This window comes from Nonomuraea rhodomycinica, assembly GCF_013363995.1.
Taxonomy (GTDB): domain Bacteria; phylum Actinomycetota; class Actinomycetes; order Streptosporangiales; family Streptosporangiaceae; genus Nonomuraea; species Nonomuraea rhodomycinica.
On sequence record NZ_JABWGO010000014.1, the window covers coordinates 170,856 to 223,130 of the forward strand.

Consider the following 52,275-nt stretch of genomic DNA (forward strand, 5'->3'; position numbering starts at 1 on the left):
GGAGCCGCGCTGGGTCGCGTTCCGGGAGGACCACTGGCTGGCCGGACGGGACGAGGTCGGCTTCGCCGAGCTCCTGGACGAGAACTTCCTGGCGCTCCCCGAGAGCGCCGGCCCGCTCCGCGACCACTGGCTCGCGACCGACGAGCGCGGCGGGCGGCCACCGGTGGTCTGCACGACCGTGACGAACGCCGAGGAGACCTTCGCGGCGCTGGAGAGCGGCGGCAGCATCGTGCTGCTCGCCGAGGGCAACGCCGAGATCTACCGGCGGCCAGGGATCATGACCATTCCGGTCACGGGGCTGTCGCCGAGCGTGCTCGCGCTCGCGTGGCGGCCCGGCGATCACCGCAGCATCATCCGCGACCTGGTCGAGGCCCTGTCGCCGGAACCGCGGCGCCGCCGGGCGTGACCCCCGGACCCTCCTGACGCCCTCCTGGATTCACGGCGGACGCTCCCCCTCTTTGAAGCTTTCAGCGGCAATGGGAGGAGTTTGCGCGCCAAGTCTCCACCGAAAGTTCAACGATACCGTTGAAGCCATGGACATCAAGGACACGGCCCGGCCGTTCGACGGCGCGGGAGTCTCGGCCTTCCTGCGCTCGCTCCCCGCCAAGCCCCAGCTGCTCGGCCTGGGCGAAGCCCGGCACTTCGTGGACGAACTGGGCGAGCTGCGCAACGAGCTCTTCCGGCATCTGGTCGAGCACGAGGGTTACCGGTCGATCGCCGTCGAGAGCGACTGCCTCATGGGCCTCGTGGTGGACGACCACGTCACCACGGGCGCGGGCACGCTCGACGACGTCATGGAACGCGGCTTCAGCCATGGTTTCGGCGCCTTTCCGGCCAACCGCGAGCTCGTCCGCTGGATGCGGGCGTACAACGAGGAGCACGACGAGAAGCTCAGGTTCTTCGGCTTCGACGGCCCGCTGGAGTACTGGGCGGCGAGCCCGCGCCAGGCGCTCACCGGCCTCCACGCCCTGCTCGACGGCCCGCTCGCCTCCGCCGTGGTGACCGGGGAAGCCCTCGACACGCTGCTCGGCCCGGACGAGCGGTGGTCGGACGAGGCCACGGCGATGGATCCGTCCCAGTCGATCGGCCGGTCCGCCGAAGCGCGGCGGCTGCGGCTGATCGCCGACGACCTGGTGGCGCTGCTCGAGACGCAGGCGCCGCAGCTCGGCGCGCAGGACAGGGAGCTGGCGGCACTGTACGGGCGCACCGCCGTGGGCCTGCTCCGCTACCACTACTGGATGGCCGACGCGTCCCCGGCGCGATGGGGCCGGCTGTCGGCCCTGCGGGACGCGATGATGGCGGCCAACCTGCGTGCCGTCGCCGGGCACGGCCCGGCCCTGGTCTTCGCCAGCAACCTCCACCTGCAGCGGAACAAGACGTTGATGGCGTTCGGCGACCAGCGGCTGGAGTGGTGGAGCGCGGGGGCGATCGCCGCGACGCACCTGGGCGACCGGTACGCCTTCCTGGCCTCGGCCTTCGGCACCGCGGGCGAGGACACCCCGTCCCCGGACACCGTCGAGGGCGTCCTGGCCACGCTCCCCTGGGAGCGGTCTCTCGTCGACGCCCGCCGCCTGGCCGAGGCTGTCGGGAAGCCCGCCCCCCGCGTCTCCCAGGATTTCGCCTATTTCCCGCTGGACCCGGCGCAGCTCGACCTGATCGACGGCGTCGTCTTCCTCAAGCAGGCCGTCCGGCTGGGGAAGCTGGGCTGACGGACGGCCACACGTCCAGGTGACCGGGAGGCGCTTCAGGTAGATAGTTGACACGACATGTATGTCGTGTAATCTAATTGCCATGAGACACGAGATGGTCAACACGGCGAGCCGGATCAAGCAGGTGTCGGTGGTGAGCACCGGGACGGTGTCGATCCATCCGGAGCACGTGGCCGCCACGCGCAAGCCGCTGTACTGGTGGCTGTTCACCTCGCGCCGGTGGACGCCTCCCCTGCCGATCAACGTCTACGTCATCGAGCACGAGCGCGGGCTGGTGCTGTTCGACGCCGGGCAGGATCGGGCGTCGGTGACCGACCCCGGCTACTTCCCCGGCGGCGTCACGGGCGTGATGTACGACCGGCTGGCCCGCTTCGACATCGGCCCCGCCGACACCCTCACCGCCCAGCTCGCCGCCGCCGGCTACGACATCGCGGACGTGCACACGGTGGTGATCTCCCACCTGCACCAGGACCACATCGGAGGACTGCGGGAGCTGACCGGCGCCGAGATCGTGGTCAGCGACAGGGAGTGGCGGACGCTCGACGGGGCCCTGCCGGAGCTGCGCGGGCTCCTGCGGGCCCACATCGACCTGCCCGGACTGCGCTGGCGGCGGATCGAGTTCGAGGCCGTCCGGGATCCCGGGCTCACGCCCTTCACGACCGGCCACGACCTGTTCGGCGACGGCAGCCTGGTGCTGCTGCCCACCCCCGGCCACACTCCCGGATCGCTGTCGCTCCTGGTCCGTGAGCCCGGACACCCGCCGCTGCTCATGGTCGGCGACCTGACCTACGACGCCCACCTCCTGCAGGAGGGCCACACCCCAGGAGTGGGGGAACGGCGGCAACTGGAGGACACCACCAGGGCGATCAACGCCTTGCGGGAGAGGAACCCGGGCCTGGTGATCCTGCCGGCCCACGATCCGGGAGCGGCCGCCCGGCTGGCGCCCGTGACCGCGGCTCTCACCGGGACACGACAGGCGGACGCGCATGCGCAGCGCTGAAGAACTCCGCTATCTGATCCTGGCCGCGCAACGGGAGGGCAACCGGCTGCTCGGCCAGGCGCTCAAGCCGCTCGGGGTCACCTCCTCACAGGCCGAGGTTCTCCGCATCCTCGCCGATCGCCAGCCCCTGACCCTCACCGGGCTCGGCGAGCTGCTGGTCTGCGAGAGCGGCAACAGTCCCAGCCGCCTGGTCGACCGGCTCGCCACGGCCGGCCTCATCGAACGTCAGGTGTCGGCACACGACCGCCGTCACATCGAGCTGTCCCTCACGAACGAGGGCATGCGCCTGGCCCGGCAGATCACCGAGATCGAGGACGACCTCTATCGGTCCATCGACGCCGCAGCCGAGGGGCGCGACCTCGATCAGGTCACCGGTTTCCTCCGGGCGTTCGTCGCCGGCCTACCCGCCGGCCAGGCCCTGGCTCGCCGAATCGCCCTCGAGAAGGAGCAGCGCCCGTGAACACCCAGGAAGCGACCCGGTTCGTGGACGCACCGCCGTCCCGTGTCCGTCGCGCGCTGCTCACCCCGAGGGCGCTCCCCGACTGGAATCCCGCCTTCCACACCGTGGAGGGGCCCGCCCATGCCGCCACCGGCGTCGAGTACCCGATGACCGTGCGCGGTGGCCTCAGCGGGCACTGGCGGTACACCGCCATCGACGACCGGAGCATCCATACCGCATGGCAGGTCCCCGGGTTCCGGGAGACCGGCGTGTGGCGGCTGGAGCCGCACGGGAGCGGGACCGTGGTGACGCACGCGTTCGGCCACCACGGTCCCCTCGCGCTGGTCCTGAGCAAGGCGTATCGGGGTGTCGGCGAGCTGCGCCTCGACCGCCTCGCCCGGCGCGTCACCCGTCCGGCCCCGTGAGTCGTCACCGCTCCCCCGCCGTCCAGACCGCCTGCCCGGCGCCGGCGGTCGGCGGGTGTGCGGTCAGCAGTCGTGGAGCCCGTCGAACCTGCCGGGCCAGCCCCAGCTCCAGTACTTCGTCGTCCCCCTGCCGTAGGTCCAGCAGGAGAGGTCGGTCTCGTGCGCGAGGACGACCTTGGCCCGCACGGAATAGCGGCAGTTGTTCGTGACCCACAGCTTGTCGGTGTAGCCCGAGCTGTCGAGGCGCGTCGTCACGCAGCTGGGGACCGCCGCCGCGCCGAAGGTGTTCGCGGTGGCGAGCGCCGACCGCGTGCTGTCGGCGCCTGCCTGACCGGCGGTGACGCCGATCAGGAGCGCCGCGGCGGACAGAGCGGTTCCGATTCTGCGGGTGGACTGGAACACAGGAACTCCCCTTCCGAAAATGGGACATCATCCTCATGTCGGGCTATGGCTGGATTGGCTCAGAAATGAGCGGAAATACAGACGCTTTTCCGGAGAACCGGACTCCGAGAATGGCACCCGGATTCTTCAGAAAACGCCACCGCCTTGGCCTCACCGCCGTTATCCGCACCGACTCACCGAGTCTGACACGAGTCGAGGCCCGAGGTGGAAAACTTTCCATCTGAATGCAAACGCACAGGTAGAAGGCGCGGCGGCCTCGGGATTTCCGTCAACACATGCGTCGCCATTTGTCCGCCGATTTCCTTACTCGCCCCCCGGAGGTCTTTGGGTCTAGCTCCCGAGCGCGTGCTCGTAGGAAGGCAGGACGAGAGCGGTGTTCGCGGCGCGCCCCTCGGCGCCGGACGGGAGCGCGGTCCGGCCGCGCAGCATCGCGTTGCGCGCGTCGAGGCGCTGCCGGGTGCGCGGGGCCACCACGCCGCCGCCCTCCGTGGCGAGGGCCTGGTTCCGCTCCACGAAGTCGCGGACCGTCCTCTCGTACGCCGCGAAGGCCGTGACGTGATCCTCGTGGGTGGCCAGCTCGCCGGCCAGGACGTACGCCCCCACCAGCGACACGCTCGACCCCTGCCCCGACATGAACGACGTCGCGTAGGCGGCGTCACCGACCAGGGCGACGCGGCCGGCGGACCAGGCGGGCATGCGGATCTGGCTGACGACGTCGAAGAACAGGTCGTCGGCCGTCCGCATCGCCGCCACCATCCGGGGGACCTCCCACACCGTGTCGGGGAACGTCGAAGCCACGAGGTCGCGCTGCGCCTGCGGGGTGCGGAAGGCCGTGAAGGGCGGCTCGTCCCGGGCGAAGGTCAGGAAGCCGTGCATCGGCTCGCCGGGTTCGTGCGCGTAGAGGGCGGCGGCCCGGCCGGGAACGTTCCACAGCACTCCCTCGCGCGCCAGGCCGAGGTGGTTGGGCATGGTGAAGCCGGCGAAGCAGAAGCCGAGGTAGCGGTGGTAGCGCTCCTCGGGGCCGAAGGCCAGCGCGCGGGTGTGGGAGTGCAGCCCGTCGGCGCCGACCACCAGGTCGAACGCGCGCCGCGCGCCGCTGTCGAAGGTGACCTCCACGTGGCCGCCGCGGTCGTCGAGGGTGGCGATGGAGTCGCCGAACAGGAACTCCACCTTGTCGCGCACCAGGTCGTGGAGGCAGTCGGCCAGGTCGCCCCTGCGTACTTCGAGATCGAGGCCCTCGGCGCCGCCGGTGAAGGTCTCGGGCCGCAGGCCGGCGAGGACGGCGCCGTCGGGGTCGAGGAAGGTGATCCGGCGGGTGTCCACGTGCAGCCGCCGCAGGCGCGGGAGCAGGCCCATGCGTTCGACGACGTCGCGGGCGGTGCCGCGGATGTCGATGGCGTACCCTCCCCCGCGCAGGTGGGCGGCCTTCTCCACGACGGTGACCTCGAAGCCGTGGCGGTCCAGCCAGTACGCGAGCGACGGGCCGGCGATGCTGGCCCCGGAGACGAGAATCCTGCGCTTCATGGGGGTCCTTCCCGGTCGGACCTACCGCAGCAATAGATGCATGCTTTAGGTATCCTTATTGCGGATGTGGTGCGGCCAAGGAGCACCGCCACGCACTCCACGATATAGATACATGTTTTACGTATGCAACTGGAGCCGCGATGAGCGCTGGACCCGAGACCCCCCCGGGCGGGGACGACGACGAGGTGCTGGCCGTGATGCCCCACCTCGCGCAGCTCAGCAACGCCATCAGCCGCGGCCGCCTGACCGAGCACGCCATGCGGAGCGCCGGGATCGACGTGGACCGGCCGGCCTTCTCCGTCCTGGTCTCGATCCACCTGACCGGCAAGCCGCTGCGGATCAGCGAGATCGCGGAGAAGATGCAGCTCGTCCAGCCGCACGTCACGCGGCAGGTCCAGCAGCTGGAGCGCCGCGGCCTGGTGCGCCGCATCGGCGACCCGAACGACCGCCGCGTCAGCTACATCGAGCCGACCGACAAGGGCGGGGCGGCCGCCGACCGCTACGCGCGCACGCTCATCGGCTGGTTCACCGGTGCCATCGACCACTGGTCCGCGCAGGACCGCGCGGACCTCGGCCGCCTGCTGGCCCGCTTCGCCGACGACGTCACGGCCCACCTGGCCACCCTCGAGGACACCTGAGCCGCGACCTCGCCGGCGCGCGGCGCGGCGGCCGGTCACGGCCGCCTGACCGACCGGCCGCACGGCAGCACAGCCGGCGAGGAGCTCAGCTCTTCAGCGACGCGACGACCGCCATGGTCGTGTACGGCATCGTGAAGCCGCCTCCCACCGCGTCGACGGCGGCCCCGACGGCTTCCAGCACCTCGGCCAGCTGGTCCGGCGCGAGCCGGGTGAGCCCGCCCGTGGTGGGCAGCAGGTCGAGCCATTCGTCGCGGGTGTAGTGCTGCTCCCAGTCGAAACGCCACTGCTCCGGCTCGCCGAACGCGCCGACCTGCCGGATTCCCTCGCCGAACGTGTCGAACATCCGCTGGTAGATCTCCTGGGCCGGCCTCGCCGGCCCACCGCCGAACGGCGAGTCGGGCACCACGCGCCGCATCGCGGCGGTGAACGCCTCCGCGATGGGGGCCGGAGCGTCGTACGCGTGGGCGAACACCGCCAGCACCCCGCCCGGCCGCAGCACCTGAGCCGCCTTGGCGCCGCCCACGACGGGGTCGACCCAGTGCCAGGACTGCCCGGCGACGACCGCGTCGAACGTACGCCCGGCGGCGTCCCACTCCTCGAACGTGGCGACCTCGACCTCGACCCCGGTGCCGCGGGCGAACTCGGCCATCCGCGCATCCGGCTCGACTCCCAGCACCGTGCAGCCGGCCGCCAGGAACTGCCGGGCTTCGATGCCGGTGCCGCAGCCGACGTCGACGACGTCGGGGCCGGGGCTGGCGGCCACGATCCGCCGCACCAGGTCATCGGGGTAGCCGAGCCGGGCCCGGTCGTAGCGCTCGGGGTCGATCCCGAACGACTCGGCCATCTGCCTGGCCTTGTGGGGCGGGTTCACGGGCGGCTGGGGTTGCTCCTGCGACATAGTGGGCATGCGCCCACCATAGTGGGCACGCGCCCACTTGGCAATCGCGACGCCCCGTCGAGACGCGCGGCGCCGAGGGACATCTCGCGCCGGTACCGTCGAGTGATGATCACGAACCGTCCCACCGCACGCGTCATCCTCGCCGACCCCCGAGATCGCGTGCTGCTGTTCCGCTTCGTCCCCCCTGACCCCTGGCCCCGCGAGCCCGCCTGGCATGTGCCCGGCGGCGGGATCGAGGCTGGCGAATCGCCGGTGGAGGCGGCCGTCCGGGAGGTTCGCGAAGAGACCGGTCTCCTCCTCGATCCCCGGGACTGTGGCGAGCCGGTGGCCGTGAACGCGGGTGAGTGGTCCGCCGGAGGAAGGCGCTACCACACCGTGCACACGTACTTCTTCGCCCGGGTCGCCGGGACGGAGATCTCCGGCACCGGGGACGACGGGCTCGGGCACCGATGGTGGACCCTGGCCGAGCTCGCCGCGACCACGGAGCGCGTCTTCCCTCCCCGGCTGGCCGTACTGCTGAAAGACCTGTTCCAAGGAGTACGGCACGAGCGCCCCGTCACTCTCGACTGGTGAGGGACCCGACCACGCGTCACGGACGGACCGGGTGGTCCCAGTCGATGTGGTGGTGGTACATCCAGCTCATCTTCTCCATCTCCCGAGGGTCGTCGGCCTTGCGGAGGATGAACGGGAGGGCCAGGTCGCGGAGCACGCGCCCGACGAGGCCCTGCTTCTTGGTGTTGTTCATGCCGGAGCCCCACGCGACGATCCGCTCGACGCGCTCCCGGCGCAGTGACTCGTAGCGGGCCAGCGCGGCGGGCACGGTGGGCAGGTCGCGCAGGCACCGGATCAGGATGACCGCGTCCTCCGCGGCCAGGGACGCCCCCTGCCCCGAGGACGGGGAGACCGCGTGGGCGGCGTCGCCGATCACCACCATGGAGCCGTTGTGCCAGGTGGGGACGGTCGGCAGGTCGTACTGGTTGGTCAGCCCGATGTCGCCGGCGGTGTCGCGGACGATCCGCGCGGCCGGGCTGTCGTCGACGGCCAGCAGGTCGACCAGGCGCGCCTTGAGGTCGGCGGCGGCCAGCCGGCGCAGGTCCGCGCGGGACGGCTCCCGGCCGGCGGGCGGGTTGGCGAACCACCAGAGCTCGCCGTCGGGGGCGACGGTGTAGCCGAAGAAGCACTTCCGGCCCCAGATCATCACGTAGTCGCCGGGCTCGGCGTCGACGTTCGCCGTACGGGTGAAGCCGCCGGTGTTGCCGAGGCCGGTGTAGCGGGGGCCGGGGTTGGCCGGGTCGATGGCGGCCCGGGCGGCCGAGTGGACGCCGTCCGCGCCGATCAGCACGTCGCCTTCGGCGCTGGTGCCGTCGGCGAAGTGGGCCCGGACCCCGCCGCCGGGCACGTTCTCGGCGCCGACCAGGCGCTTGCCGTGCCGGACGGGGATGCCGCTGTCGGCGACCAGCTTGTACAGGCCGCGGTAGAGGTCGGCGCGGCGGATGGTGTGGGTGGCGGAGCCGTCGTCCAGCGTCGGGCCCAGCGGGACCGAGCCCAGGTGCTTGCCGCTGCCGCTGCGGAACTGGATGCGGCCGCCGCGGAACCCCGCCTCCGGCAGGATGTGGTGGGCGTCCACCGCACGCAGCGCGTCCACACCGTTGACGGCGACGGTCAGGTAGACGCCGTGGTGCAGGCCCGCGCTCTCGTCGTACGCCTCGAACAGCCGGGCCTCGAGGCCGGCCTTCCGCGCCGCCAGGGCGGCGACGGTCCCCGCGACACCGCCGCCGATGATCAGAACCCGCATGGTGGACCTCCGTCAGTTATTTCGTTCGGCCGTACGAAACATAAACGGACACGACGGGGCGGTCAAGTGTTTTGTTCGGCCGAACAAAGTAGGTAGGCTGGCGGCATGGCAGACCGGGACGAGTTGCTGGGACGGCTGTTCACGGCAGGACGCGAGCTGAGCAACGCGGCGGTGATGTTCCACACCGCCCTGGCCGCCCACCAGGGCCTCACCGCCACCGAGGAGAAGGCCCTCGATCTGCTGGACCGCCTCGGTCCGCTGACCGCGCGGCAGCTGGGCGAGCACTCGGGGCTGGCTCCGGCGTCGGTGACCGGGCTGATCGACCGCCTGGAGCGCAAGGGGTTCGCCCGCCGCGTGCGCAACCCCGAGGACAAGCGCAGCGTGCTGGTGGAGGCCGTCCCCGACCGCCTCGCCGCGCTGGCTCCGCTGTTCGACGACTACGTGGCGTCGCTGACGGAGCTGGTCGCCCGCTACGACGATCGGGAGCTGGCGGCGATCGTCGACTTCCTCGGCGAGGCCGCCGCCCGCCAGCGGCAGTCGACCCACCGCCTGCTGGACGGTCAGTCCGGAGCGGCCACGCCGCCCCGGACTCCGTGATCCCGGAAGGGAGTGCTACGGCCGGACGGGCTTGACGGAGCTGGTCTTGTTGTCGAACCCGTTGTTCGTCAGGTCGCTGTCGGACGACCGCGGCCGCGCCGCGTAGCCGGAGGCGCCGGAGCAGTTCGCGCTGTCGTAGAACTGCACCCTCGCGCCCGACGGGTTCCGCATGGAGCTCGCCTTGTTGTTCAGGCTGAGAGAGCGCACGCACACGTTGTAGGAGCCGAAGACGAACTCCTCCTCGGCGCCGTTGTAGTCGTCGTGCTCGTACAGGCAGAAGTCGCTGGCGCAGGAGCTGGCGAGCCGCCGCCCGGCGTCGGCCTGGGCGGCGGAACCGAGCCCTATCAGGCTGGTCAGGGCCAGCGCCACGACACCGGCCCTGCGCATGGTCTGTCGCTTCATGTGCACCTCGTCCTCTGAAGATCGCGATCGGCGCAAGATCCTATCCGTCGGTGTCCGGCTTCGGCACGGAATCGCCCGAGGCGCCGGTCAGCCGCGGGCGAGCACGGCGCGGGCGGCCGCGAGCTGCCCGTCCTTGGCCGCCCGCAGCGCCCGGAACTCGGCCGGGTGGGCGTTGACGGCGTCGTCCTGGAGGCGCTTCTCCGCGGCGGACCAGACGGGGACGAGGCCGGTCCGCTCCTTGCAGCGCACGTCCGCCCGCGCGACGCTGATCTCCTCCGGGGAGGCCGGGCCGTCGTTCATCCACCGCCGGTCGGTGACGGCGGCGAGCGGATCGGCGTACTGCCGGCCCTGCTCCCGCATGCACGCGCTCCAGGCCCCGAAGACCTGGACGACCCGCGGATCCCGCCGGGAGCGCGCGAAGGTCTCCGAGATGAGCTTGTTGAACAGGGCCTCGTCGACCCGGGGAGTGCCCTGCTCCAGGTGCGAGCGCGCCTGCTCCAGGCAGCCGTCCTCCTCGTCGTGGGCGGCCCGTCGCTCCTGCGCCGACAGGCGCCGCGCGCGGCTGTCCCGCGCGGCGGCGCGGCGCGCCACGGTAGGGCGGTCCGGCGGGGGGTGATAGCCGAAGAGGCGCGCGATCTCCGGTTCGACGACACCGTAGCGGCGGCGGTTGGGCGGCTCCAGGTCCTCCATCGCGCTCCGCGGCAGCACCTCCCACGCCATGCCCCGCCGCCGCATGCAGTCGCGGACGAGGAGCTCCTCGGCGGCCTCCAGGACGCTGATGTCCGCGGTGGAGAAGTTGTACCGGTCGAAGGGGACCGACAGTGCGCGCACCTCCACTCCCGGCGGCGGCACCGTGACCCCCGGCCTCGGCGCCGCCGCCGTCGGGGTCGCCGCCATCGGGGTCGCCGCCGTCGAACAGGCGGCTGTCGCCGCGGTCAGGAGGGCCCCGACCGCCGCCCGCAGCCGAAGCCTCATGCGGACCTCGCTCCCCTGGCACCGGAATCGCTGAAGATCATAGTCGTCGGCATGCGGGGTGCAGCCGCCGTGCAAGCGGCACCTGCTCGACTACCGCATCGGAACGTCCGTCAGCGTGAGGAAGCAGGATGGCATCGATCGTCTTCGGGACACTGGCCGTCATCGCCCTGATCGTGGGCGTGGTGCTGTTCCTCGTGCTGAGGCGGAAGCCGCACACCCGGGCCGGGGCGTACGTCAGCGCGTCGTTCGTCCTCCTGGCCGCGGGGATGCTCGCCATGGGCGCCATCTCGTTCGCGAGCCTGGAAGCGACCTCGCTGCGGACCTTCACGCCGAAGGAGCGCGCCGCGGCGGCGCCGTGCGACGCGGCGGTCCTGGGGGCCGAGCAGACGTCCAACAAGCTCAACGGACGCTACATCTGGCTGTTGCGGCTCCGCGTGACCCCGAAGGCCGGCAGCCCGTACGAGATCGAACGCACGGCCCGCCTCACCTCCTCCCTGGGGGAACGCCTGGAGCGGGGCGACGCCGTGCTCGCCTGCCTGGTGGCCCGGGACGATCGCACCCGGATCGAGATCCCGGCCCTGGCCTGAGCCCGAGGGGCCCAGGCCGCCGGATCACGTGGAGGCCGCCGGCCTTCCGTGAGGGTCGCGGGCCGCCGCGCTACACGTGGGCGAGCAGGACGGCGGGGTTCTCCACGCAGTCGGCCACGAAGCGCAGGAAGCCGCCGGCCGCGCCGCCGTCGCAGACCCGGTGGTCGAACGTGAAGGACAGCTGGGTGACCTTGCGCGGCACGACCGCGCCGTCCGCCACCCAGGGGCGGTCGATGATGCGGCCGACGCCGAGGAGCGCCGCCTCCGGATGGTTGATGATCGGGGTGGATCCGTCCACGCCGAAGACGCCGTAGTTGTTGAGCGTGAACGTGCCGCCGGTCAGCGCCGCCGGAGGCAGCGTGCCCTCGCGGGCCAGGCCGGTGAGCCTCCTCAGCTCGGCGGCGAGCTGTGCGGTCGTCATCAGGTGCGCGTCGCGGACCACCGGCACGACCAGGCCGCGCTCGGTCTGGGCGGCGAAGCCGAGGTTGACGTGACCGTGCCGGACGATCTCGGCGCGGGCGGTGTCGACCGAGGAGTTCAGCTCGGGGAAGCGGCGCAGTCCGGCCACGCAGATGCGGGCCAGCAGCGCGAGCAGCCCGATGCCGAGGTCCGGGCGGTCCCGCCGGAGCGCGTCCTTGACCGCGAGCAGGCCGGTGGCGTCGGCGTCCACCCACGTGGTGGCGTCGGGGATCTCGGTGCGGCTGCGGGTCAGCTTGTCGGCCACGGCCCGCCGCAGCCCGCGCAGGGGGATGCGCTCGGACCGAAGCTCGGCGCTTGCGGGCGCGCCCGGCGTCGTCCCGGCCGTTCCCGGCGCCGTCCCGGCCGTTCCCGGCGCCGTGCCGTTCCCCGCCGACGCCGGCAGCGGGCCCGTCGGGGCGGTGCCGCGATCAGCGGTGGCGCGATCGGCAGCGGCGGGGGTGCCGATGTCGGCGGTGGCGTGGTCGGTGAGGGCGTGGGCGGCGATGGCGCGTTCGACGTCGCGGCGGAGGATCACGCCGCGGGGTCCGGTGGGGTTGACGGCGGCGAGGTCCAGTCCGTGCTCCTGGGCGATCCTGCGCACGAGCGGGGAGATCACCCGAGGCGCGTGCGGCCCCTCGGGCGTCCGGCCGGCGGGCCCGGGCGCGGGTACAGGCGCGGGCGTGGGCGCGGGCCGGGAGTCGCGCCCGCCGGGCGTCCGGGCGGCGGGCGCGGGGGCCGGGCGGGTGCCGCCGCGACGGCGGCGGCCGGAGCGGGCGTGCCCCGTGCCGTAACCGATGAGGACGTTTCCGGATCCGGCCCGCTCCTCTTCCCGGTAGCGGGCCGCGGCCGGGTCCTCCGGTTCGGCCACGCCGTCCGCCGGGCCGACCTCGATGAGCGGCTCCCCCACCGACAGGACGGTCCCCGCCGGAGCGCGCAGGCTCAGCACCGTCCCCGCGTACGGGACGGGCACCTCCACCGCCGCCTTGGCGGTCTCGACCTCCACCACGATCTGGTCGATCTCGACGGTGTCCCCGACGGCGACCTTCCAGTCGACGATCTCGGCCTCCGTCAGCCCCTCGCCCAGGTCGGGCAGGCGGAACACGTTCCGCGTCATGACGCCTCCCCGGCCAGGTGCAGCAGATCGGGCTCGTCGTCGAACTGGAGCCGGTCCACGGCGTCCAGCACGCGGTCGGCGTCCGGCAGGTGCGAGTGCTCGAGGATCGGCGGCGGGTACGGGATGTCGAACCCGGTGACCCGCAGCACCGGCGCCGCCAGCGAGTGGAAGCACCGCTCCTGGACGCGGGCCGCGATCTCCGCGCCCACCCCGGCGAACCCCTGGGCCTCCTGGATCACCACGCAGCGCCCGGTCTTGCGCACAGAGGCCACGACGGTCGCGTCGTCGAACGGGACGATCGTCCGCAGGTCCACCACCTCCAGGTCGCGGCCGTCCCGGGCCGCGGCCTCGGCGGCCTCCAGCGCCACCGGGACGGTCGGCCCGTAGGCGACCAGCGTCGCGTCGCGGCCCTCGCGCAGCACCGCCGCCCGCCCGAACCCCGCCGCGCGCCGGTCGCCGGCCGACGTCTCGCCCTTGGACCAGTACAGGCGCTTGGGCTCCATGAAGACGACCGGGTCGGGGTCGGCGATGGCGTCGCGCAGCAGCCAGTACGCGTCGTCGGCCGTCGCGGGGGTCACGACCTTCAGGCCGGGCGTGTGCGCGTAGTAGGCCTCGCTGGAGTCGCAGTGGTGCTCGACGCCGCCGATGCCGCCCGCGTACGGGATCCTGATCACCATCGGCAGCGACAGCCGCCCGCGCGTGCGGTTGCGCAGCTTGGCCACGTGCGAGGCGATCTGCTCGAAGGCGGGGTAGGCGAACGCGTCGAACTGCATCTCGATCACCGGCCGGAAGCCCCCCATGGCCAGGCCCACGGCCAGTCCCACGATCCCGGCCTCGGCCAGCGGCGTGTCGAAGCACCGCTGCTCGCCGAACTCCTTGGTCAGCCCGTCGGTGACGCGGAAGACGCCGCCCAGCGGGCCCACGTCCTCGCCGAAGACGAGGACCCGGTCGTCCTCGCGCAGCGCGTCCCGGAGCGCGGCGTTCAGCGCCTGCGCCATGCTCAGCGTGGTCATCTCAGTCCTCCAGCTCGGACGCCAGCAGGGCCCGCTGCTCGCGCAACTGGGGCGTGGCCTCGGCGAAGACGTGCTCGAACAGCTCGAACGGGTCGGCCTCCGGGTCGGCGTTCAGGTCCTGACGCACCTGGGCGGCGAACTTCTCGGCGGCCTCGTGCGCCGCGTCCACGGCGTCCGCGGTGAGGACGCCGCGCTCACGCAGGTAGGTCTCCAGGCGGGCCAGCGGGTCGGCCGCCTCCCACCGCTCGACCTCCTGCCTGTCCCGGTAGCGGGTGGCGTCGTCGGCGTTGGTGTGCGGGTCCATGCGGTACGTGTGCGCCTCCACCAGGAAGGGCCCGCCGCCCGTGCGCGCGTGCTCCACGGCCGCGTCGAGCACGGACAGCACCGCGACGAGGTCGTTGCCGTCCACCTGCTCGGAGCGGATGCCGTACCCGATGCCCTTGTACGCGAGCGCGGGCGCGGCGCTCTGCTTGGCCAGCGGCACGGAGATCGCGTACTTGTTGTTCTGCACGAAGAACACGACGGGCGCGCCCAGGACCGCGGCGTAGTTCAGCGCCTCGTGGAAGTCGCCCTCGCTGGTGCCGCCGTCGCCGATGAAGGCCATGACGACGCCGTCCTCGCCCTTGCGGCGCAGGGCGTCGGCCATGCCCACGGCGTGGATGGTCTGGGTGGCCAGCGGGGTGCACTGGGGCGCCACCCGGGTGGCGACGGGGTCGTAGCCGCAGTGCCAGCCGCCGCGCAGCAGGGTCAGCACCTCGACGGGGTCGAGGCCGCGCGAGACCAGCGCCACCGAGTCCCGGTAGGTCGGGAACAGCCAGTCGTCCTCACGCAGCGCGAGCACCCCGGCGATCTGGCAGGCCTCCTGCCCGCGGCTGGACGGGTAGACCGCCAGGCGTCCCTGCTTGGTCAGCGCGGTCGCCTGGCGGTCGAAGCGGCGGCCCACGACCATCCGGCGGAAGCCCTCCAGCAGCCGCTCCTCCGCCGGCACCTGGTAGCCGGTGGGCGGCTGGACGGCCGTGCCGTCCTCGGCGACGAAGCGCACCGGCACGGGTGAGGGCAGAAGGACGTCGACGGACATGCGACCCTCGCTTTCTCTGGACGTTTGTCAGGGAAAGCGTCCGCGGATGGGGCCAGGCGTTCAAGACATCAGGCATGATGAGCGACAAAGAGGTTCAAACCAGGCTTCGGGAGGGCCAATTGTCGTTCAACGACGGCGCCGGCGAGGGATCGGCGGGACATTCGGCCGCGCCGCTGGACGGGGTGGACCGGTCGATCATCGCCGAACTGCGGCGCGACGGCCGGATCTCGATGCGCACCCTCGCCGAGCGCGTGCACGTCTCCCGGGCCAACGTCTACGCCCGGATCACCCGGCTGATGGACGCCGGTGTGATCACCGGTTTCACGGCGCGGATCGCCCCGCACCGGGCCGGCCTCGGGACCAGCGCGTACGTCTCGCTGACCATCGAGCAGAACTCCTGGCGCGCGGTGTCGGCCCGGCTCCGGGAGACCCCGTACGTGGAGCACTTCGCCCTGCTCGGCGGCGACTTCGACGTCCTGGCCCTGGTCAGGACCCCGGACAACGCGACGCTGAGGCACGTCGTGCTGGAGCTCGTCCAGGACATCCCGGGCGTGCGCGCCACCCGTACGTGGCTGGTGTTCGAGGAGGCCCGCGGCGCGGGAGCCGGGTGAGGGGTCAGCGGACGAGGCGGAAGAACGCGCGCAGCTCCTGGACGAACAGCTCGGGCTGCTCGAACGCGGCGAAGTGGCCGCCCTTCTCCGGCTCGTTCCAGTGCCGGATGTCGGTGAAGCGCCGCTCGGCCCAGCGCCGGGAGGGGCGGGGGTTCTCCTTGGGGAAGACCGAGCATCCGGCCGGGACGCTCACCACGTCCGTCGCCCCGGCGGTGAAGAGCCGCTGGACCTGCCGGAAGCTCTCCCAGTAGAGCCGGGCGGCGGACGCGCCGGTCCCGGGCAGCCAGTAGAACATGAGGTTGTCGAGCAGCTCGTCGCGGGTGAGGACGTTCTCGGGGTGGCCGTCGCAGTCGGTCCAGGCGCGGAACTTCTCGATGATCCAGGCGCACAGCAGCGCCGGGGAGTCGACGAGCCCGTAGCCGATGGTCTGCGGCCGGGTGGACTGCTCCAGCGAGTATCCGTCCTCGCTCTCCTGGGCCTGTTCGAGGGCGGCGAGCGCGGCGGCCTCGGCGTCGGTGAGGTCGCCGAACGTGGCCGGGTCCGGGGCCGCGAGCGGCGGGACGAGGTGGATGCCGGCCACGTGGTCCGGGTCCCGCAGGCCGACGAGCGTGGTGACGGTGGTGCCCCAGTCGGAGCCCTGCGCGCCGTAGCGGTCGTAGCCGAGGCGGGCCATGAGCCGGATCCAGGCGTCGGCGATCCGCTCGACGCCCCAGCCCTGGCTGGCCGGCTTGTCGCTGAAGCCGTAGCCGGGCAGCGAGGGGATCACCACGTGGAAGGCGTCGCGGGCGTCGCCGCCGTACGCCACCGGGTCGGTGAGCGGGCCGATCACCTTGAGGAACTCCACGACCGAGCCCGGCCAGCCGTGGGTGAGGACGAGCGGCAGCGCGCCCTCGTACGGCGAGCGGACATGGAGGAAGTGGATGCCCAGGCCGTCGATGGAGGTCCTGAACTGCGGCAGGGCGTTCAGGCGCCGCTCGGTGGCCCGCCAGTCGTACTCCTCGGCCCAGTGGCGGCACAGCTCGCGCAGGTAGTCCAGGGGGACGCCCTGCGACCAGTCGCCGGCCGTCTCCGCCTCCGGCCAGCGGGTGCGCCTCAGCCGTTCGCGCAGGTCGTCCAGCGCGGACTCGGGGACGTCGAGATGGAACGGGGTCACGTCGTCGGTCATGCCGCCCTCCTCGTCGGCTCAATTAACTCGTCTAACGAGCATAAAGCAGCGGGCTGGACGATAAGATCGCGACATGGCGATGCGACTTGTTCATCTGGCGCTGGACGCCCGCGACCACTCCGCGCTCGGCCGGTTCTGGGCCGAGGCGCTCGGCTGGCACGTCGCCGAGGAGGAGCCCGGGGAGACCGGCGTCGAACCCGGGGGTTTCGCCTACCCCGACCCGGCCGCCCTCTGCCTGGCCGTCCTCGCCGTCCCCGAGCCCAAGACGGTGAAGAACCGCGTGCACCTCGACCTGGCCACCACCTCCCCGGCGCATCAGGCGGACCTGGTCGCGCGCCTGCGGGCCCTCGGCGCGACGCCCGCCGACGTGGGCCAGGGCGACGTCCCGTGGACGGTCCTCGCCGACCCGGAGGGCAACGAGTTCTGCGTGCTGGAGCCCCGGGAGACCTACCGGGACACCGGGCCGATGGCCGCCGTGGTGGTCGACTGCGCGAACCCCCGGGCCATGGCCCGGTTCTGGGGCGAGGCGATGGACTGGACCGTGCACGAGGTCACCGACGACCAGGCGACGCTGCGCTCCGCCCAGGGGGTCGGGCCCTATCTCGAGTTCCTCCGCACGCCCGGCGTGAAGACGGTGAAGAACCGCATCCATCTCGACCTGCGGCCGTACCCCGGTGACGACCGGGCGGCGGAGATCGCGCGGCTGCGGGCTCTCGGCGCGACGCCCGCCGACGTGGGCCAGGGCGAGGTGTCGTGGACGGTGCTGGCCGACCCGGAGGGCAACGAGTTCTGCGTCCTCAGCCCGCGCTGAGCCCCGGAGCCCGGGGGCGGCCGGCGGCGAGGGTACGCCGCCCGTGGAGGGCCCGGAGGGATCCGGGCCCTCCACGGGTCAGCGTCCCTCGAAGGTGGGCTTGCGTTTGCCGAGGAACGCCTCCACCGCTCCCGCGTGGTCGGCGGTCAGCCCCAGGCGGGCCTGGGCGCGGGCCTCGGCGGTGAGCGCCGCGCCGAGGTCCTGGTCCCAGGCCCGCGCGAGCAGCCGCTTGGACTCGGCGTAGGCGGCGGTCGGCCCGGCGGCGAGCCGGGCCGCCAGCTCACGCGCCACCGCCCCGACCTCCTCGCGCGGGACGACGCGGCCCGAGATCCCCCACTCCACCGCCTGCCGGGCGCCGAACGACTCGCCGAGCAGGACCAGCTCCTTGGCCCTGGCCTCGCCGACCGCGCGGACCAGCGTCAGGGACAGCCCGGAGTCGCATGTCAGCCCGATGGCCGTGAACGCCGTGGCGAAGACGGCCTCCTCCGCGAGCACCCGCAGGTCGCAGGCCAGGGCGAGGGCCAGGCCGGCGCCGACGCACGTGCCGTTGACGGCGGCGACGACCGGCTTGCCCATGGTGGCCAGGAGCCGGATGACCGGCGCGTAGTCCCGCTCGACGGTGTCGAAGGCGTGCCCGGGGTCCGCGCCGAGGGCCGCCGCGTGCTCGGCGAGGTCCTGGCCGACGCAGAAGGCGCCGCCCGCCCCGGTCAGCAGCACGGCGCGGACGGCGTCGTCGGCCGCGACCTCCTCCAGAGCCCGGCGCAGCGCCGTCTTCAGCTCGCCGTCCAGCGCGTTGCGGCGCTCCGGCCGGTCGAGGGTCAGCACGGCGACGGCGCCGTCACGCTCCAGCCGGAGCGGAGCCTCGCCCACCTCAGCCCTCCTGTTCGGGCATCGGCCAGGTCTTGGCCACGAGGGTCAGCACGTCGTACGTGGCGACCGGCTGGCCGTCCTGGTTGGCGACCACGGCGTCCCAGCGGACCTCGCCGTAGTCGGCCGAGCTGCGCGGGGTGATCTGCTTGACGGTCAGCGTCACGTCGATCGTGTCGCCCGCCTTCACCGGGGTGAGGAAGCGCAGGGAGTCGACGCCGAAGTTGGCCAGGACCGGTCCGGGCGCGGGGTCCACGAACAGCCCGGCGGCCAGGGACACGACGAGGTAGCCGTGGGCGACGATGCCGCCGAACAGCGGGTTGCGCGCCGCCGCCTCGGCGTCGGTGTGCGCGTAGAAGGTGTCGCCGGTGAACTCGGCGAAGTGCTCGATGTCGGCGAGCGAGACCGTGCGCGGCGCGGAGGCGATCGTGTCGCCGATCCGCAGGTCCGCCAGGGACTTGCGGAACGGGTGGACGCCGGACTCGCCGCGCGCGGCGCCCGTGGTCCAGCGCCCGGTGACCGCGGTGAGCAGGTCCGGGGAGGCCTGGACGGCGGTGCGCTGCATGTGGTGCAGGACCCCGCGCACGCCGCCGAGCTCCTCGCCGCCGCCGGCCCGGCCGGGGCCGCCATGGACGAGGACGGGCAGCGGCGAGCCGTGCCCGGTGGACTCCTTGGCGTCGTCGCGGTCCAGAACGAGGACCCGGCCGTGCCACGGCGCGAGCCCGAGGACGACCGAGCGCGCGACGTCCGGGTCGTGGGTGGCGACGGAGGCCACGAGGCTGCCCTTGCCGCGCGCCGCGAGCGCGACCGCCGCGTCCAGGCCGTCGTAGGCGAGCACGGTGGCGACCGGCCCGAACGGCTCCACGTCGTGCGGCTCGGTGGCGCCGGGCCGGGCGCGCAGCAGCAGCGGGGTCATGAACGCGCCGCGCTCGGCGTCGCCGTCGAGCAGGGAGGCGCCGGCCGGGTCGCCGAAGACGACCTCGGCGCTGGCCCGCAGCGCCTCGACGGCCTTGCGCACCTCGTCGCGCTGGCCGAGGCTGGCCAGGGCGCCCATCCGGACGTCCGGGTTGCGCGGGTCGCCGACGCTCACCTTCGACAGGCGCGCGGCCAGCGCCTCGACGACCTGGTCGGCCAGGGCCGAGGGCACGAGCACCCGGCGGATGGCGGTGCACTTCTGTCCCGCCTTGACCGTCATCTCGGTGACGACGCCCTTGACGAACAGGTCGAACTCCGGGTCCTCCGGGCGCACGTCCGGCCCGAGGATCGAGCAGTTCAGCGAGTCGGCCTCGACGCCCAGCAGGACGCCGCCGTCCAGCACGTTCGGGTGGCGGCGCAGGATGCCAGCGGTGTGCGCGGAGCCGGTGAAGGCGACGGAGTCCTGGACGGTCAGCTCGTCGAGCAGCCCTCCGGCGCCGCCGGCGACGAGCTGGAGCGCGCCCTCGGGCAGGATGCCCGACTCGATGATCAGCCGTACCGCCAGCTCGGTCAGGTAGGCGGTCTGGCTCGCGGGCTTGACGATCGTGGGCAGCCCGGCGAGGAAGGCCGGGGCCAGCTTCTCCAGCATCCCCCAGACGGGGAAGTTGAAGGCGTTGATCTGGACCGCGACGCCCGGCCGCGAGGTGTAGAGGTGCTGGCCGACGAACGTGCCGCCCTTGCCCAGGCGCTCCAGGCCGCCGTCGAGGAAGACGGTGTCGTTCGGGAGCTCGCGCACCCCCTTGCTGGCGTAGCTGAACAGGGTGCCGATGCCGCCGTCCACGTCGATCATCGTGTCGCGCGAGGTGGCGCCGGTGCGCACCGACAGCGCGTACAGCTCTTCCTTGCGCGCGGTGAGGTGCTTGGCCAGCGTCTTGAGCAGGGCCGCCCGCTCGTGGAAGGTCAGGGACCGCAGCGCCGGCCCGCCGGTGTCGCGGGCGTGGCGCACCATCGCGGCGACGTCCAGCCCCCGGCTGGAGATCCGCGCGACCTCCTCGCCCGTGGCGGCGTCGAGAAGGGGCTCTCCGTCGTCGGCCGCCCGGAACCATCGTCCGGCGGCGTAGCTCTCCAGCAGCGCGCTCACGCTGTCCTCTCCTCTCCGCGGGGACCTTGCGCAGGACCCCCGACACGTGCCACCGTATTACTGACCGAGCGATAAGTAAATAAAGACGCCCTGCCTCGGGAGGTAAAGATGACGACGACACCGGCGGAGCCGGAAGCGCTGGAAGCCGCGTTCGAGGCGACCATCGCGCGCCACGACCGGATCGAGCCCCGTGACTGGATGCCGGACGCCTACCGCCGGACGCTCGTGCGTCAGATGGCCCAGCACGCGCACTCCGAGATCATCGGCATGCAGCCCGAGGGCGCGTGGATCGGCCGCGCGCCGTCCCTGCGCCGCAAGGCGATCCTGCTGGCCAAGGTGCAGGACGAGGCGGGGCACGGGCTGTATCTGTACTCGGCGTGCGAGACCCTGGGCGTCTCCCGCGCCGAGCTGACCGAGTTGCTGCTCACCGGCCGGCAGAAGTACTCCTCGATCTTCAACTACCCGACGCTGTCGTACGCCGATGTCGGGACGATCGGCTGGCTGGTCGACGGCGCCGCGATCTGCAACCAGGTACCGCTCTGCCGCACCTCCTACGGCCCGTACGGGCGCGCCATGATCCGCATCTGCAAGGAGGAGTCCTTCCACCAGCGGCAGGGCTACGAGCTGCTGATGACGATGATGCGCGGCACCGACGCCCAGCGCGCGATGGTCCAGGAGTCGGTGAACCGGTTCTGGTGGCCGGCGTTGATGATGTTCGGCCCGCCGGACGCCGACTCCCCCAACAGCGCGCGGTCGATGGCCTGGGGCATCAAGCGCAACTCCAACGACGAGCTGCGCCAGAAGTTCGTGGACATGACGGTCCCGCAGGCCGAGGCGCTCGGGGTGACGCTGCCCGACCCCGACCTGCGCTGGAACGAGGAGCGCGGCCACCACGACTTCGGCGAGCCCGACTGGGAGGAGCTGGCCGCCGTCATCCGGGGCGACGGGCCGTGCAACGCGCAGCGCATGGCGCACCGCCGGGCCGCGCACGAGGACGGCGCCTGGGTGCGCGAGGCCGCGTCGGCCTTCGCGGCGAAGGCGGGCGCGCGATGAGCGCCGACCGGCGGGAGTGGCCGCTGTACGAGGTGTTCGTCCGCGGCAAGCGGGGCCTCAACCACGTGCACGTCGGGTCCCTGCACGCCGCCGACGACGCGATGGCCGTACGGCACGCGCGCGACGTCTACACCCGGCGCAACGAGGGCGTGAGCATCTGGGTCGTGCGCGCCGACGCCATCACGGCCTCCAGCCCGGACGAGAAGGACCCGATGTTCGCGCCGAGCGGCGACAAGGTCTACCGGCACCCGACGTTCTACGACATCCCCGACAACGTCCCGCACATGTGATCGGTTGGCACTCATGAACGACGAATACGCCGGCGACTCCTCCCAGTGGGCCTTCGGCACCGGCTTCGAGGACCCGCTGGCCGGGGTCGACACGACGGTGCCCCCGGGCGTGGACCCGGCCGAGCTGGCCGCGTACTGCCTCATGCTCGGCGACGACGCGCTCGTCATGGCGCAGCGGCTGTCGGAGTGGTGCAGCCGCGCGCCCGACCTGGAAGAGGACATCGCGCTCGCGAACATGGCGCTCGACCTGCTCGGCCAGGCCCGGCTGCTGCTGTCCCGGGCCGCCGCGGCCGACCCGGGCGTGGTGCCCGCCCTGCCCGAGGGCTCGCCGGTGCCCGCCGAGGACGCGCTGGCCTTCTTCCGCGACGCGGAGCGGTTTCGCAACGTGCGGCTCGCCGAGGTGGAGAACGGCGACTTCGCGCACGTCGTCGTCCGGCTGCTGCTGTTCTCGGTGGCCCGGCTCGCGCTGCTGGAGCGGCTGCGCGCGAGCCCCGACCAGGTGCTGGCGGCGGTGGCGGCCAAGGGCGTGAAGGAGATCACCTACCACCGCGACTGGGCGGGACGCTGGTTCCTCACCCTGGCTCAGGGCACCGAGGAGTCGCGGCGCAGGCTGGAGGCGGCGCTGGACGCCCTGTGGCCGTACCAGGCCGAGCTGGTCGCGCCGCACACCGGTTTCGGCGTGGACCCCGCCACCCTGCGCGACGAGGTGGACGTCGTCCTCGACCAGGTCCTCGCCGTGAGCGGCGTCGAGCGGCCCGATCGGCCGCCGCTGAGCGGCACCGGCCGCGACGGCGCGCACACCGCCGCCCTCGCCTCGCTGCTCGCCGAGATGCAGGTGGTCGCCCGCGCCCACCCGAGCGGGCGCTGGTGAGCGCCGCCGAACGGGCCGCCGAGGTCGCCCGGCAGGTGCGCGACCCCGAGATGCCCATGCTCACCCTCGCCGACCTCGGCGTGCTGCGCGACGTCGAGGTGCGCGGCGGCGAGGAGGTGGTCGTGTCCATCACCCCGACGTACACCGGCTGCCCCGCCATGGCGACCATGCGCGACGACCTCGTCCACCGGCTGCGGGCGGCCGGCTTCGACCGGGTCGAGGTGCGGATCGTGCTGGACCCGCCCTGGACCAGCGACTGGATCACCGAGCGCGGCCGGGCGGCGCTGCGCGAGGCGGGGCTGTCGGCGCCCGGCCCGGCCCCCCGCCGCACCGGGCCGATCCCCCTCACGCTCGGCCCGGCCAGGAGCGCCCCGGCCTGCCCGCGCTGCGGGTCGGCGGCCACCCGGCTGACGTCCGAGTTCGGGGCGACCGCCTGCAAGGCCCTCTACCGCTGCACCGGCTGCCAGGAGCCGTTCGAGCACGTCAAGGAGATCTGACATGCCCACTTTCCACCCGCTCACCGTGGCGGCGGTGGACCACCTGTGCGAGGACGCCGCGGCGATCACCTTCGCCGTCCCGGACGAGCTGCGCGAGGCGTACGCCTTCCGCGCCGGGCAGTCGCTCACCCTGCGCCGCGTCGTGGACGGGCGGGAGGAGCGCCGGTCGTACTCGATCTGCGCGCCGGCCGGCGAGCGGCCGCGGATCGGCGTCCGCGAGATCCCGGGCGGGCTGTTCTCGTCCTGGCTGGTGCGCGAGGTCGCGCCCGGAACCCGGATCGAGGTCCAGACGCCGACCGGCTCCTGGCAGGCCGACCCCGCCATGGGCGAGCGGCACCTGTGCGTCGCCGCCGGCTCGGGCATCACCCCGATGCTGTCGCTGGCCTCCACCGTGCTCACCCACCCCGAGGCCCAGGTGTCGCTGCTGTACGGCAACCGGACCAGCCGCACCGTGATGTTCGCCGAGGAACTGGGCGACCTGAAGAACCGCTACGGCTCCCGGCTGCAGGTGGTCCACGCGCTCTCGCGTGAGCCGCGCGACGTCGAGCTGTTCTCCGGCCGGCTCGACGGCGACCGGCTGCGCCGCCTGCTGACCGAGCTGGTGCCGGTCGAGGTGTTCGACCACGTGTGGCTCTGCGGGCCGCTGGCGATGATCCAGGAGGCGCGCGCGGTCCTCGCCGACCTGGGCGTCCCCGCGTCCCGCGTGCACGTGGAGCTGTTCTACGTGGACGAGCCGCCGCCGCAGCCGCGACGGGCGGCCGACGGGGTCGCGCCCGGCGCGACGAGCGAGCTGACGGTCGTGCTCGACGGCCTGCGCACGACCTCGACGGTCTCCCGCGGGACGACGCTGCTCGAGGGCGCCCAGGCGGCGCGCGCGGACCTGCCGTTCGCCTGCAAGGGCGGCGTCTGCGGGACGTGCCGCGCGGTCGTGCGGGACGGCGAGGTGGACATGCGCCGCAACTACGCCCTGGAACAGTCCGAGCTCGACGCCGGGTTCGTCCTCACCTGTCAGACGTTTCCGGTCGGCGAGCGCGTCACCGTCGACTACGACGCATAAGGAGCCCTGACTCATGCCCGAATCCTTCGTCGTCTCCGGCGCGCGGACGCCGATCGGCCGCTACGGCGGCGCGCTCGCCCACGTCCGGCCCGACGACCTGGCCGCCCTCGTCGTGGGCGAGGCCGTCACCCGCGCGGGGATCGACCCGGAACTCGTCGACGAGGTGGTGCTCGGCGCGGCCAACCAGGCCGGCGAGGACAACCGCAACGTCGCCCGGATGGCCCTGCTGCTGGCGGGCCTGCCCGAGTCGGTGCCCGGGTTCACCGTCAACCGGCTGTGCGCCTCGGGGCTCACCGCGGTCGCCACCGCCCGCGCCCTCATCGCCGCCGGTGACGCCGACGTGGTGGTCGCGGGCGGGGTGGAGTCGATGACCCGCGCGCCGTGGGTGACCGAGAAGCCGGCCAAGGCGTTCGCCAAGCCAGGCGCGTCGTTCGACACCTCGATCGGCTGGCGCTTCACCAACCCCCGCTTCGACGCCGCGACGACCGCCTCCATGCCGCAGACCGCCGAGACCGTCGCGCTCCGCTGGGGCCTGACCCGGGAGGAGCTGGACGCGTTCGCGCTGCGCTCCCACGAGCGGGCCGTCGCGGCGGCCAAGGAGGGCCGCTTCGCCGGCGAGATCGTCCCGGTCCCCACCGGTGAGGGCGTCGTCGACGCCGACGAGGGGCCCCGGCCGGACACGAGCCTGGAACGCCTGGCGCGGCTGCGCCCGGTCAACGGCCCCGGCGGGCTCGTCACCGCCGGCAACTCCAGCTCCCTCAACGACGGCGCGGCGGCCGTCGTCGTGGTCAGCGACCGCTTCCTCGAACGGCACGGCCTGACGCCCCGGGCGCGGCTGGTGGCGGCGGCCAACGCCGGGGTGGCGCCGGAGATCATGGGCGTCGGCCCGGTCCCGGCGACCCGCAAGGCGCTCGACCGCGCCGGCTGGACCGTCGACGACCTGGACGCCGTGGAGCTGAACGAGGCGTTCGCCTCCCAGTCGCTGGCCTGCGTCCGCGACCTCGGGCTCGACCTCGACCGGGTCAACGCCGACGGCGGCGCGATCGCCCTCGGGCACCCGCTGGGCGCCTCCGGCGCCCGCATCCTCGTCACCCTGCTCGGCCGGCTCGAACGCTCCGGCGGCCGGCGCGGCCTGGCGACCATGTGCGTCGGCGTCGGCCAGGGCACCGCTCTCCTGGTGGAGCGCCCATGACCAGCCTGATCGTGGAGGAGGCCGAGGACCGGGTGGTGTGGCGGCTCAACCGCCCGGAGGTGCGCAACGCCATCGACCGCGAGCTGGTCGCCCGGCTGCACGAGGCGTGCGCCGCCGTCGAGGAGAACCCGCGCGTCGTCCTGCTCACCGGCGAGGGCACGACCTTCGCCGCCGGGGCGGACATCGCCCAGCTGCGCGAACGCGACCTGTACGACGCGCTGCGCGGCATCAACTCGAAGATCTTCGAGCGGATCCACCGGCTGCCGATGCCGACCGTGGCCCTGCTCGACGGGTACGCCCTGGGCGGCGGGGCCGAGCTGGCCTACGCCTGCGACTTCCGGATCGGCACGCCCGCCACCCGGATCGGCAACCCCGAGACGGGCCTCGGCATCATGGCGGCGGCCGGGGCGGCCTGGCGGCTGGCCGAGCTGGTCGGTGAGCCGCTGGCCAAGGAGATCCTGCTGGCCGGCCGCGTCCTGACGGCCGAGGAGGCGCACGCCGTTCGGCTGCTCAACGAGGTCGTGGCGGCCGAGGAGCTGCTGGCGGCCGGGCATCGGCTGGCCGACCGGATCACCGCGCGGGCGCCGCTGGCGACCCGGCTGACCAAGGCCGTCTTCCACGCCCCCCGGGGCGCGCACCCGTTCGTGGACGACGTGGCTCAGGCGGTCCTGTTCGAGACGGAGGAGAAGCACATGCGCATGACGGCATTCCTGGAGCGGCGATCATGAGCCTGCCACGGACGGTCGGCGTCTACGGCGGCGGGCGCATGGGGTCCGGGATCGCGCAGGCGTTCCTGACCTCGGGCAGCCACGTGATCGTCGTCGAGAACGGCCCGGAGGCGGCCGAGCGGGCCCGGGCCCGGGTGCGCGACGGCCTGGCCAAGGGCGACGCCGGCCCGGACGTCCTCGCGCGGCTGCGCACGACGTCGGACCCCGGCGAGCTGGCCCCGTGCGAGCTCGTCATCGAGGCGGTCCCGGAGGACGCGGCGCTCAAGGCCCAGGTGTTCGCCCTGGTCGAGAAGGCGGCGCCGGGCGCGGTGCTGGCCTCCAACACCAGCAGCCTGTCGATCGGCGCGCTGGCCGCCGGGCTGGCCGCGCCGGAGCGCTTCCTCGGGCTGCACTTCTTCAACCCCGTCCCGGTGAGCGCGCTCATCGAGATCGTCACCGGGCCGCGTACCGATCCGGCGCTCGTGGAGCTGGCCCGGCAGTGGGCGGCCGAGCTGGGCAAGACGCCGATCACGGTCGCGGACTCGCCGGGGTTCGCCAGCAGCCGGCTGGGCGTCGGCCTGGCGCTGGAGGCGATGCGGATGCTGGAGGAGGGCGTCGCGAGCGCGGCCGACATCGACACGGCGATGACGCTCGGCTACCGCCACCCGATGGGGCCCCTGCGCACCACCGACGTGGTCGGCCTGGACGTGCGGCTCGCGATCGCCGAGCACCTGGCGCGCGAGCTGGGGCCCCGGTTCGAGCCGCCGCGCATCCTGCGCGACCTGGTCGCCGTCGGGCATCTCGGCCGCAAGACCGGCCAGGGCTTCTACACCTGGTGAGACCCCTCAGACGCGGGTCTCGTGCCGGGCCAGGCCGTCGAAGGCGATGGCGGTGACGGCGTCGGCGACCATCGCCCGGTCGTAGGCGCCGTCCGGCCGGTACCACTCGACCAGCGAGTTCACCATGCCGAACAGCAGCCGGCTGACCAGCGTCGCCGGCACGTCGTCGCGCAGCGCGCCCTCCGCGACGGCGTCGGTGACGAGCGCGGCCAGGCGGTCGTCGAGCCAGCGGCGCCGCTCCAGCGCCGCCAGCTCGACCTCGCTGTTGCCGCGTACCCGCAGCAGGAGCGTGACGGAGGGCTGGTGCGCCACGAGGACCTCGACGCTGCGGCGCACCACCTCGCGCAGCCGCTCGTACGCGCTCCTGCCGGTCTGCTCCCGGAACGCCTCGGTCACGACCGCGGTCAGCTCGTCGAGCGCGTCGTCCAGGGCCTGGCCGAGCAGCTGCTCCTTGCCGGTGACGTGGTGGTAGATGGCCGGCTTGGTCAGGCCCAGCTCCTTGGCCAGGTCGCCCATGCTGGTGGCGTCGTACCCCTTGCGGTTGAACAGCTCCACCGCGGCGCGCAGGACCGCCGCCTGGTCATGGCCGGGACGGCCACGCCCGCGGCGCGGGGCCGGTTCGGCAGGCTGGGTCGTCACGAAAGCAGCATCTCACAACGGATCAGGCACGCTTCCCCGCTCACCGCCCCGCCGGTGCCGCCGGGGGTCGGCGGGCGTCGGCGGGCGTCGGCGGTCCGGCCGCTACGCGAGCACCTCCACGGTGATGTGCGGGGACAGCGCGCGCAGGAAGTCGGACGCGTCGAACATCTCTCCGGCGGAGGCGACACCGACCGTCCTGGTGCGTCCCGTGAGAACGCGGTCCACCGCCTCGGCCACGAGCGGCGCGGTGACGGCGTAGATGTCCCGGCCGCTCGCCACGGCCCGCCGCTCGCCGCCGCCGGAGCGCACGACGACGTCCACGAGGAAGGTCTGCGCGGAGCGTCCCCTCTCGTCGGCCGGGGCGGGCGCCGGCGTGTCCGGGGCCACCACGTCCCTGGCCGCCTCGACCGTCATGTAGGTGCGCACGTCCGGGATGGACAGATGGCTGGGCACGGTGACGACGTCGGCCATCGTGAACTCGCCGATGACGGCGCGGGGACCCATCGGACCGGGGAAGGTCCACTCCAGGGCCGGCGGGTCGTCATGGCGGTACTCCAGCCGGCCGTTGGCGTACACGACGCGCCGGCCGTCCCGCCGCTGCCGGGAGACCGCGCCCGAGGCGCGCGTCCCGGCCGTCGGGTGCCAGCTGTTCAGCCCGTACGCGATGTGCGCCTCGTCGGCCGAGCTCCAGTCGCCCATCGCGGCAGTGGCCAGCAGGTCGCCGAGGCCGCCGTAGAAGGCCATCGCGGGGACGACCACCGCTCCGGCGGCGCGGGCGCGGTCCGCGAAGTGCGTGAAGGTGTCGGCATTGGCCTCGATCTCGGCCGCGACGTCCACGTACGGGACGCCGGCGCGCAGCGCGGCCTCGATCACGGGGGCGGTCGTCGTGGCGAAGGGCCCGGCGCAGTTGATCACGGCCGCCGCGCCGGCCAGGGCGGCGTCGAGGGAGCCGGGGTCGTCGACCGATGCCTGGCGGATCTCCAGCCCGGGGTCGGACGCCGCCAGCGCCTTCAGCTTCTCCGCGTCGCGGCCGGAGGCGATCGGGACGAACCCGCGCTCCCGCAACTCCGCCACCACGAAACGCCCGGTGTGCCCGTACGCGCCGTACACCGCCACCGTCTGCCCCGATGCCATGGTCGTCTCCCTGTCCTCACCTGAACCGCGTTGCCGACCATCCTGGCGAGGGCGGCGTCGCACCGCGAGTGGCTGGAACGCCATGATGCGTACAATTCCGGACATGGACACTGTCGCGCTGGCCGTCACCGACGGCATGCTGCACTTCGAGCTGTCGTTGGCGTACGAGGTCTTCGGCACCGGCCTGACCGGCGTGGACCGCTGGTACACCCTGACCGTCTGCGGGCCGGGCGCCGTGCGGGCCGGCCGGTTCCTGCTGGAGCCCGACCACGGCCTCGACCGGCTGCCCCGCGCCGACACCGTGATCGTCCCGGGCTGGGCCGACGTCGACGTCGAGCCGCCCGCCGACCTGGTCGACGCGGTGCGCGCGGCCCACGAGGCGGGCGCGCGCGTGGCGTCGCTCTGCACGGGCGCGTTCGTGCTGGCCGCCGCCGGCCTGCTGGACGGCAGGCGCGCGACCACGCACTGGGCGCACACGGGTGACCTGGCGGCCCGCTACCCGCAGGTGGAGGTGGACCCGGACGTGCTGTACGTGGACGACGGCAGCGTGCTCACCTCCGCCGGCAAGGCCGCGGCCATGGACCTGTGCCTGCACCTCGTACGCCTGGACCACGGCTCGTCGGTCGCCAACGCGCTCGCCCGCCGCCTGGTGGTGCCGCCGCACCGGGACGGCGGCCAGGCCCAGTTCGTCACCGCCCCGGTGCCCGCCCCGGACAACCATCCGCTCGCCGAGCTGTTCCCCTGGGTGATCGAACGACTGGACCAGCCGCTGACCGTGGAGGACCTGGCCCGCCAGGCGCGGATGAGCGCGCGCCACCTGAGCCGCCACTTCCGGTCGGTGACCGGCACCAGCCCGCTGCAATGGCTGCTGACGCAGCGGATCCGCCACGCCCAGGAGCTGCTGGAGACCACCGACGACAGCGTCGAGGCCGTCGCGGCGGCCACCGGCATGGGCACCGCCACGACGCTGCGCCGGCATTTCGCCCGTACGGTCGGGGTGCCCCCGGACACCTACCGCCGCACCTTCCGCTCGCGCGAGGACGCCCGCCGCCGGGCGGATCCGGGTCGCGCGTGACGTCAGGTGGAGCGGGCGGGGCGCGGCAGGGTGAGCGTGATCAGCAGGCCCGCGATCATCGTGGCCGCGGTGAGCAGGACGACGACGAACTCGCCGTCGGCCGTGGCCGCGCGCAGCGCCTGGCCGCTCTCGCCCGCGGTCCCGAGGTCGGCGATGACGGTGAAGACGGCCAGGCCGATCGCGTTGCCGAGGTTGAGCGCGGTGGAGGCGATGCCGTTGGCCACGCCCTGCTCGTGGGCGGCGGTGCCGGTGGCGGCGGCGATCCACATGGCGGTCCAGACGACGCCCTGGCCGAGGCCGGAGACGACGAGGCCCGGCACCAGCAGCCCGTAGCCGGCGTCGGCGTCGAACCCGAGGGCCAGCACGGCGGTGCCGGCCACGCCGACGGCGAAGCCGATCAGCAGGGTGGCGCGGGTGCCGATCCGGGTGGCCAGGCGTTCGCCGCCCTGGGTGCCGGCGGCGATGGCGAGGGAGGGGATGAGGAAGGCCAGCCCGGTCTGCAGGGCGCTGTAGCCGTGGATGCTCTGCAGCAGCACGGTCAGGAAGTACGGCAGGACGCCGAAGGTGGCCATGTAGACGAAGGTCACCAGCATGCCGACGGTCAGGCTGCGGTTGCGGAAGAGCCGGAAGGGCATGAGCGGGTCGGCGCTGCGGGCCTCGACCAGCGCGAAGATCCCCAGCAGCGCGGCGGCCAGCAGGAACGCGCCGGCCACCAGGGGGCTGCCCCAACCCAGCTCGGGCCCTTCGACCAGGGCGAAGACCAGCAGGGTCGATCCGGCGGTGACGCTCAGCGCGCCGGGAACGTCGAACCTGCGCCGCTCTCCCCTGGCCGGGTCACGCGGGATGACAGCAAGGGCCGCCAGCGCGACCAGCCCGGCCAGGGGGACGTTGACGAAGAAGACGGCGGGCCAGCCGAAGTTCTCGGTGAGCAGGCCGCCGAGCAGCGCGCCGATGGTCAGCCCGCTGGCGCCGGCGCCGCCCCAGACCGCCAGCGCGCGGTTGCGCTGCGGGCCCTCGGCGAACAGGCTGTTGAGCAGCGCCAGCGTGGAGGGCAGCAGCAGCGCGCCGCCGATGCCCTGGATGGCGCGGGCGACGACGATGACGACGGGACCGCCGGCCAGCCCGCCCGCCAGCGAGGAGACGGCGTACAGGGCCAGGGCGAGCACGAACACGCGGCGGCGGCCCAGCAGGTCGGCCGCCCGGCCACCGAGCAGCAGGAAGCCGCCGGCGAAGACGACGTAGGCGCTGACCACGAGCTGCTGGGTCTGGCCGGGGAAGCCCAGGTCGGCGCCGATCTGAGGGAGCGCGACGAAGACGATGTTGAGGTCGAGCGCGTAGATGAGCTGGGCCAGGGCCAGCAGCGCCAGGGTCCAGCCGAGTCGCGGCTTGACCTGGGCCGGGGCCCGTGCGGGCAGCGCGGAGGATGAGGACATGGAACGCCCTTCGGAGGGAGCCGGTGACGGGCATGCCGAAGCCCGTCCCGCATGACGAATGTACGCGGATATACGTACGGTCGTACTATGCCACAGCGTCCCGCGATTGTTCGACAATCGGAGTACAGTAGGACCATGGCCTTCCGTCATCCCGACCGCGACCAGATCCGGATCGAAGACGTGCTGTCGGCGCTCGGGAACGGCGTGCGCCTGTCCGTGGTGCGCGTCCTCGACGCCGGCGGCGAGCACAACTGCACGAGCGTCCTCAACACGCTGGGGATCACGGCGAAGTCGACCATGACCCATCACTGGCGGGTGCTGCGCGACAGCGGCGTCATCCGGCAGCAGCCCTCGGGGCGGGAGAACCTGCTCCTCCTGCGGCGCGAGGACCTCGACGCCCGCTATCCGGGACTGCTCGACGCCATCCTGTCCGGCGCCCGCGCCGACGAGGCCCTGGAGCGCGGCGACCGCTCCCCCTGATCGCCAGCATGGCGGCTGTGACGCCTGTCACAGCGGAACCGTGACAGGCTGCCCAGGAGCGGGCGCCCGCCCGCGACCATGCTGGCGGGCATGGAACGCAGCACACCCCACGCGGTGGCCCTCAGCGGCCTGCGCAAGAGCTACGGCGAGCGGACGGCCGTCGCCGGGATCGATCTGCTGATCGCGCCCGGCGAGGTCGTGGCGCTGCTCGGGCCCAACGGCGCGGGCAAGTCCACGACCGTCGACATGATGCTCGGCCTGACCCCGCCGGACTCCGGCGGCATCACGCTCTTCGGCGCGGACCCGCGCCGGGCGCTCGCGGACGGCGTCGTCGGCGCGATGCTCCAGGACGTCACGCTGCTGGAGGACGCCACCGTACGCGAGATCCTCACCATGATCGCTTCGATGCACCGGGCGCCGATGCCCGTGGCCGGGGCATTGCGGCTGGCCGGGATCGGCGAGCTCGCGGAGCGGCGGGCGGCCAGGCTGTCGGGCGGGCAGACACAGCGCGTACGGCTGGCCATGGCGCTGGTGCCCGACCCCGGGCTGCTGGTGCTGGACGAGCCCACGGCGGTGATGGACGTGACGGCGCGGCGCGCGTTCTGGCACGCCATGGGCGCGTTCGCCGCCTCGGGGCGGACCGTGCTGTTCACCACCCACTACCTGGAGGAGGCCGAGGCCCACGCCGGCCGGGTCGTGCTCATGCGGGACGGGACGATCGTCGCCGACGGGCCGGTGGGCGCGGTCATGGCGCGGGTGGGCGGCCGGACGGTGACCGCGCTGGTCCCCGGGGTCCGGCCGCCGGAGCTGCTGGCGCTGCCCGGAGTGGTGGGCGCGGAGCCGGCCGGCGACGGTCACCGGGTCGTGTTGCGGTGCTCGGACTCCGACGGCGCGCTGCGCGCGCTGCTGGCCCGCCATCCCGGCGCCCGTGACGTCGAGATCCGCTCGGCGAGCCTGGAGGAGGCGTTCGTGCTGCTGACGGGCGCGAACCTGGCCGGCGAGGAGGTGGCGGCGCGATGAGGGGCGGCTACCTGCGCTTCGAGGTCAGGCGGGCGTTGCGGGACTCCAGGTTCCTGGTGTTCGCCGTGGCGCTCCCGGTGGGCCTGTTCGTGCTGCTGTCGCGCCTCTACCAGAGCCAGGGGGCCACGCCCGCGTACCTGATGAGCGGGCTGGCGGCGTTCGGGGCGGTCAAGGCGGCGCTGGACACCGGCGCGCGCACGGCCGTGGAGCGGGGCGCGGGCTGGCAGCGGCAGCTTCGGCTGACCCCGCTGTCCGGCGCGGGCTATCTGGCGGCCAAGGGGGCGGTGGCGATGCTGGTGGCGCTGCCGCCCGTGGCGGGAGTGGCGCTGATGGCGGCGCTCACGGCCGGGGTGCGCCTGCCGGCCGACGCGTGGGCGCAGGCGGTGCTCGGGACCTGGCTGGGCACGGTGCCGTTCGCGCTGCTCGGGCTGCTGGTGGGGCAGCTCTGCTCGGCGCGCAACGTGCAGACCTATCAGGGCGGGGTGCTGCTCCTGCTCGGCTTCGTCGGCGGGCTGCTGATCCCGGTCGCCTCCTTCCCGCCGGTGCTGGCGGGGGCGGCCAGGGCGCTGCCGAGCTACTGGCTGGCCGAGATCGGGCACGGCGCGGTGTCGGGTTCCGGCGGGCCGGGTCCGGCGCCGGTGGTGCTGGCGGCGTACACGGTGGCGCTGGGCGTGGCCGTCGTCGTGCGCTATCGGCGCGACGGCGCCCGCGCCTGATCGCGTCCTTAGGCTGACAGCATGGAACGTGCGTGGTCCTCCTGGCCGTCCTGGCGTCCGGAGCGCGGCGCGTCCCGCCGGTGGCGCTGGGCGCGCGGCCTGGCGGTGCTGGCGGGGCTGCTGGTCTGGCCGCTGTGGGAGGCGTTCCGGCCAGGGCGCGGTCCGCTGGCCGTCGCGCTGGCGCTGGCGTACGCCGCGAGCTGGATCGCCGCCATGGCGTACGGCGTGACGTGGGCTCCCAGGGCGCGGATCGCGCTGCTGGTCTGGCTGCTCGCCCTCGGCGTGGCCGTGCCGGCGGCGCACGGCGGCGAGCCGCCGGCCCTGCTGGGCTTCACGCTGAGCGCGGCCGCCTGGCTGCTGCCCACGGCGTGGGCGCTGCTGCTGGCCGCGGCGGCGGCGGTCGTCCGGCTGCTCACCCTGTCCGGCGCGGCGGGCGGCCTGTCGTGGGAGCTGATCCCGCCCGTGCTGACCCAGATCGTGACCCCGGTCGCGGTGCTGCTGCTGATCCGCCTGCTCGTCCAGCTCGGCCGGGCCAACAAGGAGATCGAGGCGCTGGCCACCGCCGCCGAGCGCGAGCGCCTGGCCCGCGACCTGCACGACGTGCTCGGCCACAGCCTCACCACGATCACCGCCAAGGCGGGGCTGGCCCGCCGCCTGCTGGAGCGCGGCGCCGACCCCGGGCAGGCGCTCGCCGAGGTCCGCGACGTGGAGCGGCTCTCCCGGCAGGCGCACGCGGAGATCCGCGCCACGGTGTCGGGCTCGCGCCGGCCGTCGCTGGCGGCCGAGCTGGGCGGGGTACGGGCGGCGCTGCGGGCGGCCGGCATCGAGGCCGTGCTGCCCGAGAGCGGGGACGAGGTGGCCGAGGAGCTCAGGGAGCCGTTCGCGTACGTGCTGCGCGAGGGTGTCACGAACGTCATCCGGCACAGCGGCGCCACGCGCTGCGAGGTCGCCCTGAGCGGGACCTGCCTGGAGATCCGCGACAACGGCCCCGCGACCGCCGCCACCCACCCCTCCGGCACCACCGCGGTCGCCACCTCCGCCGCGCCGGCCACCGCCGCGGTTGCCACGCCAGCCAGCGCCGCCACCGCCGCGGGCGCGCGGCCGCCGGGCAGCGGCCTGGCCGGGCTGGCGGAGCGGCTCCGCGCGGTGGGTGGCGTGCTGGAGGCGGGCCCGCTGCCGCAGGGCGGCTTCCTGCTCCGGGCGAGCCGCGCGTGATCAGGCTGCTGCTCGCCGATGACCAGGCGCTGGTACGCGGCGCGCTCGCCGCGATGCTCGCGCTCGAACCCGACATCGAGGTGGCCGCCCAGGCCGCGACGGCCGAGGACGCGCTGGAGGCGGCGCTGCGCACCCGGCCCGACGTCGCGCTGGTCGACGTGCAGATGCCCGGCATGGACGGCCTCACCCTGACCGAACGCCTGCGCCGGGCGCTGCCGTCGTGCCGGGTGGTCATCTGCACCACGTTCGGACGGCCCGGCTACTTCACCCGCGCGATGCGGGCCGGCGCGTCGGGTTTCGTGGTGAAGGACTCCTCGCCCGAGCACCTGGTCGACACGGTGCGGCGCGTGCACGCGGGCCTGCGGGTCGTGGACCCGGCGCTGGCGGCCGAGTCGCTGACCAGCGGGACCAGTCCCCTGACCGCTCGCGAGCGCGACGTGCTGCGCGCGGCGCGGCGCGGCGGGACCGTCGCGGAGATCGCCAGGGCGCTGAGCCTGTCCCACGGGACCGTGCGCAACCACCTGTCGGCGGCCATCGGCAAGGTCGGCGCGGCCACCCGCACCGAGGCCGCCCTGGTCGCCGAGGAACGCGGCTGGCTGTAGCTCCGGGTCAGGCGGGCCCGGATCGCCGGAGCCCCTGGAGGAGCACGTCGATCAACCGGCGCGGGTCGTAGCGCGGGTCGCTGTCGCGTCCGACGCACAGGTTGCCGATGCCGCGCATCAGCTCGTAGGGCTGCGTGCCGGGCCTGATGTCGCCGGCCTCGACCGCGGCGGCGAGCAGCTGCGCGCACACGGGTTCGAGGCGGTCGAGGAAGTAGGTGTGCAGCGCGGCGAAGCGGCTGCTGTCGGACTGCAGGGCGTCAGCCAGGCCGTGCTTGGTGACCAGGAAGTCGACGAAGAGGTCGATCCACTGACGGAGCGCGTCGAACGGAGACCCCGCGTCCGCCAGCAGTCTCGGACCCGCCTCGGCGCACGCCTCGATCTGGTGGCGGTAGACGGCGGTGACGAGCTCCGCCCGGGTCGGGAAGTGCCGGTAGATCGTCCCCAGCCCGACACCCGCTCTGGCCGCGATCTGCCGGATCGGGGCGTCGACGCCCGAGGTGACGAAGACCTCGGCGGCGGCGGCGAGCAGCGTCTGCTCGTTGCGCACCGCGTCGGCCCGCTTGTTCCGGGCCGGTGCCCTCCCGGCCGGGCTGTCGGCGGACACAGCTTTCCTCTCCCACGGGTTGACAAAGCGGAACAACGATCCGAAACTAACTGGAGCAACGTTCCGGTTCAGGTTAGCCGAGGCCCGACGCGCCTGACAACTCGCCTGCCGCCTGTTCGGCGCCGCCTGAGGTCGGTGCCGGCCGCGGCGCGAACCCCCGAAGGGAACCGCTCACCATGACCGCCTCCACCTCTGCCTCCACCTCTGCGCCGCCGGCTCCCGTCCTGTCGTACAGCCCGGTGGTGCTGTCCGTGCCCGGACGGCCCGTGGACCTCCAGCTCCGCGTCTCCGCGCCCGCGACCGGCACCGGCCTGCCCGTCATCCTGCTCTCCCACGGGCACGGCGGCTCCCACAACCTCTCCTCGCTGAACGGGTACGCGCCCATCGCCCACCTCTGGGCGGCGGCCGGATTCGTCGTCATCCAGCCCACCCACCTCAGCTCCCGCACCCTCAGCGACCGGCTCGCCGGCGCCCCTGGAGCGCCCTTCTTCTGGCGCTCACGCGCCGAGGACATGAGCCGCATCCTCGACCGGCTCGACGAGATCGAGAAGACCGTGCCGGGGCTCGCCGGGCGCGTCGACCACGGCAGGATCGCAGTCGCCGGGCACTCCCTCGGCGGCCACACCGCCGCGCTCCTGCTGGGCGCCCGGATCACCGACCCCGACACCGGGCAGGAGGTGAACCTGATCGAGCCGCGCGTCAAGGCCGGTGTGCTGCTGGCCGCACCCGGCAGGGGTGGCGACGTCCTCAACGGATGGATGGCCGGGAAGGTGCCGTTCTTCCACACCACCGACTTCTCCACGATGACCACCCCCGCCCTGGTCGTCGCCGGCGACAAGGACGACTCGCGGCACTTCACCGACGTCGGCCCCGACTGGCACGCCGACCCGTACCGCCTCGCGCCCGCGCCGAAGTCCCTGCTCACCCTGTTCGGCGCCGAGCACCTGCTCGGCGGCGTCTCCGGATACGACGCCGCCGAGACCACCGACGAGAACCCCGGACGCGTCGCCGCCCTCGGCCGCCTCACCTCGGCCTACCTGCGCACCCGGTTCCAGCCCGGCGACGACGCCTGGCAGGCGGCGTGCGAGACCCTGACGACCGGCACCTCCCCGGCCGGACGAGTCGCGTCCAAGTAGCCCGCCGCGGCAGCCGGCCCACGCGGACTCCGCCGGTGCGGCTCGTCGTCGAACAGGACGACGTGTGCCCGGCGAGCGGTCACGGCGTCTCCCCGGCGGCGTGCGGGGTGGCCGGAATACCCTTCCCATCGTGATCACACCCGATGCGCCCGGGGAGCCCGGCCCCGTTCGAGGAGGCGCCTTCTACGATGCGCCCGAGGTGCTGGAGCGCTACCTGCGCCACCGTCACAGCGGGGCGCGCAGCCCCAACCACGTCATGGAGGAACCGGCGTTCCTCGACGAACTGGGCCCGGTGGCCGGCCTCCGCGTGCTGGACCTCGGCTGCGGGGACGCCGCCATCGGCCGGACCTTGCTCGCGTCCGGCTGCCGCGGCTACCTCGGCATCGACGGCTCGGCCGAGATGACCCGGGCGGCCGCCGCCACCCTCCACGGCACCTCCGGCCGCGTGGAACGGGCGGACATCGAGCAGTTCTCCGCGCCGCCGCACACCTTCGACCTGATCATCTCCCGCCTCGCGCTGCACTACGTCGGCGACCTCGATCCCGTGCTGGCGGCCTGCCGGCGTGCGCTGTCGCCGGGCGGGCGGTTGCTGTTCACGGTCGTCCACCCCGTCATCACCTCTCCCGAAGCTCGTCGCGGCACGAAGGAGGCGCGCACCGACTGGATCGTCGACGACTACTTCCGCACCGGAGCGCGCCGGCGCGACTGGATGGGCGACACCGTCACCTGGTACCACCGCACCGTCGAGGACTACGTCACCGCCCTGGTACGCGCCCGCTTCGCCGTCACCGCGCTGCGCGAGTGCGCCCCTCGCCACGATCGTTTCGACGGCGACCTGGCCGAGTTCGACCGCCGCCGGCGCGTCCCCCTGTTCCTTCTCCTGGCCGGTTCGAGCATGGAGGTGTGAGGGCGGAGGCGGCTCCCGATGCCGCGGCCGAGAACGGAGCCGCCGCCTTCAGGGCTCGGCGATGTCGTCCGGGTCGAACGCCGTGCCCGGGGCGACGGGGCCGTCCACGGTGAGGCCGGCCACATGGACCCCGGACGGCCCGTGGTTCTGGTCCAGCAGGGCGACCAGGGTCCGCACCCCGGCCTTGCCGAGCGAGAGGCTGACATACTGCGGTTTCGGCTCGGGCATCCCGCCGGTGACGATGAACGTGCCGCTCCCCCGCCGCGCCATCGCCGGTGCGACGTGGGCGGCGGCGGTCAGCGCGCCGACCACGTTGACCGCCCAGGCGTCCAGGTGGCCGCGCGCGGACAACTGCCCGGGCGTGTCCGAACGGATGACCGCCGCGTTGTGGACGACCACGTCGGGGAGGCCGAACCGCTCGGCCGCCGCGTCGAGCGCGGCGCGCAGCGCCGTCTCATCGGTGCTGTCGGCGGCGAGCGGGACGATGGGCACCCCGAACGGCGCGACCGCTTCGGCGGCGGCGGCGAGCGTTTCGGCGGTCCGTGCGACGAGGGCGATCGGAAGTCCCTCCCGGGCGAACCGGCGGGCGACCGACCGGCCGAACGGCTGCTGCGCTACTACGAGGAGCAGGGGCTGCTGCACTGCGTCCACGACGACGGCGAGCGGCTCGTACCGTCCACGTGCCCCGGAATGGTCAGCGACCTGCGGCGGGAGCGCCGCCGCGTCGCGGAGGCGATCAGCGCGCTCCGGACGTCCCAGCAGGCGCTCGACGCCATGCTCGCCGCCGCGCTGCGGCAACCCGGCGACGCACCCTCCCCAAACGGACGGGGCCGCCCGGACTGACGCCGGGAAGGGAGGAGAAGGCCGCGACGCCGGTTCGGTATGCCCCGTGCCGGGCCCGGGGAGACCTCCCGGCCCTTCCGCCCGGCTGTCCCGCCGGACGCACAAAATCTGCAGTCGCCGCAGTAGACATTCGCGTCCGGCGGGGCTAATGTTTCTGGCAGCGCAAGAAACGGATCTACCGGGCAGCAAGAAGTAGTAGTGGCACCACGACGAACTGCCCGCAACAAGGTGAAGTCGACGGCAGAAGGTCGGACGTGACGGGCCAGCGCAGTGGCAAGGGGCCCTGACCGTGGACGCGCTGCCGAAGAGGAAGCCGGACAGTGGTCCGGACAAGGATGAAGGGAGTGTTGAACGCCATCAGGATCGCCCGGCGCCGGCTGAGTCTCGCCGCCCGGGTACCGCAGTTCCACAGATAGGAAGGTGGTCTACGGTCACACATCCGCGATCCTCGCATCGCCGCCGGCGAGTACGGCGGCTGCGGAAACAGTGAGCCGGCCGGACGGCCGGTAGATGGTGTTGAACCTCTTCGGGGCCCCGGCGCAACAGGCGTCGGGGCCCCCTGTTCGCGTGATGAAAGGCATGTATGGATCAAGTCTCCTCAGCCGGCGTTGACAAGCCCGCTCCCGCCGGGGCCGCAGGCAGCGCCGAGGACCGGTTCGACGACGAGGACTACCCCGCCTACAGCATGGGGGCGGCCGCGGAGATGCTCGGTGTCACCGCGGCGTTCCTGCGCGCTCTGGGCGCCGCCAAACTGATCGAGCCGCGACGCTCCAGCGGCGGCCACCGCCGCTACTCGCGCTACCAGCTTCGCCTCGCCGCCAGAGCCCGTGAACTCGTCGACCAGGGCACACCCGTCGAAGCCGCCTGCCGGATCATCATCTTGGAAGACCAGCTCGCCGAGGCGCTGCGCATCAACGAGGCGCACGGCCGCCCGGCGGAGCCCTGAACCGGCAACCCGGCCCCCCGCCGCGGTCCCATGCGTCAGGTGCATTGTTGTTTGCCGGTTGCTCCGGGTGTGGGCGGTTCAACGCGGAAAGTGGTCTTCGACGTCACCCAGGGCCAGAAGGGCCCGCTCGTGTCAGCTGCGCGGCCCTGGGTTCGAACGGCCGGCGGGAGCCGATGATCCCAGGGCGCCGGGCCTCGTGAAGTAGGCGGCGGTCTCGGTGTCCGTCGGGTAGTACGACTCGATCGAGACCTCGTCCAGGGTGATGTCCGTCGGGGTGCCGAACGTGGTGGTGGTCGAGAACAGCCGCAGTTCCCGTCCCCCGAAGTTGAAGATCATCGGGATCGCGACCTCGGACGTGACCGGGTGGCCCTCGTCGTCCGAGCCCGGGGCCAGCAGTTCCTCGTAGAGCCCGGCGAGCTCGGGGTCGGGGGCCGCGGCGAGCTGACGGGTGATCCGGGTACGGAGCAGCGAGCGCACCTCGGCCAGGTTGACGATGTGCGGGGCCAGCCCGCGCGGGTCCAGGCCCAGCCGCACCATGTTGATCGGCGGCCGGAGCAGGTCGGGGGCGACGTGCGCGAGGAAGGGGTCGAGGGCGCGGTTGGTCATCACGATGTTCCACCGGCGGTCGACGACCAGCGCCGGGTACGGCTCGTGCGCGCGCAGCACCCTGGCGATCGCGTCCCGGGCCGCCGACAGCGCTTCCGCGTCGAGCGGCCGCTCGGCGTAGCGGGGGGCGAAGCCGGCGGCGAGCAGCAGCCGGTTGCGCTCACGCAACGGCACGTCGAGCCGGCCGGCGAGCCGCAGGATCATGTCCGCGCTCGGGTGGGACTTGCCGGTCTCCACCAGGCTGACGTGACGGGCCGAGACGTCGGCGGCGTTCGCCAGATCGAGCTGGCTGAGCCCGCGGCGCCGCCGCCATTCCCGCAGCATCTCCCCGACCGTGCGCATGGCCGCCGATACTACTCCTCAGCCGGCGGAACGCCATGACATGCGACTTCATCGACAGCCGTCGCGACGACGGCGACACTGCTGCCCGTGACCACACAGAGCACGACCCCCGACAACAAGAGCATCGTCCAGCGGGCGCTGACGGCCCTGGTCGCGACGGGCGACGTCGACGCCCTCGCGCCGCTGCTCAGCGACGGCTTCCTCCACCACCGGCCGGACGCCACCTCCTCCACCAAGGCCGAATGGCTCGCCGCCGTACGCGCCGCGCTCGTCCCGCTCGCCGGCATGCGGGTCGAGATCCGGCAGGTGCTGGCCGACGGCGACCACGTGGTGATGCACTCGCTGCGGCGGCTCCCCGGCGGCGGGCCGGAGATCGCGGTCGTCGACATCTGGCGGCTCCACGACGGCCTGATCGCCGAGGCGTGGGAGATCATCGAGCCGGTGGCCGAGGCCGCCGCCCACCTGGCGTGGTGGGAGTCGACTGATCACTGACCCGGCCGAGCCGCGGAACCCGGCCCATCCGCGGTGCCCTGCCTGGCCGCGGTGCCCTGCCTGGCCGCGGTGCCCTGCCTGGCCCGGGGACCGCGGCCGGGCAGGACCGGCCTGCTAGCATCGTCGCAGTCGCCCGGACCCGCCTCGGCCCGGGCCCGACGTTTCTCCTCCGCCCGGCGTCAGGGACGGCGGCGAGGGCGCGTGTCCCGCCCCGCCGCGCTTCTGGACGTCCCCCGGCGGTCCGGGGTCCGCACCTTTCCGCACCACTCAGGCGCCGGCGGCCCCACGCGGCCCGCCCCGCCGGTCGGCGACGAAGGACCCCTTCATGCCTCACGCCGCCCCCGGCTACCGTCCCCTGCTGCGCACCCCCGGCGCCGCCGCCTTCTTCCTCGCCGCCGCCGCCGGCCGCGTCGGCATCGCCATGACCGGCCTCGGCCTGGTCTGGTTGCTGCACGCCCGCACCGGCTCCTACGGCACCGCCGGCCTCGCCGCCGCCGGATTCGCCCTCGCCGAGGCCCTGATCGGCCCGCAACCGGCCCGCCTGGTCGACCGGTTCGGCCAGACCCGCGTCCTGCCGTACTCCCTGCTCGCCCACGCCGCCGCCGTCACCGGCGTCCTGGCCTCCACCACCCCCGCCGCCGCGATCATCGCCGCCGTCTGCGCCGGCGCGACGGTCCCCCCGCTCGGCGCCCTGTCCGCGGCCCGCTGGGCCCACCTGCTGCGCGGCGGGCGGGCCGGCGAACTGCCCACCGCCTTCTCCCTGGAGTCCCTGGCCAACGCCACCGCGTTCCTGCTCGGGCCGGTCCTGGTCAGCTCGCTGGGCGCCGCAGGCGAGGCGGCCCTGGCGAGCACCATGGCCGTGGCCCTGATCCTCGGCGGAGGTGGGGCGCTCGCCGTCCAGGGCCGCACCGCGCCTCCGCCCGCCCGCGACCACGCCGCGCGTGCCCGCGCCGCACGGACCCTGCTGCGGCCCGCCTTCCTGCTGCTCGCCCTGCTCAACCTCGCCCTCGGGCTGTACTTCGGAACCATGGGCGTCGGCGTCAGCGCCTTCGCCGTCAGCCACGGCACCCCCGGCGCCGCCGCCCCGATCATCGCCGCGTCGAGCCTCAGCGGCCTCCTGTCCGGCTGGCTGTACGGGCTGCCGCGGCATCCCGCGCCGCCGCGCCGCCGGCTCGTCGTCACCACCGCCTGCCTGACGGGCGCGGCGCTGCTGCTGCCCTTCGCGTCGTCGGCCGTCCGGCTCGGCGCGGCCGTGGTGGTCACCGAGGCGGCGGTGCCGCCCACCCTCGTCCTGCTGAACGTGCTCACCCAGAAAGCCGTCCACCCGGCCGTCCTCACCCAGGCCCTCACCTGGAACAACTCCGCCGGCGCGGCCGGTTCGGCGCTGGCGGCGGCCCTCGCCGGGCGCGCCGCCGACGCCTGGGGACCCTCCGCCGCCCTCGCACAGGCCCCCGCCGCCGGGCTCGTCCTCCTCGTCCTGGCACTCGCCGCCCGGCGTTCGAAGGCCAAGGAGTGGACCGGTGCGGTCGGTGACGGTGGTTAGGATCGGGCCATGCCCTTGACCGTGGACGACGTCACCAGGTTCGAGGCGGCCAGGCCGCGCATGGAGGCCATCGCCTACCGGCTCCTCGGCTCCGCGGGCGAGGCCGAGGACGCCGTGCAGGAGACGTTCCTGCGCTGGCAGGCCGCCGACGCCGACCGCATCGAGGTCCCCGAGGCCTGGCTGACGAAGGTCCTCACCAACCTGTGCCTCAACCAGCTCACCTCCGCGCGGACGCGCCGCGAGACCTACGTCGGCCGGTGGCTTCCCGAGCCGCTGCTCGCCGGCGACCCCATGCTCGGCCCCGCCGAGACCGCCGAGCAGCGGGAGTCGGTCTCGTACGCGGTCCTCACCCTCATGGAGCGCCTCTCCCCCCACGAGCGGGCCGTGTACGTGCTGCGGGAGGCCTTCGAGTACCCGCACCGGGAGATCGCCGAGATCCTCGACATCACCGAGGCCGCCAGCCAGCAGATCTTCCACCGCGCCAGGAAGCACCTCGCCGACGGCAAGGCCCGCGCCGCGATCGACGAGGCCGCCGCCCGGCGCGTCGTCGAAGAGTTCCTGGTGGCCGCCGCCAGCGGCCGGACCGAGCCGCTCGTCCGCCTGCTCACCGGCGACGCCATCGCGATCGGCGACGGCGGCGGGAAGATCCCGGCCCGGGTCAAGCCGTTCGAGGGCGCCTCCGCGGTCGCCACGTTCCTGCGCAACCTGTTCAAGCCCAGCGACGCCAAGCGCGCCCTGGTCGGCGGAGCGCCCGAGATCTACGCCTCGACCGCCAACGGCGGCCCCGCCGTCGTGGCGGTCGTGGACGGCCGGGTCGTCGCCGTCATGTGCCTGGAGGTCACCCCGGAGGGCATCGCCGCCTGCCGCAGCCAGGTCAACCCCGACAAGCTCGCCCGCGCCACCGCCCGCTGGGCGGCCACCGGCCATGGAGAGCCCGTGCCCTCCCCGTGGTGACCGCGGTGTGAGGCGCTTCACACCGCGTACCTGTCAGGAAACCGCGGGCCGCCCGGTTCAAAGGGCGAACCCACGCCAGACAGGAGCAACCCCATGCGGCACCGCATCGTCGTCCTCGGAGCCGGATACACCGGAGCCTTCGCCGCCGGCCGCCTCGCCAGGCGGCTGCACCCCGAGGACGTCGCCATCACCCTGGTCAACACCGAGCCCGACTTCGTCGAACGCGTCCGCATGCACCAGCTCGCGACCGGCCAGGACCTCAGGCCCCGGCCGCTCGGCCAGATGTTCGCGGGCACCGGCGTCGAGCTGAGGCCGGCGAAGGTGACCGCCATCGACGTCGAGCGCAAGACCGTCACCCTCACCGACGCCTACGGCGCCCTTTCGACCACGCCCGGGTCCGGCGCCGAAGAGCTCCCCTACGACACCCTCGTCTACGCCCTCGGCAGCGGCTGGAACGCCCAGAGCGTGCCCGGGGCCGCCGAGCACGCCCACGAGATCGCCGGCCGCCCCGGAGCGCTGCGGCTGCGCGAGCGCCTGGCCCGCCTCGGCGCCGGGCGGAGCGTGGTCGTCGTCGGCGGCGGCCTGACCGGCCTGGAGGCCGCCGCCGAGATCGCCGAGGCCCGCCCGGACCTCCACGTCGCCCTCGCCACCCACGACGCCCTCGGCGACCGGCTCTCGCCCAAGGGCCGCGCGCACCTGCGGACGGTCCTCGGCAGGCTCGGGATCACCGTGCACGAGAACGCCGCCGTCACCGCCGTCGAAGCCGATCGCGTCGTCACCGCCGGCGGCGCCATCCCGGCCGACGTCACCGTGTGGACCGCCGGTTTCGCGGTCCACCCGATCGCGCGGGCGAGCGCCCTGGAGGTCGGCGACACCGGCCAGATCGTCGTCGACGCGACCATGCGCTCGGTCTCGCACCCGGACGTGTACGCCATCGGCGACGCGGCCCTGGCGACGGGCCCCGGCGGCAAGCCGCTGCGGATGTCGTGCGCCTCGGGCATCCCGACCGCCTGGCAGGCCGCCGACGCCATCGTGGCGCGCCTGACCGGCGGGAAGCTGCCGAACGCGTCGCTGGGCTACGTCAACCAGTGCGTCTCGCTGGGCCGCGCGCAGGGTCTGATCCAGTTCGTCACCGCCGACGACCGCGCCAAGCCGGCCGTCCTGACCGGCCGGCTCGCCGCCGTCTACAAGGAGCTGGTCTGCAAGGGCGCCGCGTGGAGCGTCGCCAACCCGACGTTCGCGCTGCCGGGCCGGCGCCGCCGCGTCACGCGGGAGCGCGCCGCGGCGGGCCCGGCCGTCAGGACGCCGGCGCGGGGCGGGACGTCCGCGCGGTGACGGTCACCGAGGATCGTGGAAGGCGACCTCGGGGTTGGCCGGGGACGGACCGTCCAGCAGCGGCTGCTTCCTGCCCTTCAGGTGCAGGTCGAAGAACGCGCCGACGTAGGCGCGGGTGAGCTCCAGGGAGCGCAGCGGCGGCAGCGCGTCGGGCCCCGACTTGCCGAGCGCGCCCTGCAGGAGGGTCAGGTCGGTGAAGCTGAGGTGGTCGGTGCGGTCCATGGTGAGCCAGCGCTTCCAGCCGCTCATCTTGCGCCAGCCGGCGTCCCAGGTGTCGTCCTTGCCGGGGACGTGGTCGGCCTTGCTGCCGATCAGCAGGAACGGCCGGTCGAGCGCGACGGCGGGGTGGAAGGTGCCGTCCAGGTTCACCCCCGCCCGTACGCGCTTGTCGACGACCATGGTGGCCGCGCCGGCGTCGCCGCCGAGGGAGTGGCCGGCCATGCCGATCCGCCGGGGAGCGATCACGCGGGCGTTCTTCCAGGCCGGGTGCCGGCCGGTCAGCTCGTCCAGGACGAAGGCGACGTCCTTGGTGCGGCTCCTGGTGATCGTCGCCTGCCCGCCCTCCGGGGGCTTGGGCTGGTCGCACAGCGGGGCGCAGGTGATGGTCCGGCCGTCGGGCAGGGTGGTGCCGGAGGACTCGTAGGCGTGGTCGACCAGGGCGACGACGTAGCCGCGGCTGGCCAGGTCCTCGGCCAGGAAGGTGAGGCTGGCGCGCGGCAGGCCGAACCCGGGAGACAGCACGACCAGGGGGTGCCGGCCGTGCTCGGGCGGTGCGCCGGTGCTCGCGTAGGTGCGGGTGCCGCTGACGACCTCGGGCGGCAGCTCGACGCCGGGAGCCTTGCGCCGCAGCAGCGAGGCGGCCTCCGCGGTGGTCATGTACGGGGCGGGGACGCCGCTGGCAGACCGGGCGGGATAGTACATCGACACCATGAGCTGGCGCGGGCCCGACTCGGGCACCCAGGGGTCCTCGCGGCCCCGGTCGACCAGGTGCAGGATGTCGCGTCCGACCAGGTGCGGGCCGGTCGGGCGGGGAAGCTCCAGCCGGACGTCGGCGGTCCGCGCGGCGGTGGGGGCCGGTCGCGCGGACGCGGCGGCCGCGGGGGTGGGCCGGTCGGCCGCGGCGGCGGCCGGCGTGGACCAGGCCACCGCGCTCAGCGTGAGGCAGGCCGTCAGCGGTACGGCCAGCAGGCCGGCTCGGATGGACGTTGCGGTCATGCGATTTCTCCCGTTCGAAAGGGTGATGGGAATCCGGGCGGTCACACGTCGCGGCGACGTACGACGATCAAGGTCACGGCGGCGGCGGCCAGCGGCCACAGCGCGAAGGCGGCCCAGGAGCCGGCCACCGTCGGCAGGGCGGGATCCTCGCGCACCTGGGGCAGGCCCAGGCAGACGCGCCAGACGTAGAAGGGCACCAGGGCGTACAGGTCGTCGAGCCACTGGTGGACGGTGGGCCGGAAGAACGTCGGCACGATGACCAGCGCGGCGCAGACGGTGACGACGGCGGCTGCGGTGTGCCGCAGCAGCGCGCCGATCCCCATGCCGGTCAGGGCGGCCACCGGCGCCAGCAGGGCGTTGGCGGCCAGGACGCGCAGCACGCCGGGGTCGCCGAGCGAGACGGCGACGCCGCGGCCGGACAGGATGGCCTGGCTGACGCCGAACGTGCCCGCCGAGATGAGCGCGCCGGTCGCGAGCGTGACCACGGCCACGACGGTGAGCTTGGCGGCCACGACGCGGTGGCGGGCCGGTACGGCGACCAGCGTGGTGCGGATGAGGCCGGTGGCGTACTCGCCGACGATCGTCAGCGCGCCCAGGCTGCCGGCGCCGATCATGAGCAGGGAGGCGGACAGGCCGCTGAACGCCTCGTCCAGCGGGCTGAACATGGCCTTCTCCATCGCGGTGAAGCCGGGCCAGCTCTGGTAGGCGTTCAGGCTGCTCTGGGCGGCGAACGCGACGATGGCCAGCGTGCCGAGGCCGACCAGCCAGGCGGTGGAGCGCAGGGACCAGAGTTTGATCCACTCGGCGACCAGCAGGTCGCGGAAGCGGCCGGCGCTCATCGCGCGCCACCTGACGGGGCGCCGGCGCGGCGGCCGGTCGCGTGGTCGGTCTGGTGGCCGGTCGCGTGGCCGGTCGCGTGGCCGGGCTGGTGGCCGGCGTGTGCGTCCGTCCGGGCGCCGGCGCGGTAGTCGGCGCGGCCGGCGGTCAGCTCCATGAACGCCTGCTCCAGCGAGGCGGCCCGCGGAGCCAGCTCGGACAGCATGATCCGGCGCTGATGGGCCAGCTCGCCGATGCGGGCGGCGCTCAGCCCGGTCACCGTCAGCGCGTCGCCGCCGTCCGCGCGCACGGACCCGCCCTCCAGGGCGAGGACCGCCGCCAGCTCGGCGGCGTCGGGCGTGCGCACGACGACGGACGCCCCGGCGCCGCGGGCGGCGAACGCGGCCAGGCTCTCCTCGGCGATCAGCTCGCCGCGGCCGATGACGACCAGGCGGTCGGCGGTGTTCTCCATCTCGCTCATCAGGTGGCTGGAGACCAGCACCGTGCGCCCCTCGGCGGCCAGGCGCCGGAACAGGCCGCGCGCCCAGCGCACGCCTTCGGGATCCAGGCCGTTGACCGGCTCGTCGAACAGCAGCACGGGCGGGTCGCCCAGCAGCGCGGCGGCGATGCCGAGCCGCTGGCGCATGCCCAGGGAGAAACCGCCGATCCGGCGGCGCGCCACCGCCTCCAGGCCCACCTCCTCCAGCACCTCGCTCACCCGGCGGCGGGGCAGCCCGTTGCCGGCCGCCAGCGCGCGCAGGTGGGCGGCGGCGGTGCGGCCGCCGTGGACGTCGGCCGCGTCCAGCAGCGCGCCGACATGACGCAGCCCGGCCCGGTGGCGGGCGAACGGGCGGCCGTCGATGGTGGCGCCGCCCGCGGTGGGGCGGTTCAGGCCGACGATCATGCGCAGGGTGGTGCTCTTGCCCGCGCCGTTCGGGCCGAGGAACCCGGTGACGTGCCCCGGCCGTACGGTGAAGGTGAGGTCGTGCACCGCCGTCACCGCGCCGTAGCGCTTGGTCAGTCCGTTGACTTCGATCACCTGGTCAACGTTGTCGCCGCTCGGGGGCGGGCCGCATCGGGCCGTGGGCCGGTTTCCGCGGCGCGGGAGTGGCCTGCGGGCATACGCCCGCGGGCCGATGCCCGGCCGGAAGCGGGTCACTACGATCGACCGGGTGCGCGATGAAACGCCCAGGCCACCCCTTTGGTCCCGGTTGCCCCGTGGCGTGCGGACGCTGCTCGCCTGGTGCGGCGTGGCGGCCCTGGTGCCGCCGCTGTACGCCGCGACGCTGACCGACGGAGAGAACCTGCTCCCGGCCGGCGCGCCGCATGTGGCGTTCGCCGCGGCCATGGCCGTTCCCCTGGCGTGGGCGCGGCGGCGGCCGGGCGTGGTGCTCACGGTGCTGCTGAGCGGGGCCGTCGCGGCGATGGTCCTGGGACAGCCGGCCCAGCGGTTCTGGCCGCTGTTCCCGGCGGCCGACGTCCTGGTCTGCCTGCTCGCCGCCGGCCGGTCGCGCCGCGCGGGCCTGGCGGCGGCGGCCGGCGCGCTGCTCGTGCAGGAGACGGCCTTTCAGGTGGACCTGGCGCGCCACGGCCTGCGCGCGGGGGCGCTGGGGTTCCTCGCGCTGTCGGTCCTGCTGGGCCTCGGCGTCCTGGTCGCCTGGCTGACCGGGTTCCTGGTGCGGCAGCGGCGCGCGTACGACCTGGCCCTGCGCGCGCACGTCGAGGCCCGGACGGTCACCGAGGAGCGGCTGCGCATCGCGCGCGAGCTGCACGACATGGTCGCGCACAGCATCGGTGTCATCGCCATCCAGGCCGGGGCGGGCGCCCGCGTGATCGACGACAGCCCGGAGCGGGCCCGCGAGGCGCTGGCGGCGATCGAGGCCACCAGCAGGCAGACGTTGAAGGGGCTGCGGCACCTGCTCGGCGTGCTCCGCGCGCCCGGGCATCCCGGTCCGGCCGGACGCGGGCATCCCGGGCCGTCCGAGGGCGGGCGTCGCGGCTCGGCCGAGGGCGGGCAGCGCGGCGAGCCGGCGTCCCCGCCGGGGCTCGACGAGCTGGACCGGCTGGCGCGCACGACCGCGGCGGCCGGTCTGCGCGTGGACGTGCGCCGGCGCGGGAAGCCCCGCCCCCTGCCCGCCGCCGTCGACCGGTCCGCCTTCCGCATCATCCAGGAGTCGGTGACGAACGTGCTGCGCCACGCGGGCACCGACCACTGCCGGGTCGTGGTCGACTACGGGGAGGACGACCTGCGCGTCGAGGTCGTCGACGACGGGCCCGCCACCGCTGGACCCGGCCCTCGACCTGCCGCTCGACCCGCCGTTCGGCCGGCCGCCGCCCCTGAGGCGGGCGGCCACGGCATCACCGGCATGCGCGAGCGGGCCGCCCTGCTGGACGGCGACCTCGAGGCGGGCCCCCGGCCCGGCGGCGGCTTCCGGGTCACCGCCCGCCTGCCGCTCGCGCCCGGCGGCCTCGGTCAGAACGCGTTCTTCAGGAACGGCAGCAGCGCCTCGGCCGTGCGCCCGGGGAACTCCGACATCGGGTAGTGACCCGCGTCGTCGATCACCACGGCCTGCCCCCGCAGCAGCGACGCCTGGGCCCGCGCCTCCGCCGCCGGGTCGGGGAAGTCGGGGTCCTTGGCGCCCATGAGGACCAGGGCCGGGCAGTGGACCTGGGCGACGACCCGCTCGGCGTCGAGGTCGCGGTTGAGCAGCATGGCGCTCATCGCCTCGCGCCGTACCGGGTCGCCCAGCATGGCCACCAGCTTGACGCGGTGTTCGGCCAGGTCGGCGGGCTTGGCGGTGCGGTGCGCCATGGCGTAGTAGAGGCTCCACAGCCGGGGGGACGAGGCGATCAGCCTGAGCAGGACGCGAAGGGCGACGTTGAGGGGGAGGGCCCGGATGAAGCCGTCGATCGGCACGATTCCGGCCACCCGCTCGGGCGCCTGCGCGGCGGCGTGGACGATCCCGCCTCCGGCGTAGGAGTTGCCGAGCAGGACGGCACCCGGCGCGTCCAGCTCCTCCAGCAGGGCCACGATGTCGCCGCCCACCGCGGCCTGGGAGTAGTCGTCCCATCCCGCCGACGACTCCCCGTGGCCGCGCAGGTCCGCCGTCACCACCCGGTAGCCGGCCTCCACCAGCGGCGGGCGCAGGAACCGGTAGGCATCGCGGGTGTCCCCCAGGCCGGGTACGCACACCACGAGCGGCCCTTCGCCGGCGGAGTCGTAGGCCAGACGGCCGCCCGGAACCTCGACGAACATGTCAGAACCTCCGTCAACTGAGGACATCGACGACCAGCCCGAGCGCGAGGAGCAGCGCCATGGCGCCGCCGGAGACCATCGCCCGCCAGGTGACCGTGGCCCGCTCGCGTACCGAGCGGAAGTACAGGACCGCGCCGGCCACCAGCAGGAGGCCCTCGACGACGGCCGTGGCCCACGGGGCCCGCCACAGCCCGAGGCCGAGCAGCGGCAGGCCGCCGGCGTTGCCGGGCAGCAGCGGCAGGTCGGCGCGGTGGACGAGCAGGTCGAGCAGCCAGTGGCTGAACGTCGTCGCGCCCAGCACCCATCCGGCCCGGCGGCCCCACCGCCAGGCGCCCAGCGCGCCGTACAGCGCCGACAGCAGCAGCGCGCCCAGCAGCGAGTGGGTGTAGCCGGCGTCGATCAGCGCCTCGCCGTAGGTGCCCGGGGCGACGGCCCGGAAGGACTCGATCCCGCCCGCCAGGTACAGGACCACGAAGACCACGTCGAGGAACTGCGTGGCGAGCATGAGCGACCACAGCGGGACGCGCGGCTGGGACGCCTTGACCGCGGCGGCCAGCCCGAAGTGTCCGATGAACATCTCAGTGTCCCTTCCCGGAGGTCGGCCCGGCGGCGCGGGTGGCCCACTGGTCGAGCCATCCGCACAGACCCGCGAATAACAGCAGAAAGATCAGGAAATCCATGCTTTTCTCCCTAGGTCGGCGCGCCTGCGCCAGGACCGTGTCTCGCTGTACGACGGTAGGGATCGGGAGCGTCCGCCCGGTATCGGACAAATGTCTGGCGTGCCCCATGACGGCCCGTCCAGGCGGGTGACGCTACATTCTGATGGTGCTGGTGGGGCGGGAACGGGAACAGGCGGAGATCGCGGCGCTGATCGGGCAGGCCGCGGCCGGCCGCAGCGGGAGCCTGATCCTGCGCGGCGAGCCCGGCATCGGCAAGTCCGCGCTGCTGGAGCACGCCGCCCGCTCGGCACCGGGCATGCGGCCGCTGCGCGGCACCGGCATCGAGACCGAGGCGGAGCTGCCGTTCGCGGCGCTCCACCTGCTGCTGCGCCCGGCCCTCGACCGGATCGGCCGGCTTCCGGCGCCGCAGGCCAGGGCGCTGGAGGGCGCCTTCGGTCTCTCCGCCGCCCCCGAGGACCGCTTCCTCATCGGCCTGGCCGCCCTGTCGCTGCTCACCGAGCTGGCCGAGGACGGCCCGCTGCTGTGCCTCATCGACGACGCCCAGTGGATGGACCGGCCCTCGGCCGAGGCGCTGCTGTTCGCGGCCCGGCGGCTGCACTCGGAGGGGATCGCGCTGCTGTTCGCGGCCCGGGACGTCTTCCCCGCGCACGGGGTGCCGGAGCTGCGGATCGACGGCCTCGACCGGCAGGCCGCCGGTGACCTGCTGCGCGGGTGCACGCCCGGCCTGGGCCCCGCCGCACGCGACCGGATCCTCGCCGCGAGCGGCGGGAACCCGCTCGCGCTGATCGAGCTGCCCCGGATGTCGGACGCGTTGCGGCACGCGCGGGAAGAGCTGCCGCTGCCGCGTCGCATCCAGGAGGCCTACGAGGCGCGGATCGCCGTCCTGCCGCCCGCAACCCAGACGATGCTGCTGGTCGCGGCCCTGGACGACGCCGGTGATCTCGACGTCGTCCTGCGCGCGGCCGGGATGCTGGAGCTCGACGCCGCCGCCCTGGGACCGGCCGAGCGCGCCGGATTCGTCACCACCGCCGGCGGGCGCCTGGCCTTCGGCCACCCGCTGATGCGTACGGCGGCGGCGCGGCGGGCCGCCTACGACGAGCGGCTGGCCGCGCACCGGGCCCTGGCCGCGGCGCTCGACGACGAGCAGGACGCCGACCGCCGCGCCTGGCACCTGGCCGCCGCCGTGACCGGCCGCGACGAGCCGATCGCCGCCGC

At 73.9% G+C, this 52,275-nt stretch carries 58 protein-coding genes (1 of these 58 cut by a window edge); 35 read left to right on the plus strand and 23 right to left on the minus strand.

Annotated features, from left to right (window positions below; genetic code table 11):
* From HT134_RS39430 to HT134_RS39450, 5 genes are all read left to right on the plus strand, one after another.
* Positions 1-406, plus strand: partial view of a LysR family transcriptional regulator gene (locus tag HT134_RS39430; RefSeq protein ID WP_217708890.1) — the final stretch only. 473 nt of this gene lie to the left of the window's left edge; the window shows 406 of its 879 coding nt (coding positions 474-879); the start codon falls outside the window, past its left edge; it ends in the stop codon at positions 404-406.
* Positions 407-533: 127 nt separating this feature from the next.
* Positions 534-1,709 (plus strand): erythromycin esterase family protein, encoded by a 1,176-nt coding sequence (locus tag HT134_RS39435; RefSeq protein WP_175605589.1) that lies wholly within the window; start codon positions 534-536, stop codon positions 1,707-1,709.
* An 82-nt stretch (positions 1,710-1,791) separates the two neighbouring features.
* The gene (locus tag HT134_RS39440; RefSeq protein WP_217708891.1) at positions 1,792-2,709 is read left to right on the plus strand and encodes an N-acyl homoserine lactonase family protein; all 918 of its coding nucleotides are present in this window, start codon (positions 1,792-1,794) and stop codon (positions 2,707-2,709) included.
* Positions 2,696-3,169, plus strand: a complete 474-nt coding sequence (locus tag HT134_RS39445) for a MarR family winged helix-turn-helix transcriptional regulator (protein WP_175605590.1) — start codon at positions 2,696-2,698, stop codon at positions 3,167-3,169. The genes HT134_RS39440 and HT134_RS39445 overlap by 14 nt, the downstream gene beginning before the upstream one ends.
* A complete protein-coding gene (locus tag HT134_RS39450; protein ID WP_175605591.1) occupies positions 3,166-3,573 on the plus strand; it encodes an SRPBCC family protein in 408 nt (135 codons plus the stop codon). Before HT134_RS39445 ends, HT134_RS39450 begins: the two co-directional genes overlap by 4 nt.
* A 63-nt stretch (positions 3,574-3,636) precedes the next feature.
* Here HT134_RS39450 and HT134_RS39455 read toward each other — a convergent pair whose 3' ends face one another.
* Both HT134_RS39455 and HT134_RS39460 read right to left on the minus strand, forming a co-directional pair.
* On the minus strand, positions 3,637-3,975 hold the full coding sequence (locus HT134_RS39455) for an alpha-amylase inhibitor (RefSeq protein ID WP_175605592.1): 339 nt from the start codon (positions 3,973-3,975) through the stop codon (positions 3,637-3,639).
* A gap of 330 nt (positions 3,976-4,305) precedes the next feature.
* Complete coding sequence (locus HT134_RS39460; protein ID WP_175605593.1) at positions 4,306-5,499, minus strand: Rossmann-fold NAD(P)-binding domain-containing protein; 1,194 nt, start codon at positions 5,497-5,499, stop codon at positions 4,306-4,308.
* Positions 5,500-5,639: 140 nt separating this feature from the next.
* Between HT134_RS39460 and HT134_RS39465 the strand changes: the two genes are divergently transcribed.
* Complete coding sequence (locus HT134_RS39465; RefSeq protein WP_175605594.1) at positions 5,640-6,137, plus strand: MarR family winged helix-turn-helix transcriptional regulator; 498 nt, start codon at positions 5,640-5,642, stop codon at positions 6,135-6,137.
* An 85-nt stretch (positions 6,138-6,222) separates the two neighbouring features.
* On the opposite strand, the gene HT134_RS39470 is transcribed toward HT134_RS39465, so the two are convergent.
* Positions 6,223-7,044 carry a class I SAM-dependent methyltransferase gene (locus tag HT134_RS39470; protein ID WP_175605595.1) on the minus strand — a complete coding sequence of 274 codons (822 nt, stop codon included), beginning with the start codon at positions 7,042-7,044 and terminating at the stop codon, positions 6,223-6,225.
* 96 nt (positions 7,045-7,140) lie between these two features.
* Between HT134_RS39470 and HT134_RS39475 the strand changes: the two genes are divergently transcribed.
* Positions 7,141-7,608, plus strand: coding sequence for an NUDIX hydrolase (locus tag HT134_RS39475; RefSeq protein ID WP_175605596.1), 468 nt, complete (start codon positions 7,141-7,143; stop codon positions 7,606-7,608).
* Positions 7,609-7,624: 16 nt separating this feature from the next.
* On the opposite strand, the gene HT134_RS39480 is transcribed toward HT134_RS39475, so the two are convergent.
* Complete coding sequence (locus tag HT134_RS39480; protein WP_175605597.1) at positions 7,625-8,830, minus strand: FAD-dependent monooxygenase; 1,206 nt, start codon at positions 8,828-8,830, stop codon at positions 7,625-7,627.
* A 105-nt stretch (positions 8,831-8,935) separates the two neighbouring features.
* On the opposite strand from HT134_RS39480, the gene HT134_RS39485 reads away from it, so the two are divergent.
* Positions 8,936-9,427: a MarR family winged helix-turn-helix transcriptional regulator gene (locus HT134_RS39485; RefSeq protein ID WP_175605598.1), complete on the plus strand. Its 492-nt coding sequence runs from the start codon at positions 8,936-8,938 to the stop codon at positions 9,425-9,427.
* 15 nt (positions 9,428-9,442) lie between these two features.
* Here HT134_RS39485 and HT134_RS39490 read toward each other — a convergent pair whose 3' ends face one another.
* Positions 9,443-9,829 carry a peptidase inhibitor family I36 protein gene (locus HT134_RS39490; protein WP_175605599.1) on the minus strand — a complete coding sequence of 129 codons (387 nt, stop codon included), beginning with the start codon at positions 9,827-9,829 and terminating at the stop codon, positions 9,443-9,445.
* A gap of 87 nt (positions 9,830-9,916) precedes the next feature.
* Entirely contained in the window at positions 9,917-10,804 is an 888-nt protein-coding gene (locus tag HT134_RS39495) for a hypothetical protein (protein WP_175605600.1), read from the minus strand.
* 128 nt (positions 10,805-10,932) lie between these two features.
* On the opposite strand from HT134_RS39495, the gene HT134_RS39500 reads away from it, so the two are divergent.
* Positions 10,933-11,391, plus strand: a complete 459-nt coding sequence (locus tag HT134_RS39500) for a hypothetical protein (RefSeq protein WP_175605601.1) — start codon at positions 10,933-10,935, stop codon at positions 11,389-11,391.
* A gap of 70 nt (positions 11,392-11,461) precedes the next feature.
* Here HT134_RS39500 and HT134_RS39505 read toward each other — a convergent pair whose 3' ends face one another.
* Genes HT134_RS39505 through pdhA form a run of 3 tightly spaced genes read right to left on the minus strand, consistent with a single transcriptional unit; the run spans position 11,462 to position 15,055 of the window.
* The gene (locus HT134_RS39505; protein ID WP_175605602.1) at positions 11,462-12,964 is read right to left on the minus strand and encodes a dihydrolipoamide acetyltransferase family protein; all 1,503 of its coding nucleotides are present in this window, start codon (positions 12,962-12,964) and stop codon (positions 11,462-11,464) included.
* Positions 12,961-13,977, minus strand: a complete 1,017-nt coding sequence (locus HT134_RS39510) for an alpha-ketoacid dehydrogenase subunit beta (protein ID WP_175605603.1) — start codon at positions 13,975-13,977, stop codon at positions 12,961-12,963. Before HT134_RS39510 ends, HT134_RS39505 begins: the two co-directional genes overlap by 4 nt.
* Before the next feature lies 1 nt (position 13,978).
* Entirely contained in the window at positions 13,979-15,055 is a 1,077-nt protein-coding gene (gene pdhA, locus HT134_RS39515; protein WP_175605604.1) for a pyruvate dehydrogenase (acetyl-transferring) E1 component subunit alpha, read from the minus strand.
* Positions 15,056-15,174: 119 nt separating this feature from the next.
* On the opposite strand from pdhA, the gene HT134_RS39520 reads away from it, so the two are divergent.
* On the plus strand, positions 15,175-15,666 hold the full coding sequence (locus HT134_RS39520; RefSeq protein WP_246366346.1) for an Lrp/AsnC family transcriptional regulator: 492 nt from the start codon (positions 15,175-15,177) through the stop codon (positions 15,664-15,666).
* A gap of 4 nt (positions 15,667-15,670) precedes the next feature.
* Here the strand turns inward: HT134_RS39520 and HT134_RS39525 are convergent, their stop codons facing one another.
* Positions 15,671-16,831: an epoxide hydrolase family protein gene (locus tag HT134_RS39525; RefSeq protein ID WP_175605605.1), complete on the minus strand. Its 1,161-nt coding sequence runs from the start codon at positions 16,829-16,831 to the stop codon at positions 15,671-15,673.
* Positions 16,832-16,904: 73 nt separating this feature from the next.
* On the opposite strand from HT134_RS39525, the gene HT134_RS39530 reads away from it, so the two are divergent.
* Positions 16,905-17,642 carry a VOC family protein gene (locus tag HT134_RS39530; RefSeq protein WP_175605606.1) on the plus strand — a complete coding sequence of 246 codons (738 nt, stop codon included), beginning with the start codon at positions 16,905-16,907 and terminating at the stop codon, positions 17,640-17,642.
* Between the two features lie 78 nt (positions 17,643-17,720).
* Here HT134_RS39530 and HT134_RS39535 read toward each other — a convergent pair whose 3' ends face one another.
* Positions 17,721-18,512, minus strand: a complete 792-nt coding sequence (locus HT134_RS39535; protein ID WP_175605607.1) for an enoyl-CoA hydratase/isomerase family protein — start codon at positions 18,510-18,512, stop codon at positions 17,721-17,723.
* 1 nt (position 18,513) lies between these two features.
* Entirely contained in the window at positions 18,514-20,565 is a 2,052-nt protein-coding gene (gene paaZ / locus HT134_RS39540) for a phenylacetic acid degradation bifunctional protein PaaZ (protein ID WP_175605608.1), read from the minus strand.
* A gap of 108 nt (positions 20,566-20,673) precedes the next feature.
* Here paaZ and paaA point away from each other — a divergent pair, with 108 nt between their 5' ends.
* The 8 genes from paaA to HT134_RS39580 are packed head-to-tail and all read left to right on the plus strand — an operon-like array spanning position 20,674 to position 27,071.
* Positions 20,674-21,618: a 1,2-phenylacetyl-CoA epoxidase subunit PaaA gene (gene paaA / locus HT134_RS39545; RefSeq protein ID WP_175605609.1), complete on the plus strand. Its 945-nt coding sequence runs from the start codon at positions 20,674-20,676 to the stop codon at positions 21,616-21,618.
* On the plus strand, positions 21,615-21,908 hold the full coding sequence (gene paaB, locus HT134_RS39550; protein WP_175593209.1) for a 1,2-phenylacetyl-CoA epoxidase subunit PaaB: 294 nt from the start codon (positions 21,615-21,617) through the stop codon (positions 21,906-21,908). Before paaA ends, paaB begins: the two co-directional genes overlap by 4 nt.
* Before the next feature lie 13 nt (positions 21,909-21,921).
* Complete coding sequence (gene paaC / locus HT134_RS39555; RefSeq protein WP_175605610.1) at positions 21,922-22,779, plus strand: 1,2-phenylacetyl-CoA epoxidase subunit PaaC; 858 nt, start codon at positions 21,922-21,924, stop codon at positions 22,777-22,779.
* Positions 22,776-23,276: a 1,2-phenylacetyl-CoA epoxidase subunit PaaD gene (gene paaD / locus HT134_RS39560; RefSeq protein ID WP_312888767.1), complete on the plus strand. Its 501-nt coding sequence runs from the start codon at positions 22,776-22,778 to the stop codon at positions 23,274-23,276. Before paaC ends, paaD begins: the two co-directional genes overlap by 4 nt.
* A 1-nt stretch (position 23,277) precedes the next feature.
* A complete protein-coding gene (paaE, locus tag HT134_RS39565; protein ID WP_175605611.1) occupies positions 23,278-24,333 on the plus strand; it encodes a 1,2-phenylacetyl-CoA epoxidase subunit PaaE in 1,056 nt (351 codons plus the stop codon).
* A gap of 13 nt (positions 24,334-24,346) precedes the next feature.
* Positions 24,347-25,525, plus strand: coding sequence for a thiolase family protein (locus HT134_RS39570; RefSeq protein ID WP_175605612.1), 1,179 nt, complete (start codon positions 24,347-24,349; stop codon positions 25,523-25,525).
* Positions 25,522-26,253 carry an enoyl-CoA hydratase/isomerase family protein gene (locus tag HT134_RS39575; RefSeq protein ID WP_175605613.1) on the plus strand — a complete coding sequence of 244 codons (732 nt, stop codon included), beginning with the start codon at positions 25,522-25,524 and terminating at the stop codon, positions 26,251-26,253. The genes HT134_RS39570 and HT134_RS39575 overlap by 4 nt, the downstream gene beginning before the upstream one ends.
* Entirely contained in the window at positions 26,250-27,071 is an 822-nt protein-coding gene (locus tag HT134_RS39580; RefSeq protein ID WP_175605614.1) for a 3-hydroxyacyl-CoA dehydrogenase family protein, read from the plus strand. Before HT134_RS39575 ends, HT134_RS39580 begins: the two co-directional genes overlap by 4 nt.
* A 6-nt stretch (positions 27,072-27,077) precedes the next feature.
* Here the strand turns inward: HT134_RS39580 and HT134_RS39585 are convergent, their stop codons facing one another.
* Together HT134_RS39585 and HT134_RS39590 are read right to left on the minus strand one after the other, a co-directional pair.
* Complete coding sequence (locus HT134_RS39585) at positions 27,078-27,710, minus strand: TetR/AcrR family transcriptional regulator (RefSeq protein ID WP_175605615.1); 633 nt, start codon at positions 27,708-27,710, stop codon at positions 27,078-27,080.
* Between the two features lie 102 nt (positions 27,711-27,812).
* Positions 27,813-28,844 carry a saccharopine dehydrogenase family protein gene (locus HT134_RS39590; protein ID WP_175605616.1) on the minus strand — a complete coding sequence of 344 codons (1,032 nt, stop codon included), beginning with the start codon at positions 28,842-28,844 and terminating at the stop codon, positions 27,813-27,815.
* 103 nt (positions 28,845-28,947) lie between these two features.
* Between HT134_RS39590 and HT134_RS39595 the strand changes: the two genes are divergently transcribed.
* Positions 28,948-29,919 (plus strand): helix-turn-helix domain-containing protein, encoded by a 972-nt coding sequence (locus tag HT134_RS39595; protein WP_175605617.1) that lies wholly within the window; start codon positions 28,948-28,950, stop codon positions 29,917-29,919.
* 2 nt (positions 29,920-29,921) lie between these two features.
* Here HT134_RS39595 and HT134_RS39600 read toward each other — a convergent pair whose 3' ends face one another.
* Entirely contained in the window at positions 29,922-31,352 is a 1,431-nt protein-coding gene (locus HT134_RS39600; RefSeq protein ID WP_175605618.1) for an MFS transporter, read from the minus strand.
* A gap of 135 nt (positions 31,353-31,487) precedes the next feature.
* Here HT134_RS39600 and HT134_RS39605 point away from each other — a divergent pair, with 135 nt between their 5' ends.
* The 5 genes from HT134_RS39605 to HT134_RS39625 all read left to right on the plus strand — a co-directional run bounded on the left by HT134_RS39605 (position 31,488) and on the right by HT134_RS39625 (position 35,385).
* Entirely contained in the window at positions 31,488-31,832 is a 345-nt protein-coding gene (locus HT134_RS39605) for an ArsR/SmtB family transcription factor (protein ID WP_175605619.1), read from the plus strand.
* Positions 31,833-31,922: 90 nt separating this feature from the next.
* Positions 31,923-32,852 (plus strand): ABC transporter ATP-binding protein, encoded by a 930-nt coding sequence (locus HT134_RS39610; protein WP_175605620.1) that lies wholly within the window; start codon positions 31,923-31,925, stop codon positions 32,850-32,852.
* Positions 32,849-33,568: an ABC transporter permease gene (locus HT134_RS39615; protein WP_175605621.1), complete on the plus strand. Its 720-nt coding sequence runs from the start codon at positions 32,849-32,851 to the stop codon at positions 33,566-33,568. Before HT134_RS39610 ends, HT134_RS39615 begins: the two co-directional genes overlap by 4 nt.
* 21 nt (positions 33,569-33,589) lie before the next feature.
* Positions 33,590-34,783 carry a sensor histidine kinase gene (locus HT134_RS39620; RefSeq protein WP_175605622.1) on the plus strand — a complete coding sequence of 398 codons (1,194 nt, stop codon included), beginning with the start codon at positions 33,590-33,592 and terminating at the stop codon, positions 34,781-34,783.
* A complete protein-coding gene (locus HT134_RS39625; protein ID WP_175605623.1) occupies positions 34,780-35,385 on the plus strand; it encodes a response regulator transcription factor in 606 nt (201 codons plus the stop codon). The genes HT134_RS39620 and HT134_RS39625 overlap by 4 nt, the downstream gene beginning before the upstream one ends.
* A 7-nt stretch (positions 35,386-35,392) precedes the next feature.
* Here HT134_RS39625 and HT134_RS39630 read toward each other — a convergent pair whose 3' ends face one another.
* Positions 35,393-35,989 (minus strand): TetR/AcrR family transcriptional regulator, encoded by a 597-nt coding sequence (locus HT134_RS39630; RefSeq protein ID WP_175605624.1) that lies wholly within the window; start codon positions 35,987-35,989, stop codon positions 35,393-35,395.
* 176 nt (positions 35,990-36,165) lie between these two features.
* Between HT134_RS39630 and HT134_RS39635 the strand changes: the two genes are divergently transcribed.
* Both HT134_RS39635 and HT134_RS39640 read left to right on the plus strand, forming a co-directional pair.
* Positions 36,166-37,125, plus strand: a complete 960-nt coding sequence (locus tag HT134_RS39635) for an alpha/beta hydrolase family protein (RefSeq protein WP_175605625.1) — start codon at positions 36,166-36,168, stop codon at positions 37,123-37,125.
* A gap of 130 nt (positions 37,126-37,255) precedes the next feature.
* Positions 37,256-38,032, plus strand: a complete 777-nt coding sequence (locus tag HT134_RS39640; protein ID WP_175605626.1) for a class I SAM-dependent DNA methyltransferase — start codon at positions 37,256-37,258, stop codon at positions 38,030-38,032.
* A gap of 48 nt (positions 38,033-38,080) precedes the next feature.
* Here the strand turns inward: HT134_RS39640 and HT134_RS39645 are convergent, their stop codons facing one another.
* Positions 38,081-38,683, minus strand: a complete 603-nt coding sequence (locus tag HT134_RS39645; RefSeq protein ID WP_312888769.1) for an SDR family NAD(P)-dependent oxidoreductase — start codon at positions 38,681-38,683, stop codon at positions 38,081-38,083.
* 39 nt (positions 38,684-38,722) lie between these two features.
* On the opposite strand from HT134_RS39645, the gene HT134_RS47925 reads away from it, so the two are divergent.
* Together HT134_RS47925 and HT134_RS39655 are read left to right on the plus strand one after the other, a co-directional pair.
* Positions 38,723-38,875, plus strand: a complete 153-nt coding sequence (locus HT134_RS47925; protein ID WP_312888771.1) for a hypothetical protein — start codon at positions 38,723-38,725, stop codon at positions 38,873-38,875.
* A gap of 685 nt (positions 38,876-39,560) precedes the next feature.
* A complete protein-coding gene (locus tag HT134_RS39655; RefSeq protein ID WP_246366388.1) occupies positions 39,561-39,821 on the plus strand; it encodes a helix-turn-helix domain-containing protein in 261 nt (86 codons plus the stop codon).
* A 132-nt stretch (positions 39,822-39,953) separates the two neighbouring features.
* On the opposite strand, the gene HT134_RS39660 is transcribed toward HT134_RS39655, so the two are convergent.
* Positions 39,954-40,769, minus strand: coding sequence for a helix-turn-helix domain-containing protein (locus HT134_RS39660; RefSeq protein WP_175605628.1), 816 nt, complete (start codon positions 40,767-40,769; stop codon positions 39,954-39,956).
* Between the two features lie 87 nt (positions 40,770-40,856).
* On the opposite strand from HT134_RS39660, the gene HT134_RS39665 reads away from it, so the two are divergent.
* The 4 genes from HT134_RS39665 (at position 40,857) to HT134_RS39680 (ending at position 45,093) form a co-directional block, all read left to right on the plus strand.
* Entirely contained in the window at positions 40,857-41,261 is a 405-nt protein-coding gene (locus HT134_RS39665) for a nuclear transport factor 2 family protein (RefSeq protein WP_175605629.1), read from the plus strand.
* 325 nt (positions 41,262-41,586) lie between these two features.
* The gene (locus tag HT134_RS39670) at positions 41,587-42,804 is read left to right on the plus strand and encodes an MFS transporter (protein ID WP_175605630.1); all 1,218 of its coding nucleotides are present in this window, start codon (positions 41,587-41,589) and stop codon (positions 42,802-42,804) included.
* A 9-nt stretch (positions 42,805-42,813) separates the two neighbouring features.
* Positions 42,814-43,758 carry an RNA polymerase sigma-70 factor gene (locus HT134_RS39675; RefSeq protein WP_175605631.1) on the plus strand — a complete coding sequence of 315 codons (945 nt, stop codon included), beginning with the start codon at positions 42,814-42,816 and terminating at the stop codon, positions 43,756-43,758.
* Between the two features lie 93 nt (positions 43,759-43,851).
* Positions 43,852-45,093, plus strand: coding sequence for an NAD(P)/FAD-dependent oxidoreductase (locus HT134_RS39680; protein ID WP_175605632.1), 1,242 nt, complete (start codon positions 43,852-43,854; stop codon positions 45,091-45,093).
* 3 nt (positions 45,094-45,096) lie between these two features.
* Here the strand turns inward: HT134_RS39680 and HT134_RS39685 are convergent, their stop codons facing one another.
* Genes HT134_RS39685 through HT134_RS39695 form a run of 3 tightly spaced genes read right to left on the minus strand, consistent with a single transcriptional unit; the run spans position 45,097 to position 48,163 of the window.
* Positions 45,097-46,308, minus strand: a complete 1,212-nt coding sequence (locus HT134_RS39685) for an alpha/beta hydrolase family protein (RefSeq protein WP_175605633.1) — start codon at positions 46,306-46,308, stop codon at positions 45,097-45,099.
* A gap of 41 nt (positions 46,309-46,349) precedes the next feature.
* A complete protein-coding gene (locus tag HT134_RS39690; protein ID WP_175605634.1) occupies positions 46,350-47,147 on the minus strand; it encodes an ABC transporter permease in 798 nt (265 codons plus the stop codon).
* Positions 47,144-48,163 (minus strand): ATP-binding cassette domain-containing protein, encoded by a 1,020-nt coding sequence (locus tag HT134_RS39695; protein ID WP_175605635.1) that lies wholly within the window; start codon positions 48,161-48,163, stop codon positions 47,144-47,146. The genes HT134_RS39690 and HT134_RS39695 overlap by 4 nt, the downstream gene beginning before the upstream one ends.
* 184 nt (positions 48,164-48,347) lie before the next feature.
* Here HT134_RS39695 and HT134_RS39700 point away from each other — a divergent pair, with 184 nt between their 5' ends.
* A complete protein-coding gene (locus HT134_RS39700) occupies positions 48,348-49,667 on the plus strand; it encodes a sensor histidine kinase (protein ID WP_312888772.1) in 1,320 nt (439 codons plus the stop codon).
* Here HT134_RS39700 and HT134_RS39705 read toward each other — a convergent pair.
* Together HT134_RS39705 and HT134_RS39710 are read right to left on the minus strand one after the other, a co-directional pair.
* Positions 49,598-50,380 (minus strand): alpha/beta fold hydrolase, encoded by a 783-nt coding sequence (locus HT134_RS39705; protein WP_175605637.1) that lies wholly within the window; start codon positions 50,378-50,380, stop codon positions 49,598-49,600. The two genes, HT134_RS39700 and HT134_RS39705, sit on opposite strands and share 70 nt — an antisense overlap.
* 13 nt (positions 50,381-50,393) lie before the next feature.
* Positions 50,394-50,957: a permease gene (locus HT134_RS39710; RefSeq protein ID WP_175605638.1), complete on the minus strand. Its 564-nt coding sequence runs from the start codon at positions 50,955-50,957 to the stop codon at positions 50,394-50,396.
* 245 nt (positions 50,958-51,202) lie between these two features.
* Between HT134_RS39710 and HT134_RS39715 the strand changes: the two genes are divergently transcribed.
* On the plus strand, positions 51,203-52,275 hold a 1,073-nt coding region (locus HT134_RS39715), incomplete at its 3' end, for an AAA family ATPase (protein ID WP_175605639.1).

Bases quoted from the DNA above. Each gene is read 5' to 3' on its own strand.
- HT134_RS39465 (WP_175605594.1), top strand. From the start codon at position 5,640: ATGAGCGCTGGACCCGAGACCCCCCCGGGCGGGGACGACGACGAGGTG.
- HT134_RS39495 (WP_175605600.1), bottom strand. From the start codon at position 10,804: ATGAGGCTTCGGCTGCGGGCGGCGGTCGGGGCCCTCCTGACCGCGGCG.
- paaB (WP_175593209.1), top strand. From the start codon at position 21,615: ATGAGCGCCGACCGGCGGGAGTGGCCGCTGTACGAGGTGTTCGTCCGC.
- HT134_RS39440 (WP_217708891.1), top strand. From the start codon at position 1,792: ATGAGACACGAGATGGTCAACACGGCGAGCCGGATCAAGCAGGTGTCG.
- HT134_RS39655 (WP_246366388.1), top strand. From the start codon at position 39,561: ATGGGGGCGGCCGCGGAGATGCTCGGTGTCACCGCGGCGTTCCTGCGC.
- HT134_RS39600 (WP_175605618.1), bottom strand. From the start codon at position 31,352: ATGTCCTCATCCTCCGCGCTGCCCGCACGGGCCCCGGCCCAGGTCAAG.
- HT134_RS39690 (WP_175605634.1), bottom strand. From the start codon at position 47,147: ATGAGCGCCGGCCGCTTCCGCGACCTGCTGGTCGCCGAGTGGATCAAA.
- HT134_RS47925 (WP_312888771.1), top strand. From the start codon at position 38,723: ATGGTCAGCGACCTGCGGCGGGAGCGCCGCCGCGTCGCGGAGGCGATC.
- HT134_RS39705 (WP_175605637.1), bottom strand. From the start codon at position 50,380: ATGTTCGTCGAGGTTCCGGGCGGCCGTCTGGCCTACGACTCCGCCGGC.
- HT134_RS39660 (WP_175605628.1), bottom strand. From the start codon at position 40,769: ATGCGCACGGTCGGGGAGATGCTGCGGGAATGGCGGCGGCGCCGCGGG.
- HT134_RS39590 (WP_175605616.1), bottom strand. From the start codon at position 28,844: ATGGCATCGGGGCAGACGGTGGCGGTGTACGGCGCGTACGGGCACACC.
- HT134_RS39445 (WP_175605590.1), top strand. From the start codon at position 2,696: ATGCGCAGCGCTGAAGAACTCCGCTATCTGATCCTGGCCGCGCAACGG.
- HT134_RS39620 (WP_175605622.1), top strand. From the start codon at position 33,590: ATGGAACGTGCGTGGTCCTCCTGGCCGTCCTGGCGTCCGGAGCGCGGC.
- HT134_RS39460 (WP_175605593.1), bottom strand. From the start codon at position 5,499: ATGAAGCGCAGGATTCTCGTCTCCGGGGCCAGCATCGCCGGCCCGTCG.
- HT134_RS39470 (WP_175605595.1), bottom strand. From the start codon at position 7,044: ATGCCCACTATGTCGCAGGAGCAACCCCAGCCGCCCGTGAACCCGCCC.
- pdhA (WP_175605604.1), bottom strand. From the start codon at position 15,055: ATGTCCGTCGACGTCCTTCTGCCCTCACCCGTGCCGGTGCGCTTCGTC.
- HT134_RS39475 (WP_175605596.1), top strand. From the start codon at position 7,141: ATGATCACGAACCGTCCCACCGCACGCGTCATCCTCGCCGACCCCCGA.
- paaC (WP_175605610.1), top strand. From the start codon at position 21,922: ATGAACGACGAATACGCCGGCGACTCCTCCCAGTGGGCCTTCGGCACC.
- HT134_RS39505 (WP_175605602.1), bottom strand. From the start codon at position 12,964: ATGACGCGGAACGTGTTCCGCCTGCCCGACCTGGGCGAGGGGCTGACG.
- HT134_RS39635 (WP_175605625.1), top strand. From the start codon at position 36,166: ATGACCGCCTCCACCTCTGCCTCCACCTCTGCGCCGCCGGCTCCCGTC.
- HT134_RS39485 (WP_175605598.1), top strand. From the start codon at position 8,936: ATGGCAGACCGGGACGAGTTGCTGGGACGGCTGTTCACGGCAGGACGC.
- paaA (WP_175605609.1), top strand. From the start codon at position 20,674: ATGACGACGACACCGGCGGAGCCGGAAGCGCTGGAAGCCGCGTTCGAG.
- HT134_RS39490 (WP_175605599.1), bottom strand. From the start codon at position 9,829: ATGAAGCGACAGACCATGCGCAGGGCCGGTGTCGTGGCGCTGGCCCTG.
- HT134_RS39525 (WP_175605605.1), bottom strand. From the start codon at position 16,831: ATGACCGACGACGTGACCCCGTTCCATCTCGACGTCCCCGAGTCCGCG.
- paaE (WP_175605611.1), top strand. From the start codon at position 23,278: ATGCCCACTTTCCACCCGCTCACCGTGGCGGCGGTGGACCACCTGTGC.
- HT134_RS39510 (WP_175605603.1), bottom strand. From the start codon at position 13,977: ATGACCACGCTGAGCATGGCGCAGGCGCTGAACGCCGCGCTCCGGGAC.
- HT134_RS39530 (WP_175605606.1), top strand. From the start codon at position 16,905: ATGGCGATGCGACTTGTTCATCTGGCGCTGGACGCCCGCGACCACTCC.
- HT134_RS39680 (WP_175605632.1), top strand. From the start codon at position 43,852: ATGCGGCACCGCATCGTCGTCCTCGGAGCCGGATACACCGGAGCCTTC.
- HT134_RS39670 (WP_175605630.1), top strand. From the start codon at position 41,587: ATGCCTCACGCCGCCCCCGGCTACCGTCCCCTGCTGCGCACCCCCGGC.
- HT134_RS39710 (WP_175605638.1), bottom strand. From the start codon at position 50,957: ATGTTCATCGGACACTTCGGGCTGGCCGCCGCGGTCAAGGCGTCCCAG.
- HT134_RS39480 (WP_175605597.1), bottom strand. From the start codon at position 8,830: ATGCGGGTTCTGATCATCGGCGGCGGTGTCGCGGGGACCGTCGCCGCC.
- HT134_RS39580 (WP_175605614.1), top strand. From the start codon at position 26,250: ATGAGCCTGCCACGGACGGTCGGCGTCTACGGCGGCGGGCGCATGGGG.
- HT134_RS39615 (WP_175605621.1), top strand. From the start codon at position 32,849: ATGAGGGGCGGCTACCTGCGCTTCGAGGTCAGGCGGGCGTTGCGGGAC.
- HT134_RS39595 (WP_175605617.1), top strand. From the start codon at position 28,948: ATGGACACTGTCGCGCTGGCCGTCACCGACGGCATGCTGCACTTCGAG.
- HT134_RS39605 (WP_175605619.1), top strand. From the start codon at position 31,488: ATGGCCTTCCGTCATCCCGACCGCGACCAGATCCGGATCGAAGACGTG.
- HT134_RS39675 (WP_175605631.1), top strand. From the start codon at position 42,814: ATGCCCTTGACCGTGGACGACGTCACCAGGTTCGAGGCGGCCAGGCCG.
- HT134_RS39610 (WP_175605620.1), top strand. From the start codon at position 31,923: ATGGAACGCAGCACACCCCACGCGGTGGCCCTCAGCGGCCTGCGCAAG.
- HT134_RS39435 (WP_175605589.1), top strand. From the start codon at position 534: ATGGACATCAAGGACACGGCCCGGCCGTTCGACGGCGCGGGAGTCTCG.
- HT134_RS39500 (WP_175605601.1), top strand. From the start codon at position 10,933: ATGGCATCGATCGTCTTCGGGACACTGGCCGTCATCGCCCTGATCGTG.
- HT134_RS39685 (WP_175605633.1), bottom strand. From the start codon at position 46,308: ATGACCGCAACGTCCATCCGAGCCGGCCTGCTGGCCGTACCGCTGACG.
- HT134_RS39575 (WP_175605613.1), top strand. From the start codon at position 25,522: ATGACCAGCCTGATCGTGGAGGAGGCCGAGGACCGGGTGGTGTGGCGG.
- HT134_RS39570 (WP_175605612.1), top strand. From the start codon at position 24,347: ATGCCCGAATCCTTCGTCGTCTCCGGCGCGCGGACGCCGATCGGCCGC.